The organism is Actinomadura sp. 6N118 (assembly GCF_044326415.1).
GTDB lineage: Bacteria > Actinomycetota > Actinomycetes > Streptosporangiales > Streptosporangiaceae > Spirillospora.
In genome coordinates, this window is record NZ_JBIRAZ010000001.1 from 852,118 (window position 1) to 894,190 (window position 42,073).

30 protein-coding genes (1 of these 30 cut by a window edge) are annotated in these 42,073 nt (G+C 68.1%); 20 read left to right on the forward strand and 10 right to left on the reverse strand.

The window, feature by feature from the left end:
- Positions 1 to 264: the final stretch of a TetR/AcrR family transcriptional regulator C-terminal domain-containing protein gene (locus tag ACH34W_RS03755; RefSeq protein WP_395959245.1), read on the forward strand. The gene continues 387 nt to the left of window position 1, outside the view; 264 of the gene's 651 nt are visible here — the last part of the coding sequence; its start codon lies beyond the left edge, outside the window; the stop codon is at positions 262 to 264.
- An 18-nt stretch (positions 265 to 282) separates the two neighbouring features.
- On the opposite strand, the gene ACH34W_RS03760 is transcribed toward ACH34W_RS03755, so the two are convergent.
- Complete coding sequence (locus ACH34W_RS03760; RefSeq protein ID WP_395959246.1) at positions 283 to 1,119, reverse strand: NAD(P)H-binding protein; 837 nt, start codon at positions 1,117 to 1,119, stop codon at positions 283 to 285.
- A gap of 82 nt (positions 1,120 to 1,201) precedes the next feature.
- On the opposite strand from ACH34W_RS03760, the gene ACH34W_RS03765 reads away from it, so the two are divergent.
- Entirely contained in the window at positions 1,202 to 2,185 is a 984-nt protein-coding gene (locus ACH34W_RS03765) for an AraC family transcriptional regulator (RefSeq protein ID WP_395959247.1), read from the forward strand.
- An 89-nt stretch (positions 2,186 to 2,274) separates the two neighbouring features.
- Here the strand turns inward: ACH34W_RS03765 and bla are convergent, their stop codons facing one another.
- Positions 2,275 to 3,219 carry a class A beta-lactamase gene (gene bla, locus ACH34W_RS03770; protein ID WP_395959248.1) on the reverse strand — a complete coding sequence of 315 codons (945 nt, stop codon included), beginning with the start codon at positions 3,217 to 3,219 and terminating at the stop codon, positions 2,275 to 2,277.
- Positions 3,220 to 3,930: 711 nt separating this feature from the next.
- Between bla and ACH34W_RS03775 the strand changes: the two genes are divergently transcribed.
- The 10 genes from ACH34W_RS03775 to ACH34W_RS03820 are packed head-to-tail and all read left to right on the forward strand — an operon-like array spanning position 3,931 to position 16,396.
- Positions 3,931 to 5,241: a lysine N(6)-hydroxylase/L-ornithine N(5)-oxygenase family protein gene (locus tag ACH34W_RS03775; RefSeq protein ID WP_395959249.1), complete on the forward strand. Its 1,311-nt coding sequence runs from the start codon at positions 3,931 to 3,933 to the stop codon at positions 5,239 to 5,241.
- On the forward strand, positions 5,238 to 5,561 hold the full coding sequence (locus ACH34W_RS03780) for a cupin domain-containing protein (RefSeq protein ID WP_395959250.1): 324 nt from the start codon (positions 5,238 to 5,240) through the stop codon (positions 5,559 to 5,561). Before ACH34W_RS03775 ends, ACH34W_RS03780 begins: the two co-directional genes overlap by 4 nt.
- Positions 5,558 to 6,802: an NAD(P)/FAD-dependent oxidoreductase gene (locus ACH34W_RS03785; RefSeq protein ID WP_395959251.1), complete on the forward strand. Its 1,245-nt coding sequence runs from the start codon at positions 5,558 to 5,560 to the stop codon at positions 6,800 to 6,802. The genes ACH34W_RS03780 and ACH34W_RS03785 overlap by 4 nt, the downstream gene beginning before the upstream one ends.
- A gap of 38 nt (positions 6,803 to 6,840) precedes the next feature.
- Complete coding sequence (locus ACH34W_RS03790) at positions 6,841 to 8,727, forward strand: class I tRNA ligase family protein (protein ID WP_395959252.1); 1,887 nt, start codon at positions 6,841 to 6,843, stop codon at positions 8,725 to 8,727.
- On the forward strand, positions 8,724 to 12,071 hold the full coding sequence (locus ACH34W_RS03795; RefSeq protein WP_395959253.1) for an amino acid adenylation domain-containing protein: 3,348 nt from the start codon (positions 8,724 to 8,726) through the stop codon (positions 12,069 to 12,071). Before ACH34W_RS03790 ends, ACH34W_RS03795 begins: the two co-directional genes overlap by 4 nt.
- Positions 12,071 to 13,558 (forward strand): AMP-binding protein, encoded by a 1,488-nt coding sequence (locus ACH34W_RS03800; protein WP_395959254.1) that lies wholly within the window; start codon positions 12,071 to 12,073, stop codon positions 13,556 to 13,558. The genes ACH34W_RS03795 and ACH34W_RS03800 overlap by 1 nt, the downstream gene beginning before the upstream one ends.
- The gene (locus ACH34W_RS03805; protein WP_395959255.1) at positions 13,551 to 13,868 is read left to right on the forward strand and encodes an acyl carrier protein; all 318 of its coding nucleotides are present in this window, start codon (positions 13,551 to 13,553) and stop codon (positions 13,866 to 13,868) included. Before ACH34W_RS03800 ends, ACH34W_RS03805 begins: the two co-directional genes overlap by 8 nt.
- On the forward strand, positions 13,865 to 14,476 hold the full coding sequence (locus ACH34W_RS03810) for a GNAT family N-acetyltransferase (protein ID WP_395959256.1): 612 nt from the start codon (positions 13,865 to 13,867) through the stop codon (positions 14,474 to 14,476). Before ACH34W_RS03805 ends, ACH34W_RS03810 begins: the two co-directional genes overlap by 4 nt.
- A complete protein-coding gene (locus ACH34W_RS03815; protein WP_395959257.1) occupies positions 14,473 to 15,504 on the forward strand; it encodes a C45 family autoproteolytic acyltransferase/hydolase in 1,032 nt (343 codons plus the stop codon). The genes ACH34W_RS03810 and ACH34W_RS03815 overlap by 4 nt, the downstream gene beginning before the upstream one ends.
- Before the next feature lie 16 nt (positions 15,505 to 15,520).
- Complete coding sequence (locus ACH34W_RS03820; RefSeq protein WP_395959258.1) at positions 15,521 to 16,396, forward strand: hypothetical protein; 876 nt, start codon at positions 15,521 to 15,523, stop codon at positions 16,394 to 16,396.
- On the opposite strand, the gene fabG is transcribed toward ACH34W_RS03820, so the two are convergent.
- Genes fabG through ACH34W_RS03840 form a run of 4 tightly spaced genes read right to left on the reverse strand, consistent with a single transcriptional unit; the run spans position 16,348 to position 19,542 of the window.
- Complete coding sequence (gene fabG, locus ACH34W_RS03825; protein WP_395959259.1) at positions 16,348 to 17,082, reverse strand: 3-oxoacyl-[acyl-carrier-protein] reductase; 735 nt, start codon at positions 17,080 to 17,082, stop codon at positions 16,348 to 16,350. The genes ACH34W_RS03820 and fabG overlap by 49 nt on opposite strands.
- Positions 17,079 to 18,044 carry a beta-ketoacyl synthase N-terminal-like domain-containing protein gene (locus ACH34W_RS03830; protein ID WP_395959299.1) on the reverse strand — a complete coding sequence of 322 codons (966 nt, stop codon included), beginning with the start codon at positions 18,042 to 18,044 and terminating at the stop codon, positions 17,079 to 17,081. Before ACH34W_RS03830 ends, fabG begins: the two co-directional genes overlap by 4 nt.
- Positions 18,045 to 18,049: 5 nt before the next feature.
- Positions 18,050 to 19,270, reverse strand: coding sequence for a beta-ketoacyl-[acyl-carrier-protein] synthase family protein (locus ACH34W_RS03835; RefSeq protein WP_395959260.1), 1,221 nt, complete (start codon positions 19,268 to 19,270; stop codon positions 18,050 to 18,052).
- The gene (locus tag ACH34W_RS03840) at positions 19,267 to 19,542 is read right to left on the reverse strand and encodes an acyl carrier protein (RefSeq protein WP_151570725.1); all 276 of its coding nucleotides are present in this window, start codon (positions 19,540 to 19,542) and stop codon (positions 19,267 to 19,269) included. Before ACH34W_RS03840 ends, ACH34W_RS03835 begins: the two co-directional genes overlap by 4 nt.
- 159 nt (positions 19,543 to 19,701) lie before the next feature.
- Between ACH34W_RS03840 and ACH34W_RS03845 the strand changes: the two genes are divergently transcribed.
- From ACH34W_RS03845 to ACH34W_RS03880, 8 genes are all read left to right on the forward strand, one after another.
- Entirely contained in the window at positions 19,702 to 20,718 is a 1,017-nt protein-coding gene (locus ACH34W_RS03845; RefSeq protein WP_395959261.1) for a DMT family transporter, read from the forward strand.
- A gap of 8 nt (positions 20,719 to 20,726) precedes the next feature.
- The gene (locus ACH34W_RS03850; protein ID WP_395959262.1) at positions 20,727 to 21,485 is read left to right on the forward strand and encodes a thioesterase II family protein; all 759 of its coding nucleotides are present in this window, start codon (positions 20,727 to 20,729) and stop codon (positions 21,483 to 21,485) included.
- Positions 21,486 to 21,487: 2 nt separating this feature from the next.
- Entirely contained in the window at positions 21,488 to 22,477 is a 990-nt protein-coding gene (locus ACH34W_RS03855; RefSeq protein WP_395959263.1) for a hypothetical protein, read from the forward strand.
- A gap of 45 nt (positions 22,478 to 22,522) precedes the next feature.
- Positions 22,523 to 24,742: an iron-containing redox enzyme family protein gene (locus tag ACH34W_RS03860; RefSeq protein WP_395959264.1), complete on the forward strand. Its 2,220-nt coding sequence runs from the start codon at positions 22,523 to 22,525 to the stop codon at positions 24,740 to 24,742.
- Positions 24,742 to 25,923, forward strand: coding sequence for an acyl-CoA dehydrogenase family protein (locus ACH34W_RS03865; protein WP_395959265.1), 1,182 nt, complete (start codon positions 24,742 to 24,744; stop codon positions 25,921 to 25,923). The genes ACH34W_RS03860 and ACH34W_RS03865 overlap by 1 nt, the downstream gene beginning before the upstream one ends.
- 170 nt (positions 25,924 to 26,093) lie before the next feature.
- Positions 26,094 to 28,397, forward strand: coding sequence for a nitrate- and nitrite sensing domain-containing protein (locus ACH34W_RS03870; protein WP_395959266.1), 2,304 nt, complete (start codon positions 26,094 to 26,096; stop codon positions 28,395 to 28,397).
- A 34-nt stretch (positions 28,398 to 28,431) separates the two neighbouring features.
- Positions 28,432 to 28,806, forward strand: a complete 375-nt coding sequence (locus ACH34W_RS03875; protein ID WP_395959267.1) for a DUF742 domain-containing protein — start codon at positions 28,432 to 28,434, stop codon at positions 28,804 to 28,806.
- Entirely contained in the window at positions 28,787 to 30,064 is a 1,278-nt protein-coding gene (locus tag ACH34W_RS03880) for an ABC transporter substrate-binding protein (protein WP_395959268.1), read from the forward strand. Before ACH34W_RS03875 ends, ACH34W_RS03880 begins: the two co-directional genes overlap by 20 nt.
- 43 nt (positions 30,065 to 30,107) lie before the next feature.
- Here the strand turns inward: ACH34W_RS03880 and ACH34W_RS03885 are convergent, their stop codons facing one another.
- From ACH34W_RS03885 to ACH34W_RS03900, 4 genes are all read right to left on the reverse strand, one after another.
- Entirely contained in the window at positions 30,108 to 31,592 is a 1,485-nt protein-coding gene (locus ACH34W_RS03885; RefSeq protein ID WP_395959269.1) for a hypothetical protein, read from the reverse strand.
- Positions 31,593 to 31,688: 96 nt separating this feature from the next.
- A complete protein-coding gene (locus ACH34W_RS03890) occupies positions 31,689 to 35,426 on the reverse strand; it encodes an AAA domain-containing protein (protein ID WP_395959270.1) in 3,738 nt (1,245 codons plus the stop codon).
- Positions 35,426 to 35,818 carry a hypothetical protein gene (locus tag ACH34W_RS03895; protein ID WP_395959272.1) on the reverse strand — a complete coding sequence of 131 codons (393 nt, stop codon included), beginning with the start codon at positions 35,816 to 35,818 and terminating at the stop codon, positions 35,426 to 35,428. Before ACH34W_RS03895 ends, ACH34W_RS03890 begins: the two co-directional genes overlap by 1 nt.
- A 133-nt stretch (positions 35,819 to 35,951) precedes the next feature.
- Complete coding sequence (locus ACH34W_RS03900; RefSeq protein ID WP_395959273.1) at positions 35,952 to 41,486, reverse strand: DUF3320 domain-containing protein; 5,535 nt, start codon at positions 41,484 to 41,486, stop codon at positions 35,952 to 35,954.
- Positions 41,487 to 42,073 lie beyond the last annotated feature (587 nt).

Consider the following 42,073-nt stretch of genomic DNA (forward strand, 5'->3'; position numbering starts at 1 on the left):
GGTCTCGAACCGCGCCACGCCGGGCGCGCATGGTTCACGGTCTACGCGTTCGTGCTGGGCTTCACCATCGAGGAACAGGCCGTCCACCCGGCCCCCGGGCAGCAGGACCAGCGCCACGCCGCCCTGGTCGCGCGCCGCGAGCAGCTCGGCTCCCCTGCGGCCGAAGCCGAGCACTGGGCGTTCATGGGCGATGCTGACGAGCGGTTCGGCGATGGGCTGGCCATCCTGCTGGGCGGCATCCAGGTTTGGGTAGGCAGGCCATAGGCCATTGCTTGCAGCAGGTCAGGAATTCCAGGCGCCCTGGGCGGCGGCTTTCTGGGCGTAGTCGGCGAAGTCGCGGGGTGGGCGGCCGAGGAGCTTGTGGACGTCGTCGGTCACCGTGCTGAGGGCACCGGAGCGCACCTGGGCATAGAGGTCGATGGTCAGTTGCACCCATTCCTCGGGTACGCCATCGGCGAGTTGCTCGGTCGCGTACTGCTCGGGAGTCAGCGGTACGTAGCGAATCTCACGCCCCGTGGCCCGCGCGATGTCGGCGACCGTGTCGGCGAAGGTCATCAGCCGGGGGCCGGTCAACTCGTACTCCTGCCCGGCGTGTCCCGCCTGGGTGAGGGCGGAGACGGCCACGGAGGCGATGTCCTCGGCGTCGATGAAGGCCTCGGTGCCTTCTCCGGCTGGCAGCCGGACCTCACCGGACAGGACGGGGTCGCGCAGGAAGTCTTCGCTGAAGTTCTGGAAGAACCACCGCACGCGCAGCACTGTCCCGTCCAGGCCCGCCTCGCGCAGTGCCTGTTCCGCCGCCGTCACGTGCTCCTGTCCCGGGCCGCCGCCGTCGGGTGTGGACAACAGCACCGCGCGCCGGACCCCGGCCGTCGCAGCTTGGCGGGTGAACGCGGAGAGTTCCTGCGCTGCCTCCGGACTACCGAGGAACGGGGAGACCAGGTATATCCCGGTCACGCCCTCCAGGGCGGGTGACCAGGTGGTGCGGTCCGTCCAGTCGAAAGGAAACTCCCCTGAGCGGGACGCCGCCCGTACCGGAACGCCCTCGCTCAGCAGTTGCCGCACCACGCGACGGCCGGTCTTGCCGGTGGCGCCGGTCACCAGGATCATCTGCTCACTCATGCCTCCCAGATAATCAGCGGCGTTCCGTGGCCGACATGGCGAGAACGCTCACGCCCATACTCATTCGTCTACCCTGACCAGCATGGACGCCCTGACGCCGCCAGGCGCGGACCCGTTGACGGATCTGCTGAACGGCGTACGGACCACCGGGGCGGTCTTCAACCGGTCCGAGCTGTCCGGTGCCTGGGCGGTCCGGTTCGAGGACGGGTCACCGCTGGCAATCGGAGTGCTCCTGGCCGGTACCGCCTGGATCACACTCGACGGCGCTGAGCCGGTACGGCTCGTCCCGGGAGATGTGGCGGTGCTCAGCGGGGGTGCCCCGTACGTGATGGCGAGCAGCCCGGACACCGAACCTGACGTGAACATTCTCCCGGGTGGACGGTGCGTGACCACCAGCGGTGAGGACGGCACCGCCCGGATGAACGCGGATGGCGGCAACACGGCAGAGCAGGGCGGGACCGTACTGGTCAACGGGCTGTACACCGTGCAGAGCGGCGCTCCCGGCAGGCTGCTGGCCGCGCTTCCACAGCTCGCGGTGATCCACGCAGCCGATCGAGCCTGTCCGGTCAGCCAGGCGGCAGGCGAACAGATCACCAGTACCGCACCGGGTCAGCAGGTCCTGCTGGACCGGATGCTCGATCTCATGCTCATCACCGCACTGCGCGCTTGGTTCACCCGTCCCGACGCCCCCGTCCCCGCCTGGTATCAGGCCCACGCCGACCCCGTTGTCGGACATGCCCTTCGCCTGCTGCACAGCGATCTCGCCCATCCCTGGACGGTCGACGCCCTGGCCAGCAAGACAGGTGTCTCCCGCGCCGCCCTCGCCAGGCGCTTCACCACCCTCGTGGGCCAACCTCCCATGACCTACCTGCGCGAACAACGCCTTGCCCGCGCCGCCGACCTCCTCGGCAACCCCGACACCACGATCGGCGCCATCGCACACCAGGTGGGTTTCGCCAACGCCTTCGCCCTCAGCACCGCCTTCAAGAAGACACACGGCATCAGCCCCAGCGAGCACCGGACGGCTCAAACGGCAGAGCACAACCCAAGGGCCACCACACACTGATTCACGCCAGCTGGAAAGTGCCCCCGAGCCGAAGCCAGCCGGGCAGCCCCATGCGAATTCGCGTGGGGGTGCCCGGCCGGGGTGGAGAGTTAGGAGGTCTTGCCTAGGGCGCGGGTCAGGACCGCGGCGGTGGCTCCGAAGATCTTGGGGTCGGAGACGCCGTCCTCGGCGTTGCGGTGGCTGTAGATCGCGAGGATCAGGGGCGCGCCGGACGGGGGCTGGACGACGGCGATGTCTCCGCCGGTCCCGTAGTAGGAGCCATGGCCCGTCTTGTCGCCGATGAGCCAGTTGTTGGGGAGCCCGGCTCGGATGTGCATGTTGCCGGTGTAGTTGCCGCGCATCCAGGCGAGCAGTTGCTGCCTGTCCTGCGGGGCCAGGGCGGAACCCAGGGTCATCTTCTGGAGGTTGCTCGCCATGGACGCGGGCGTGATGGTGCCCTGGACGTCGCCCACCTTCCAGTAGCTGTGCTCGGGCTCGTACCGGTCCATGCGGCCGACCTTGTCGCCCAGCGAACGGTAGTAGCGCGTCATGCCGGCGGGGCCGCCGATCTGCTTGAGGAGCAGGTTGGCGGCTAGGTTGTCGCTGGTGGTGACGGTCGCCTGGCACAGCTGCGACACGGTCAAGCCGCTCTGCGGGCTCCTGCCCCAGGTGGTGATCGGCGAGTTGGGCACCACGTCCTCCTTCGTCCAGCGAAGGATCCGGTTCAGGAGGCCGGGGTCGGATGTGCGTGCCTTGTGCAGGATGGCGCCGCACAGGGGCGCCTTGAAGGTCGAGTCGGCGGGGAAACGTTCGTTGGCCCGGTAGGAGACGGTCTTCCCTGTGCCGGTGTCGATCGCGAACGCGCCGAGGCGTCCCTTGTAGTCCGTTTCGAGCTTGCGCAGCTCCTTGGCGACATCGACCTTGACCTGGGTGCTGCCGGCGCTGCGCTCGGCGGTGGTGCCCTGGGCGCTACAGGCGCCGGTGAACACCGTGGAGATCAGCACTATGGAGATTCCCAGCTTGGCTCCGAGCCGCCGGGAACGGGTCTGCTGCATGTTGCCCCCTCGTTCCTGATCTTTGTTGGAGGAAGAGCAGACCAGAGGTCCCCGTCTGATGTCCAATATTGATATTGGTTGGTGATCAATATCGAGAAGCATATATAAGGGCGTTGGGCTGGTGGTTTGTCGCCTTGTGATGCCGTGTCGTCGGGGTCGGGAGCTCGGCAGGGCGGGCGGCTCTGTTTGACGGTGTCGGCTCTGATGGGCGTTAGCGCGGGGTGAGTAGTGGCTCGGTTCGGTTGTGTGACGGTGGTTGTCGAGTAGCACCGGGGATGCCGGGCGGCCATATCGATGATCCACACAAATGACGGTAGAGATGGTTGACACTCGATAATATCGCGTTGGCAATATCCTCCCCTTGACATCTGGTAAGACGTGATGACCCCCAGGTCATCGCATTGATCATTTGTTGGCGGGGTTGTGAATATTCACCTTTCGGGGCGGGCGGGCATAAGCGGTGCTAAACAAGCAGTTGTTGATTGTTTGATGAGCAGACGGGGATATTGGTGAGGTTTCTCGCCTTTGTGGTGGTGGGGGCTTTTCAGGGCTCGCAAGGCGTGTAACAGTGGCGCCTGTGTCCCTCCCATGGAGGTAGAAAGACATGCACTGGTCGACGCTTTTCGCCAAATTTTTTCCACCCTCTTTCGTCGCTGCGTTCAACGCGCTCGGTATCCGGGCGACCACGAATTGCGGAATGGAGGGTGGCCAGTGGAGGAGTTCGGCGTCGTCGGCGCCGGGCTGGGGCCGTCCAATCTGAGCCTGGCGGCCCTGGCGGAGCCGCTCGAGCTCCGGGCGCGGTTCTTCGAAGCCGAGGAGACGTTCCGCTGGCACTGCGGGATCATGGTCCCGGGTGCTCAGCTGCAGGTCTCGTTCCTGAAAGACCTCGTGACGCTGGTGGATCCCAGCAACCCGCTGTCGTTCCTCGGCTACCTCGCGCAGGAGGGCCGGCTCTACCGGTTCCTGATCGCGAATGCCGACCGGTGCTCGCGGCAGGAGTTCGAGCGCTATTACCAATGGGCCGCCGGTCAGCTGAAGAGTGTTCGGTGGGGGCATCGCGTGGAGCGGGTGGATCTGCGTGACGGCATGTTCGAGGTGCGGTGTGCCGACGCCGAGCCGGTCGCCACTCGCAATGTCGTACTGGGGTCGGGGCGCAGGCCTGTGATGCCTCCGTTCGCGGCCAAGTTGCGGGGGTCGTCGGTGCTGCACAGCAGTGAGCTGATTCAGGCGGCACCGGTCGTCGGCGGAAGAGATGTCGTGGTGGTCGGCGGCGGGCAGAGTGGGGCGGAGGTCGTCAATCATTTGCTTTCGGTTGATGCCCTGCCCTCTTCGTTGACTTGGGTATCGAGCCGGGTGGGTTTTCTGCCGCTGGACGACTCGCCATTCACCAATGAGTGGTTCCATCCCGCGTACGTCGACCACTTCCATGGGTTGCCGGAAGACCGAAGGCGCGTGCTGCTGGCCCGGCAGCGAATGGCGAGCGACGGCGTCACCGAGGCGCTGCTGCGGGACATCTACCGGCGGCTGTACGAGCTCGACGTGCTGATGCCGACGCGGTTCCGGCACAGGCTGCTGACCTGCCGGCGGATGGTCGACCTGGTGCGCGAGGACGACGGGCGGCTCGTGGTGGCGCTGCGGGACGACGACACTGGAGCGATCGAAACGCTCGCCGCGGACGTCGTCATCTGCTGCACGGGATACCGGTCCGAGTTTCCCGAGTACCTGGAGCCGTTGCGGGGGCGGCTGCTCGACGGCGACGGACGGTTCCGGGTGCGGCGGGACTACTCGCTGGACTGGGACGGGCCCGAGGACCTGCGGCTGTACGTGCAGAACGCGGCCGAGAGCAGCCACGGCATCGCGGACCCCAATCTGAGCCTCGCCTCCTGGCGGAGCGCGCGGATCATCAACTCCATTCACGGGCGCACGGTGTACCGGATCGAGGACGAGCAGGCGACCATCGCTTGGCACGGTCCGGCCGCCGGTGAACCCGCAGCTCATGAACCGGAGGTGCAGGCGTTGTGAACCAGCCCGAAAGGATCGGCTACCGGACACCCGAGCTCTACGAGAGCGGGATGGTGATCGAGGAGGCCGCCGTGGGGGAGTGGCCGTTCAAGGCCTCGCGGTTCGAGGTGCCGCCCGGGCGGACGTCGGAACTCGACCTTCATGATGTCGCCGAGCTCTGGATGGTGCGGTCGGGAACGGGGACCGTGGTGTCGGGCGAGTCCCGGGTGGACGTCGGACCGGGGGAGATGATCTATCTCGCCAGCCGGGTGCCTCATCAGATCACCAACACGGGCGGGGAGCAGCTGCGGCTGTTCAGCGTCTGGTGGGCGGCGACATGACCGGCCCGGCAGGCGGCGACTTGACCGGCCTGGCAGGCGGCGACAGGACCGGCCTGGTGGGCAGCGACATGACTGCCGACTTGGTGGGCGGTGTCGCGAGTGCCGACTTGGCCGTGGTGGGCGGCGGGGTGATCGGGGCGTTCGTGGTGCACGAGGCTCTGCAGCGCAATCCGGATTGGCGGGTGCTGTTGCTGGAGCGGTCCGCGATCGGCGCGGGTGCCACGGCGTGGTCGGCGGGGGTGAGCTTTCCGCTCGCCGCCACGGCTCGGCATCGCGAGCTCGTCCTGGCCGGGCGTGAACGGTACGCGGCGTTGCGGGAGCGTGCCGCGGGCCCCTTCCTGCGGTCTGTGCAAATGATCTACGTGCTGCGGGAGAGCGGGCTGAAGGCGTTCGGTGAACGCGTCGTCGGCACCACGCTGCGGCCCACCACGCCAGAGGAAGGCGAACGTGTCGCCGGGATGATGCCCGACCTGCGGCTTGAAGCGGACGAGGTCGTGGTCACGCATGACGGCGAAGGTTTCGTCGTCACGGCCCGTCCGCTCACGGAGGCCCTGATCACGGAGGCGGCCGGGCACACCGAAGTCCAGCTCGGGCAGCGTGTCGAAGGTATCGAGGCGGCCGGTGACGGCTATCGGCTGCGGTCTGAGCACGGCGTGTGGAACGCGCGCCGCGTCGTGATGGCCTGCGGTGCGTGGACGCCGCCGATGGACGGGCTGCCGGACGCTCCGGGCGCCCGGCGGAAAAGGATCGCGGCGCTGCACGCCCGGCTGCCGGTGAGCCTGGACGACCCGCTCGTCTACTTCGTTGACGATGACCTCTTCCTGATGCCGCTGACCGCAGGTGTGGCACTGGTCAGCTTCTACCGGGACCAATGGGACACCGATCCTGAGGCCTGCGACGGCCGGCCCAACGCGGATGACCTGCGACAGGGGCGGGCCGCGTTGGGCCGGCGCAGTCCCATGGCCGCCGCCGCGGTCATGGGAGGCCGGGCCTTCTGTGACCTCTACACCGATCACCGGCTGCCGGTGGTCACGACGTCGCCGGAACGCCCGGGACTCGCCGTCGTACGTGGCAGCTCCGGCTCGGGCGTACGGCTGGCGCCAGGCCTCGCCGCAGAGGCGCTCGACGCTCTCGATGCGGCTGCCCCCCATGATGCGGCTGCCACCCATGATGCGGCTGCCACACGAAATGCGGCTGCCGCGCCCAATGTGGCTGCCGTACGGGCGCCCGCGCCTCACTGACGACATCACTGAAATCCGCCGCATAGACGGAGGCATGCATGAGCACCAGCAAGCCGATCTTCGTCTTCTCCACTCCACCGACCCCCAATGGCGACCTGCATCTCGGGCACCTGTCAGGCCCGTACCTCGGTGCCGACGCGTTCGTCCGGTTCCAGCGGATGAACGGCGCGGAGGCCTGGCATCTGACCGGGAGCGACGACTATCAGAGCTATGTGGTCGACCGGGCCCGGCGCGACGGGCGCAGTCCGGCTGAGACCGCGGCGCACTACAGCGCGGAGATCGCCGAGACGCTCGCGCTCATGGACATCCGGCCTGACCAGTACACGGTGACCAATACCGCAGTCGCCTATCGCGAAGGGCTCCAGGCGTTCTTTTCCAGGTTGGTCGCGTCGGGGAAGGTCGACCCGGCCGCGAACGAGGCGCTGTTCGACGCTGAGACCGGCGACTATCTGTATGAGGTTGATGTCTCCGGGGCTTGCCCGACGTGCCGCGCCCCCGCCGGTGGCAACATCTGCGAGGAGTGCGGGGAGCCCAACTTCTGCGCTGACCTCCTGGAGCCGCGGTCAGGAAAGTCCGACGCACCGCCCCGGCAAGGCTCTCAGCTTCGCTATTCGCTACCGCTGCACGAGTTCGCGGACGCGGTGGCCGAGCATCACGCGAGCGGACGCGTTCCCGTGCGCCTCAAGGAGTTGGCCGAACGGCTGTTCCGCAGAGAACGACTGGACGTGCCCATCACCCATCCATCCGCCTGGGGCGTGCCACCCATCGAGACGGGCGTGAACGGGCAGGTCATCTGGGTGTGGCCGGAGATGTCGTACGGCTTCCTGTACGGCATCCAGTCCCTCGGCGAACGGCTCGAACGGGACGGATGGCAAGCGGACGCGCCTTCCCCGGACTGGAAGATCGTCCACTTCTTCGGCTACGACAACAGCTTCTACCACGCGATTCTCTATCCGGTGCTGTACCGGCTGGCCCATCCCGAGTGGTCGCCCGACATCGACTACCACGTCAACGAGTTCTACCTCCTGGAGGGAGAGAAGTTCTCGACGAGCAGGCGCCACGCGATCTGGGGCAAGGACATCCTCAGCCCGGACACCGTGGACGCGGTGCGGTTCTTCCTCTCCCGCTCCCGCCCGGAAGGCCGCCGCACCAACTTCTCGCGCGACGCGTACGAGACCGCGCTGCGCGAAGACCTGATCGGCACGTGGCAGCACTGGCTGAACGATCTCGGAGCCCGGGTCGACAAGCTCTACGGAGGCATCGTCCCGGCACCAGGCGACTGGACCCCCGAGCATCACGCCTTCCAAACCCGGCTCGCAGAACGGCTCAAGGGAGTGACCGGCAGCCTCAGCCCGGACGGCTTCTCGCTCAACCGTACGGCTGACGAGCTGCACCGCCTTGTCGAGGACGCCCGGCGATTCGCCCGCGAAGAGGGCTCGATCGCCGGAAGCACCCGATGGGGCGACCAGACTCGCACGGCGATCGCCCTCGAACTGGCCGCCGCCAACCTGCTCGCGCACTGCGCGGCACCCGTCATGCCTCGCTTCTCAGAACGACTCGCCACGTCACTCGGCATCCCGACGCCTACAGACTGGCCGCAGCAAGTACCACTCCTACCTCCAGAAACACGCCTCGATCTCGCCCGGCAGACCTTCTTCGGCGCCAAGCCATCCGAAGAAGACGCGCCTCTGCTGCCGTGGCTTCGCACTCTCCTGCGCACGACACTCCAACTCCCCGAGCAAGCGTCACTGGACGATCGGCCGCTGAACGAGCTCGGACTGGAGTCGCTGCAAACGGTGGCCTTGCAGTACCAGATCCTCGAAGAGCTCGGCGTCGACATCAGCGGCGAGGAGCTCATGAGCGCCGCTGACGTGACGGCGCTCGCCGTTCTGCTGGACGACAGAGCGGAGGCGATGCGGATATGAGTCCCACCCAGGCGCCGGCGCCCGGCCTTCTGGAGGAGATCGAGTCGCGGGGGCTGCGCATCACCGCCACCGGCTCCGACCTGCGCCTCCAGGGCCCGCGTGAACGCATGGACCCGGAGCTGATCGGGCGCATCAAGGCCAACAAGGCCGCACTCATCTCGCACCTCGCCGCCGTGGCCGAGGCAGAGGAGCAGCGCTTCCCCCTCACCCAGCTCCAGCGCGTCTATCTCCTCGGACGCGACGACATCTTCGAGATGGGAAACGTTGCCAACCACGTCTACCAGGAAATCGAAGGCCACTGGGACCTCGACCGCCTGGAGGCAGCCCTCGCGGCGGTCGTCCAGCGCCACGGCATGTTGCGCACCACGTTCACGACGGACGGGCAGATCGAGGAGAAGAAGGCTTCAAGCCGCGTCCGAGTCCAGATCCTCCGTCATGACCTGCGCAACCTGACCGAAGACGACCAGCAGCGCCGCCTCCTCCAAATCCGCGACGAGCTCTCACAGCGCAAGCTGCCGCTCGACCGTGCGCCTCTCATCGCGGTTGACGTGACGATCCTCGCCGACGACCGGATGGTGCTCCACATCAGCAACGACGGCCTGGTGATGGACGGCATCAGCGCGATGTTGTTCATGCGTGAATGGTGGGACACCTACAACGGCGACCCGGTCGAGCACGAGGCCGCCCCGTTCGACGCGTACATCAAGGCCGTCGAGACCGCCCGCACCCGGCCGCCCGCCGAGCGGTCACGCGCGTACTGGTACGAACGCCTGGACGATCTGCCCGCACACCCAGATCTCCCACTCCGGACGAGTCCGGCCGAGCTCGGCACACCCACCTTCGTCCCCCGGACCATTCGCCTGGACGAAGCGTCGTGGGAACGCCTGAAAGCACAAGCCGTCCAGCGTGGCCTGACTCCCTCCGGTTTCCTCCTCGCCGCCTATGCCGAGACGCTCGCCGCCTGGGGTGCCGGGTCGCATTTCACCGTCACCACCACGGTCGCGGACCGGCCGCCGATCCATCCCCACATCCTCGACACGATCGGGGCCTTCTCCGACACGCTGCTCGTTGAGATCGCCTTGGACCACGAGCTCGGCTTCGCCGAAAGGGCCCAAGCCCTCCAGGCCAGATTGCGCCGGGACCTCGACCACCGGCATTTCTCCGGCATCGAGGTGATGCGGGAGATCGGCAGGCGTTACGGCCCTGTCCAGGCACGGATGCCGTTCACGTTCAACAGCGCCATCGGCTACCCCTACAAGGACCTCGACGGCTCAGCGTTCGAACTCTTCGGCCCGCGCGTCCACACCGTCAGCCAGACCCCGCAGGTCTGGGTGAACGTCTTCGCGTTCGAGCAGCACGGCGGTCTCGTCGTTCAGGTGGACGGCGTGGACGACCTCTTCCCCGAGAACCTCCTCGCCGACCTCGTACAGGGCTACGAGACCCTCCTGCACCGGCTCCTCGACGCCGACGCGTGGTCGGCGACCACGTTCGACCTGCTGCCTTCCGCCCAGCGCGCCCGCCGCGACGAGGCCAACGCGACGGCCGTCGAGCCGTCCGACGAGATGCTCCCCGACGCCTTCCTAGCCCAAGCTGAACGAATCCCGACCGCGCCCGCGATCATCACGTCCAGCCAGACCCTCACATACGGCGAACTCCTCGCACGCGCCCGCCATGCCGCCGCCTGGCTCAGGCAAAGAGGTGTCGAACGCGACGAGCTCGTCGGCCTGGTCATGACGCGAGGCCCTGAGCAGATCATTGGAATCCTGGCCGCCGTGATGGCCGGGGCGGCCTACCTCCCCGTTGACGCCGCCCTTCCACATCAACGCCAGGCGTACATGCTCAAAGACGGCCGCGTGCGCCTCGTTCTCACCAACGCGACCACCACCGCGAACGCCGAGACGCTCACCCTCGACGCCTCCCAGCCACCCCCATCTGCCGAAGCCGAAGTCGAACGACACCCCGACGCGACCCCGGACGACCTGGCCTACGTGCTCTACACCTCCGGAACGACCGGTGACCCCAAGGGCGTCATGGTCAGCCACCGGAGCGTCGTCAACGTGGTGACCGACTGCAACACCAGATTCCAGATCGGCTCGGACGACCGCTTCTTCGGTATCAGCGCGTTCAACTTCGACCTATCCGTCTACGACGTGTTCGGGGCCCTCAGCGCCGGCGCGGCGATCGTCCTGCCCGATCACGACCGCGCCATCGACGCGTCCCACTGGCTGGAGCTGTGCGGCAAGGCGGGCGTCACGGTCTGGAACTCGGTCCCGGCGATCGTCTCGTTTCTCCACGACCAGGCGGTCACCGGCGACGGCTCCGGCAGGCCCCTCGCGTCACTGCGCCTGATCATGATGAGCGGCGACCGTATCCCGCCGACCCTCCCGGCCGCGCTCCGCGCCCTGAAGAGCGACCTCACCCTGGTCTCCCTCGGCGGCCCGACCGAGACCACGATCTGGAACATCCTCCATCCCATCGGCCCCGAGGATGACGGCAGCGCGAGCATCCCGTACGGCAGGCCCAACACTGGCAACCGCGCTTACGTCCTCGATCCGCAACGTGGCCAGGACATGCCCGACTGGGTCACCGGAGAGATCTACGCCGCCGGAGTCGGCCTGGCGCGTGGCTACTGGCGAGACGACGCCCGCACGGCCGAACGATTCACATGGGATGACCGTCTGAACGAGCGGCTCTACCGCACCGGAGACCTCGGCCGCTATCTGCCCACCGGCGAGATCGAGATCGTCGGGCGTGCCGACCACCAGATCAAGGTGAACGGGCACCGCATCGAGGCGGGGGAGGTGGAGACCCGTCTGGCGGCGATCGAAGGCGTGCACCAGGCCGTCGTCGTACGCCAGGAGGCCTCGCGCGGCGACCGCCTCGTGGCGCACCTGACCGCCGAGGCCGCCGAGACGGACGGGCGGCCACCGGACACGCACCTCACCAAAGCCCTGCGCCTGCACCTGCCCGACTACATGATCCCGTCCGCGTACGTGTGGCACGAGGATCTCCCGCTGACACGCAACGGCAAGGTCGACCGGGGCCGCCTGATCACGACGGCCTCCGCCGCCGCCACCGCCGCCGCGCCCGTGACTGCGGCGGCCGGTGACGCTCCGTCCTCGGACCTGGAGAAGCAGATCACCGAGCTCTGGGCGACGGTGCTGGAACGCGCCGACGTGCCACCCGACCTGCCGTTCGGCGACCTGGGCGGCGACTCGATCGCCGCCGCCACCATCGCCACCGGCGTGCGCAAACGCTACGGGATCACCATCCCGCTGCACCGCCTCCCCGAGGTCGCCACGGTCCGTGCGATGGCGGCCTACATCGAACGGGAGGGCGCCTGATGGAGTCGATCATCAACACGATCGTGGCGAGGCCGCCCGCCCCCGGGCACAGGCTTCGCGTCGTCGGCCTCGACGGCACCGAGACGATCGATCTCTCCGAGCTCTACGCGCAGGCCGGACGCCTGGCCGCCCACCTCCACTCCCAAGGTGTGGAACGCGGCGACAGGATCGGCATCCTTGCGGCCAACAGCCTCGAATGGGTGCTCCTCGACCTCGCGGCCCTGCGCCTGGGGGTCGTGACCGCCGGTTTCGAGCCCGGCAAGTTCGAGGCGAGCGACGAGCTCCTCACCCGCTACGACCTGAAGCACCTCTTCACGGATCGTTCAGCCAAGGAGATCCGCCACCTCGCCGAGTCCGAGACCAAAGCCACCCCGCCAACACCCCGCTACGAACCCACCGACACAACGACGCTCAAGTTCACCTCGGGCAGCACAGGCCGTCCCAAAGGCCTCGCCGCCAGCGTCGGGAGCATCGACTCTTCCCTCCGGGCCGTCCAGGAGATGTTCCAGCACGGCCCGGATGACGACCTCTTCATCTTCTTGCCCCTCTCTCTCCTCCAGCAGCGCTACTGGATCTACTCGGCGCTCCGGTACGGCCACGACGTCACAGTCAGCACCTACGAGGCCGCCTTCCTGGCCATGCGCCAAACACAGCCGACCGTGGTCATGGGAGTCCCCGGCTTCTACGAGTCCGCCAAGAAGCACATCGAAGCCCGAGCCGCCGCCTCCAACCGCACCCACCACCAAGAGGCGCGAAAGCTCTTCGGCGACCGCATCCGCTACCTCTGGACCGGCTCCGCGCCCGCCTCGGCCGCCATGCTCCGCTTCTTCACCGCCGCAGGCCTGCCGATCTACGAGGGCTACGGCCTGAACGAGACGTGCATCGTCAGCAAGAACCACCCCGGCGCCCACCGCGAAGGCAGCGTCGGCCGCGTTCTCCCCGGCAAACACGTCCTGATCGACCCGGACACCAACGCCGTCAGCGTTCGCAGCGACTTCCCCGTCAACACGCGCTACGCCTACGCACAACCCGGTGAATCAGAGCGCATGTTCGCCCCCGACGGTACCGTCCGCACGGGCGACGTCGGCCACATCGACGACGACGGCTTCCTCTACATTCACGGCCGCGCCGACGACACGATCGTCCTGGACAACGGCAAGAAGGTCGTCGTTCGGCCCATCGAGGAGGCCATGAAGGCCAGCCCGGCCATCGCCGAATGCGTCATCTTCTGCCCCGGCCAGACCAAGCTCGTCGCGGTCGTCTCCCCGTCCCACGAACCACCCGACCACGATGCCATCGCGACCCATCTCGCCCAGACCAACGCCACCCTCGAACGTGACGAGCGGATCCACAAGGTCGTCGTCGCGTCACCGCCGTTCAGCATCGAGGGCGACACGCTCACCTCGCAGTTCAAGCCCAAACGCAGCCGGATCCTGGATCTCCACCGCGCCGAGATCCACGACAGCGACAGGGGAATCCATGCCTGACCACGTTGACGTCGAGCACCTAGAGATCGAGCAGGCGGCGCGCCGTAACCTCGCGCCGCTGCTCGATCCGCAGATCACCCCGGACGCGCTCGACCTGGACCGTGACCTCACCGGCGACTACGGGCTGACGTCCCTCAACAAGGTCCTCTTCCTCACCGCCGTCTGCGAGGACACCGGGGTCGCGCTGTCCCGCTTCACCGAACGCGACGTGGCACGCATGCGTACGCTGCGCGATGTCACAGCACTCCTGTCCCCGCACCCGGAAACAACCGCCGCCGAACCGGACGCCGAAAGCGAGCCCGCCCGATGAGCAAGGCCGAGAGCTGGGCCGACCTGGCCCCCGCCACCCTGGAGAACGAGCACGTCCTGCTGCGGCCGATCGAGCCCGCCGACCGGGCCGAGATCCACAAGATCGCGATGGACCCGCACATCTGGCGTTACTTCGTCAGCAGGGTGGAGACCGACGCGGACTTCGAGGCGTTCTTCGACGCGACGCTGGCCGATCACGCCGCCGGGCGCCGCGTGGTCTTCGTGATCACCGAGAAACGTTCAGGCCGGGTCGTGGGCAGCATGAGTTTCGGAAACCTCGCCGAAGCCGACCGCCGCATCGAGATCGGCTGGTCCTGGCTCGGCCGGGACTTCCGAGGCCAGGGCATCAACCGCTGGGCCAAGTACCTCCTCATGGAGCACGCCTTCGAGACACTCGGCGCCGAACGGGTCGAGTTCAAGACCGACGTGCTGAACGAGCAGGCGCGCCGCGGCCTGCGCAACATCGGCGCCACCGAAGAGGGAACGCTCCGCAGCTTCAATCCCATGCCTGGCGGACGCCGCCGTGACGCCATCTTCTACAGCGTCCTGCGTGCTGAGTGGCCGAACGTGAAGGAGCAACTGGCGGCCCACCCGAAGGTTCGCCAGTGACGCGGATCGACCACATCCACCTCTCCGGCGACCCCACCGAGCTCGGCCGCCGGCACGGTGCCGCCCGCGCACGTCACCTGCGCGCCTTCCTGGACGATTCGCTCGGCAGGCTCAACCATCTGCTGGACGAGCCGGTCTCGCTCGAAGCGCTACGTCCTACGATCAACGCCCACCGCGAGGCCATAGCCCAGCAGACCCCCGACCTGGCCGCCGAGATCAACGGGCTCGCCGACGGCGCCGGCATCTCACCGGACGAGGCGGTGCTGCTGCAGATCCGCCGCGAGGTCATGGGCTACCGCAGGGTGCCGACCCGCGGCGACTGCACGACGTATACCCGCGCGGGCGAGGTCGTGGCCCAGACGGTTGACCTGAACGGCAACCTGGACGACCAGATCGCAGTCCTCGATGTGACGCCCACCGGTTCCGGTCGCCGCTCCCTGCTCCTCAGCTTCGCCGGGCTGCTCGGCTATCTCGGGATGAACTCCGATGGTCTGGCGATCGGCCTCAACCTGGTGCTCGGTGGTCAGTGGCGCCCCGGCCTGCCGCCCTACCTGGCGATCCGTCACCTGCTGGACAACGCAGCGAACGTCGACGAGGCACTCAAACTTCTCTCCAGCCTCCAGCTGACAAGCTCCCGCAACCTGACCCTCTGCTCGCCCGGCAAGGCCGCGTACGTCGAGATCCTCGGCGACGAAACACGCACAGTCGAGGGCACCCAGACCGTCCACACCAACCACTACCTGCATCCGGACTTCGCCCCGTACGACGAGCTGAACGTCTTCGCCGGCAACTCCTCGAAACGACGCCTAGACACCTGCTCGACGAAATTGGCCGACGTGCCACTTGCCGCTGATGCTGAAGAGCACTTCGCCCTTCTGTCCTCGCCGCCCATCTGCGTTCCGGACGACGGCGACATCCGGTTGGAACGCACCGTCGCCGCAGTCGTCATGCGCCCCGACCAGGGACGGATGTACGTCCGCCCCGGCGACCCGTCCCGTTCCCCGACCCATGTCTTCACACTGCGCTAGGGAGGGAGACCGAGCGATGAGTGCCGAACCGGCGGTCGAACGACCCTTGCTCGCAAGGTCGCCACTCGACGAGGTGGAACGGGACCTGCTCCAGGCCCGCACCCTCGTCGAGGCGGCCATGTCCGAACATCGCCGCAGGCTAGCGGCGGCCGCGCTGGTCGATCTGACGGAGGAGAGCGATCCGGCCGGTGACACGCTCCGCACGCTGGCGGCCTCGGCCCGGGAGGAACTCGTCCTGGTGATGGCGGCCGGCGGCTGGGCGGCCGAGGTCCTGCCGGAGCTGGGCGGCCTGCTCAAGGCGGGCGTTCGGGTGCGCATGCTCTGTGCGAAGGACGCCGTGCGCGCGCCCTGGGGCTTCCGTCTGATCGACAAGGCGCAGGCGAACGGCGTGCAGGTCAGGGTGGCCGAGACGGCACTCCAGGAGCTGGTCCTCGTGGACGAACAGGTCGCTGCCGTCCGCACCGGCCCGCACGCCCTCCTCGTCCGTGCCCCGGCCATGGTGCGCGCGCTGCGCGGACTGTTCTCCGGCGCCTGGGAGTCGGCAAGCCCGGCCGACGATCGCCGACTGGGTGAGGACGACGGCTTGGACGGGCTCCAGCTGCGCATACTCGCCCTCCTCAGCGCGGGTTACAAGGACGACGCCGCCGCCCGGCAGCTCGGCCTTTCGGTCCGCACGTACCGCCGCCACGTCGCGGAGATCATGCGGGACGTCGGGGCGGCGTCGCGCTTTCAAGCGGGCGCCCGTGCCGCCGAGCTCGGCCTCCTGCCTCGCGGCGCAGGCAGCGCTCACGGCGCAGGCGGCTCGCACGGTGCCGGGAGCGCTCACGGCACGGGGAGCGGCGGTCAGCCGAGTATGCCGCCGTCGATCTGGAAGACGGCCCCGGTGATGTAGGAGGCGCGGTCCGAGGCCAGGAACCCGACCAGATCCGCCACTTCCTCGGGGCGTCCCATCCGGCCGAGCGGCACCCGGGCCAGGGCCTGCTCACGCACGGATTCCGGCAGCTCCGACGTCATGTCCGTCTCGATGAATCCCGGCGCGACGACGTTCGCCCGGATGCCATAGCGGCCGACCTCCTTGGCGAGCGCGCGGGTGAAACCGATGATCCCCGCCTTGGACGCCGAGTAGTTGGTCTGCGTGGCGTTCCCCTGCACGCCGGCCGCCGACGAGAGCGTGATCACGGAGCCGGACTTGCGTTTCATCATCTCGAAGACGGCCGCGCGGCAGACGTTGTACGTGCCGTTGAGATTGACGTCGAGCACCTGCCCCCAGTCGTCCGCGCCCATCATCGCCAGGGGCCGGTCGCGGACGATCCCCGCCGAGGTGATCACGGTGTCGATGGGGCCCAGTTCGTCGCGTACGGCCTTGAACAGCTCGGTCACGGCACCCGGGTCGGTGACGTCCGCCTGCTGCGAGAACACCCGAGCTCCGGACTCCGCGGCCTTTTTCTCCACCTCCCTGGCGGCCTCGGCCCCCGAGCGATAGCAGAACGCCACGTCGTGGCCGTCCTCGGCGAGCCGCAGCACGATTGCAGCCCCGATACCCCGGGACCCTCCACTCACCAGCGCCACACCGCTCATCGCGTTCCCTCTCCCCTTAGCCCCAGCAACGCGCACCCAACGACCCCGTCCCGGTCCACAGCGGTCACCAAGGCAGTGCCGTCGCGCCGTTCCGCCTCCGCGAGTGCGAGCACCGCGGCGATCCCGAACGCCGACGACGCGGCGAAGGTGTCGCCGATCAGATCCGTGACGCACAGCCGCTTGGCGGCGAGGCCGTCGAGATCCTCGGCGTCGCCTTCGCCTTCGCCACCCGACCCGACGACGAGCCAGAGCGTTTCGGGTCCCACGCCCGACGACGCGAACGCGCGATCGACGCAACGCCGCAGCACGCCACCGGCCTGGCTCATGTCGGCGCACACTCCGAATTCAACGGCCAAGACCTCTGCCTGCCCCGGCCCGTCCCGTTCGAGCAGGAACATCGCGCAGCCCTCACCCAGAGGCGACGACGCGTCTTCCAATTCCAGCCAGGATCGTTCCTCCGACAACTCCTCGGTCGCCCCGCAGAGCACGGCGCCGGTGGCCCGCCCGGAGCGATGGAGCCGCCGGGCGTAGTTGAGGGCCAGCAGCCCTGTCGCGCGTCCTCCCGAGACCGTCGCGTTCGGCCCCTTCAGCGTGTGCCAGATCGCGCATTGGGCCGCCGCGCAGTTGAGGACCGCGTTCGGGAATCGCCCCGCGTCGACGTAGAACGGCTTCTCCTCCGTCAGCGTGTCACGGGCGAAGTCCATGCTGCTCTTCACGCTGCTGACGTTCGTGCCAAGGACGAGAGCCGTCTCTCTCCCAAGTCCCTCGACCAGCGGCTTCGCGGCGGCGACGGCGAGCGCGGTCACCCGGTCCATGGTGCGGGTGCCCTTCCGCCCGAGCACCTCGCGGATGTCAAAACCCGGCACCCCGCACTCCGCAGGCCGCCGGCCACCTTGGACGCCCGCCGCGAACGCCGCTCTGTCCAGCCCGAACGGAGAGATCGCCGACCAGGCCGAGATCATTGTGGTCACGTCGCCACCGCCTCCGCTTCGTACCGCCCGAGGAGGAGGATCGCGTTGTTGCCGCCGAACGCCAGCGCGTTGTTCTGCACGACCCGCAGATCGGCGGGAACGGCGTGGTTGGGCACGCAGTCCAGGCCGCACTCGGGATCGGTCTCGACATGGTTGATCGTCGGCGGGATGAAGCCCTCGGTGAGCGCGACCACACATCCGATCGCGGCCAGGGCGCTCGCGGCGCCCAGGGTGTGCCCGAGCATCGACTTCATCGACACCGTGCGCGGCGGGCTCTCCTCCCCGAAGACCTCCTTGATGGCACGGGACTCCGCGATGTCGTTCGCCTTGGTCGCGGTGCCGTGCGCCGAGATGAATCCGACCTCCTCCGGCTTGACCGCGGCGTCCTTCAGCGCGAGCCTCATGCAGCGCGCCACGCTGCCCGCGTCGGGCGCGACCGGATGGGCGGCGTCGCAGTTCAGGCCGTACCCGAGCACCTCCGCGAGGATCGGCGCGCCCCGTTCCCGCGCCGAGTCCAGGTCTTCCAGCACCATCACGCCGGCGCCCTCGCCGGTCAGCATGCCGCGGCGGCCGCGGTCGAACGGCTGGCAGCGCTCCGGCGCCATCGCGCCGAGCCGGTAGAAACCCGCGAACGTCTTGCGGCACAACGCGTCGGCGCCTCCGCACAGCGCGAAGTCGGCCTCACCCGCCCGTACGACGTCGTAGCCGTAGCCGATCGCGTAGTTGCCGGCCGCGCAGGCCGTCGGGATCGTGACCGCCTCGACATCGGTCAGGCCGAGCTCGTGGGCGATCGAGACCGACAGCCTGCCCGTGTTGATCCGCCGGACGACCGCCGGGTCCAGCCCGTCCGGCCCACCGGCCAGTTCCTGCGCGACGAGCGTGTCGATGTCGCGTGATTCGCCCATGGTGCTGCCGATCGCGACGAGTCCGCGCCGCTCCCGCAGGTCGGGGGCGCCCGCGTGCTCCACGGCCATCCGCGCCGCCGCGACAGCGAGAGCGCTCGTCCGTCCTGCGTCCGCCGGCTCGGCGAAATCGGACACCTCGCACGCGATGTCGTGCTCGAATCCCGTCGTGTCGAAGCTCCGCGCGGGCGCGGCACCGCTCCGCCCGGACCGCAGCCCGTCGGTGAACGCCGCCACGCCGATGCCGATCGGGGACACGACGCCCAGCCCGGTCACGGCCACCCGGCGGGTCATGACGCCCGCTCGGTCGGTCATGATGCCCGCTCGGTCGCCCGCTCCCATCCCGCCACCTCGGCCACCACGGCATACACGCCACTCAGGTTGACCATGCGGATCAGTTCGGCCTCGTCGATCACGACGCCGTACTCCTTCTCCAGCAGCGCCAGGATCTCGATGGTCCCCATCGAGTCCGCGCCGTGGTCCTCCTTGAAGAGGCTGTCGTCGGTGACCTCGTCCGGGTCAAGTTCGAGAATCTCGCACACGATGTCCCGCATCTTCGCCATGCGGTCCTCAGCGGCAGTGGTCATGGCCGAAACGTAAGCGCGGGACCGTGGCCGTCCAACGTGCCTTGCCACTACCTGACAGCCGTTACAGGTTCCTGCCATACCCCCGGAGGAGACCCGCGACGCGGGGTTAACGTGCAGCGACTCACGACGACAGAGGACCAGAGGACTGGTGAGAGCCCTATGACTCAGAACTCCCCGTCAGAGGCATGGGCGGCGCGCGCGGCGATCGGGGCCGCGGCCGTCACGATGGTGCTCTGGGCTTCGGCCTTCGTGTCCATCCGCAGTGCGGCCCCGCACTTCTCGCCGGGCGCGCTGGCGCTGGGCCGGTTGCTCGTCGGCGTGGCCGTGCTGGCCGCCATCATGGGCCTGCGCCGCGAAGGACTGCCGCCCAGGGCCGCGTGGCCGGGCATCGTGATCTCCGGGTTGCTGTGGTTCGGCCTCTACATGGTCGCCCTGAACTGGGGCGAGGAGGAAGTCGACGCCGGAACGGCCGCGCTGCTGATCGGCATCGGTCCCATCCTGATCGCGCTGCTGAGCGGTTACCTCCTCAAGGAGGGCTTCCCCTCCCGGTTGCTGGCCGGGATGGCGGTGTCGTTCGGGGGCGCGGCGGTGGTCGGATTCGCGACCGCCGACTCCGGCGACGAGTCCTCGGTCCTCGGCGTGCTGCTCTGCCTGGTCGCGGCGCTCGGGTTCGCCGGGGGAGTGGTGAGCCAGAAGTACGCGCTCAAGCACGCCACGCCCTTGCAGGCCACGACGTTCGGCTGCGCGGTCGCGACCGTCGCGACGTTGCCGTTCTCCTACCAGCTGGTGACGCAGGTGGCGGACGCCCCGGCACAGGCGACGCTGAACATGATCTATCTGGGTGCGTTCCCGACCGCGCTCGCGTTCACCACCTGGGCGTACGCGCTCTCGAAGCTCAGCGCGGGCAACCTGAGCGCCACCACCTACGCGGTGCCCGCCCTCGCGATCGGGATCTCCTGGATCTTCCTCGGTGAGGTGCCCACGCTGCTGGCCTTCATCGGCGGTGCGCTCTGCCTGGCCGGTGTGGCCGTCTCCCGGAGCAAGCCGCGCTCCCGCGCCGCCACGCCTTCGGCCCCGGCCGCGGGCACACCCGCTGACGCCGATGCCGCGCCCGCTGACGCCGATGCCGCGCCCGCTCCGGCGACCGGGCCCGCTCCGGCGACGGGCCAAAGGTGACGCCGGAGATGGCGGACGATCGCTGGTTGCTGGAACCGGAGGCGGCGGCGCCGCCTCCGGTGCGGATCTACTGCTTCCCGCCTGCGGGCGGTGATCCGCGGGCCTTCCTGGAATGGCAGCCGCTCCTCGGCGCCGACGCGCAGATCACGGCGGTCTGCCTGCCGGGACGATGGCACCGGGCCGAAGAGCCCCCACCGGCATCCCTCGCCGCAGTCGCCGACACGGTCGCGGCAGAGATCACGGACACGGCTGACCGGCCGTACCTCCTCTTTGGCCACAGCATGGGCGCGATCATGGCGTTCGAGGTGGCGCGCCGCCTGAGTCCCGGAAGCCTTCGGCATCTGGTCGTCTCCGGTTGCACTGCGCCGCGCCACAACCCCTCCGCCTACATCACCTGGTCCGACGGCAATCACGGCCAGGTGTTCGCCGAGGCGGCGGCGGAGTTCCTGGGGCTGCCGGACGAGTTCGCCACGGCCGACCGGGAGGTGCAGGATCTCCTGCTCGCCGACCTCCGCGATGACGTGCGGATCTTCGCGGGCTACCACTACGCGGCCGCACCGCCGCTGACCGTTCCCATCTCGGTGATCTGCGGACGGGACGACCCGCACATCGACCGCGCGGGCGTCGAGGACTGGCGGCACGAGAGCGAGGAGGGCGCGCGCCTGCACTGGCCGGAGGGCGACCACTTCTACCTCGACCGGGATCCGGCCAAGGTGCTCGACGTGCTGCGCCCGCTCACCGTCGCCGAACACATCGAAGTGATCTAGCCATGAGGGACGACGTGGCCGTTCAGCTCCGGGCGCCTCGCTACGTACTGGGGGAGTACGAAGAGGATCACGCTGCCATCCCCAACCTGGCCGAACGGATCGCGGAGTTCCGCATCTTGCCGAAGCCGAGTTTCTGGGGCTGGGGCAACGTCCGCCGGACCGAGAAGGGCGTCGCGGCGATGGCCGTCGAGACCGGGACGGCGACCCTGCGCGCCGCCGGGCTCGATCCCGCCGCCGTGGACGCGCTCGTGCTCTGCTCGACCCGGCTCCCGGCGGACACCCGGGACCACGGGCGCTTCGTGCAGACGATCATGACCGGCATCGGGCTGGACAACGCCGACTTCACCGGTGTGACGCTGGGCCGGTGCGTGAACCTGCTCGCCGCCCTCCAGGTCGCGGAGGCGATGGTCGCCGGTGGCCGGCATCGGCGGGTGCTGGTCATCACCGCCGACCGCGCCGAGGAGAACGACCGGGTCGAGAAGTTCGCCCTCTTCAGCGACGGCGCCGCGAGCTGCCTGGTGATGGACGCCCGGGAGAGCGGCGCCTGCGCGGGTTCGGGTTCGGTCTCGGGCTCAAGTTCGGTCTCGGATTCGGACGCCGGCGACATGGTCTTCGAGATGGCGGGATGCGCGGCGGTGCACGACATCCACCGGCTCGACTGGTCGAACGAGATCGACTCCGACCTGTCCCGCGAGGTGAACGAGCGGGTGCTCAAGCCGCGCGGCCTGACGGCGGAGGACGTGGCGGGGCTCTGCCACTCCAACATCTTCCGGCCCATCGTCACCCTGAAGGAGATGCAGGCGGGCTTCGTGCCCGCGCAGCTGTACACCGGCAACATCGAGCGGATCGGGCACTGCTTCGCGGCGGACCCGATCATCAACCTCGTGGACCGGGCGGCGGCGGAACCGCTGCTACCCGGCGGCCACTACCTCCTGGCGGCGAGCGTCCCCGGCTCGCGCATCGGTGTCCTGCTCCGCGCCCTCACCACTTGAGCGAAATCACCCCTTGAGCAACATCACTTTGAACGGAGACTCACGATGTCGCTCCCCACCTTCCGGTTGCCGGACCTGCTCACCTCGTTGCCCCTGACGACGTTCGAGTTCAGCCCGGGGGCCGCGGCTGAGGCCACCGCCTTGCTGGATGCCGGTCCCGAGGCGACCTTCCATCGGCTGCTGCGCGATCAGGAGTCGGAGGCGATGTTGCTGGCGGCCCGCCGCATCCTGCACGCCTTCCTGCCGCTGCCCGATGGAGACAGCGGCCAGAACGTGGACGCGGATGACATCGCAGCGGAAGTACGAGCCGTACGCGACGAACTGCAGCCGGCCCTCAACGCCGTCATCGATCTCGACCCCGGCCTCCTCGAGGCGGTGTTGCGCCAGCGCGCTCCCATCGGTCTCGTCGGTGGCTGCTGGCTGGACACTCTCTCCCAGCCCGCAACCCAGCCGTCCGTCATCGTCAACCGCCTTTTCGAGCAGCACTTCGCACTGCGCGGTGAAGGAAAACCGGGCCGATCCGTTCACCGGCGCCGCCGCAGGGCCCTGGAGAACGCCGGGATCCACCTGCCCGCCCTCACCGCAGCCGATTTCCTCGACAAGGCGCAGGCACGCCCGCTGACGACCCTCCACGCGAACTTCTACGTCGCGCTCGGGCGTCTCCCGGCGAGCTTCTTGCCCGAGGTCGTCGGCGTCCACTACGCCTTCCACGCCCTCGGCACCGACGACGTCCTCAACGGCATGGCCGCCGCGCTGCCGGAGAGCCGGCTCCGTGACGTCCTGGCCGAGTACCTCGATCTGACCCGCGAGTCCCCGCAGGGCCCAGCCGAACGGGCCCGGCTGCTGGCGGCGGTGCGCCGCGTCCTCGACCTGGAGCGCGAGCACGTGGCGATGCTCGGCGAGCTCGCTCGCTGGCGTGCCGGGCTGTCGCTGGACGCGCAGGTCGCCGAGATCATCGCGCGGCACGCCCCCTTCGCGGGACGGCTCCACCGGGACATCCGCGTCGCGGGGCGCCCGCTCACCGAGACCTTCGCCGCCCCTGACTTCGACGCCGCGGACTTCCTCACTCGCTTCCGGCGAACGCCCTATCTCAAGCCCCGGCCGGGCGGAGGTTGCCGTTTCCTGGACGCGATCAAGTTCGGCGGGCCGATGTTCGCGATCTTCGATGAGCACGAGTCCGCCGTGCTCACCTCATGGGTCGCTGCCGTCCATGCCGCCGGAGGCGGTGGGGGGTCGGCCGCCGGAGGCGGTGGGGGGCCGGTCGAGCTCCCGGTCAACCGGGTCGGTGACGTTCAGGCCGAGCTGTGGCGCACGGCCGTCGAGGCCAGCGCGCCGCCCGATGTCGTCCACGCCGAGCTCCCGGCGATCGACGACCGCGAGTTCCTCTACCGCCTCGTCAACATCGAGCACTTTCCGAACACTCTGGCCAAGGCCAAGGAGCGTGCCCTCGCGAGCTTCGCCGACGGCGACGTCCTCCTCATCCACGGCGCTGCGGGTCGCTACACCGACGCGAGCCAGTTCGACTACACGCCCGAAGCCTTGCGCGAACGAGTCGAGGCGATCTACTGGGACAAACTCGTCAACCCGTACGAGCCGCTTTCTGAGATCCCCGACCGCGAGCAGGTCGTCTTCCACCAGAAGACGATGGCGCTCGGCAATCTGATCGAGGCCGCGTGGGCGCATCGCTGCGGCAACACCGGTCATGACCTGCGGCGCAGCGACGAGCTCATGTTCGCGATCTATGCGGACGAGATGGGCCGCGGCGAGGTCCGCAAGAACCACATCACCCTGATCCACCAGGTCCTGGAGAGCATGTCGATCGGCCTGCCGCACGTCCGGGACGCCGCGTTCAAGGAGCAGGAGGAACTCCCGGACAGCCACTACTTCTTCGCGATCAACCAGCTCTGCCTGGGGTTGTTCCCGGACTCGTTCTACTGCGAGATCCTCGGCTACAACCTCGCGATCGAGATGTACGGGCTCGGCGAGCTGCGCATGCACGAGATCGAGAAGCTGCGCGCGCACGGTTTCGACATCGCCTATGAGGAAGCCCATCTGTCCATCGACAACGTCTCGACCGGCCACACGCGCCAGGCCGTGGACGTGATCACGACCTATCTGGACGAGGTGGAACGCGACCACGGGGCCGCCGCGGCGCAGGAGGAATGGCGGCGGATATGGCGCGGGTACGCGTCGTTCGCCTTCTTCACCGAGCACCAGCTCATCGCCTCGCTGCGGGAGAAGGCCGAAGCGGAGCTGGTGATCTGATGACGTTCCCCTTCGACGAGGAGATCCTGTCCCTCCCGTTCTACGAGGAACGGCACCGGGCGCTGGCCGGGCAGATCGCCGCCTGGACCACGGCGCACTCCGGCCTCTGGAGGGACGTCGAGGCCGAAGACGATCCGGAGAAGACAGAGCTGAGCATCATCAGGGCGCTCGGCGAGGACGGCTGGTTCGCCTTCCTCAACGAGAGCGAGGCACCGGACTTCCGATCGCTCTGCCTCCGCCGCGAAGGGCTCGCCTACGCCGACGACCTCGCGGACTACGCGTTCTCCATCCAGGCTCTCGCCGCGACGCCCATCCTCCGCCACGCCTCGGCCGCCCAGCGCGAGCGTTACCTGCCGGGCCTGGCCGACGCCTCGCAAGTGGCCGCGTTCGCGCTCTCCGAGGAGCAGGCCGGCTCCGACATCGCGGCGCTGCAACTGCGCGCCGACCGCGTGGGCAACGGATATGTGCTCAACGGCCGTAAGGCCTGGGTCGCCAACGGCGGGATCGCCGACCTCTACACCGTGATCGCCCGTACCGGTGAAGGTCCCGGGGCCCTCGGCTTGACGGCCTTCCTCGTTCCCGCGACGACGCCCGGGCTGCAGGTCCACGACCGCATCCGGACGATCGCTCCGCGCGCGTTCGCGAACCTGACCTTCGAGGACTGCAGGCTCCCGGCGGACAGCGTGCTCGGCCGCCCAGGCCACGGCTTCGTGGTCGCGGTGGAGGTGCTCGACCGCTTCCGCATGACCGTGGGGGCAGCCGCGCTGGGCTTTGCCCGCCGCGCCATGGACGCCGCGCTCGGGCGGGCCGCGGAGCGCCCGATCTACGACGGCCGCCTGCTCGACCTGCCGACCGTCCGCGCCACGCTGGCCGACATGGAGGTCAAGCTCAACGCCGCCGCGCTGCTCGTCGCCCGCGCCGCCTGGGAGCTCGACCACGGACGCCGCCGGTTCGCCAAACATTCGAGCATCGCGAAGCTCTATGCCACCGAGTCCGCCCAAGATATCGTTGACGCCGCCGTGCAGATCCACGGCGCGGCGGGACTGATCGCGGACTCGCCGACAGGACGGCTCTACCGGCAGATCCGCTCGTTGCGCATCTACGAAGGGACGTCGGAGATCCAGCGGACGGTCATCGCCCAGTCCCTGGACCTCACTCGGGTCGGCCGGACGGCACCATGACCGGTTGTTAGGCACGTCATCGATGGTGTCGGGGAAGTAACAATTGCCCGACCTAACCTGGATTCTTCCTTCGTGTCGCAAAGGTCAGGAGTAATGTCCCGCTACTGATGTGATCCACGTCATACGCTCACATCGCCTTTTTGATCTTTCGCCGGGGACACGAGGGCCGGATGACCAGAAGAGCGCATTCGATCCAAACAAAGATCATCATTCTGCTGATCGCGCCGATCACGGCGCTGGTCGTGCTCTGGGCCTACGCCGCGACGGTCACGCTCCGGGACAGCCTGCGGCTGGTGCGGGCCGGCACGTTCGACAGCAAGGTGGTCACGCCCACGACCGAGCTGATCGCCGCGCTGCAGGACGAGCGGCGGATGTCGGTGGCGCACCTCGGTGACGACGCCACGATCGGCCGGGCCGGGCTGGATGCGCAACGGGCCAAGACCAACCGCGTCGCGGGCGTCTTCCGCGCCTCGGCGAGCGACGGGGACGTCCGCGGCGCCACCACGGCCGACGCCTGGCGGCAGATGGCCACGGTCGTGCGGCTGCTCGGGCAGCTCGACGACCTGCGCACGCAGGTCGACAAGGAGGACATCGACCGCACGCAGGCCCTCGGCCGGTTCAACGAGATGATCGACAAGGCCTCGGTGATCTTCGACGAGGTGTATCCGGACGACCGCGAACTCGTCCGCGACGCCCGTGTGCTGGTCGCGCTGGACCGTGCCCGAGAGAATCTCGCGCGCGAGGACGCTCTGGTGACCGGGGCGCTCGCCGCGGGCAAGCTGGCCGACGTCGAGTACCTGCAGTTCATGCGGACGGTCGGCGCGCACCGCTTCATGTTCGAGGAGGCCGCGCGGTCGCTGCCCCCCGAGGCCCAGATCCGCTACCGGCAGATCATCACCGGCAAGGAGCACGCGCGCTTCCGCCAGCTCGAGGATCGCCTGATGACGCTGGGGCGCACCGGCAAGCGCCCGCCCGTGGACGCCGGCGCGTGGCGCACGACCACCGAGTCCGTCAGCGCGCAGCTGGCCGGCCTCACCTCGGACCTGCGCGCCCGCAACACGCAGGAGGCCAAGGACCAGGCGACCGGCGTGCTCGTCCGGCTGGCGCTGGCGGGCGGCCTGGGGCTGCTCGCGATCGCCATCTCGCTCGTCGTCGCGTTCCGGGTCGGCCGCCGGATGATCCGCGAGAGCCGTAACGTCGCCGCCTCGATGCACGCGTTCACCAGCGAACGGCTCCCGCGCATCAGCGAGCTCGCGCGCACCGGCCAGGAGGTGACCGACGACGCGCCCGACGCCGACTTCACGATCAGCGAGATCAACCAGATCGACAGCGCGTTCACCGAGGCCCGCCGCGCGGTCGTGCGGGCGGGCGCCAGCGAGGCGATGGCGCACCAGCGGCTCGGCGAGATCCTGATCAACCTGGCCCGCCGCAACCAGGCGCTCCTGCAGCGGCTGCTCGGCATGCTCGAGACCATGCAGCGGCACGTGGAGGACCCCGACCAGCTGGAACGGCTGTACGAGCTGGACCACATCGCGACCCGCATGCGCCGCCACGCCGAGGGCCTGGTCATCCTGTCGGGGCGGCCCGCCGGGCGGACCTGGCGCCGGCCCGTCCGGCTCATCGACGTGGCCCGCGCCGCGACCGCCGAGGTCGAGGACTACACGCGCGTCGAGGTGATCGCGATGCCGCGGATCGCCATCCACGGCCGGGCCGTCGCCGACGTCATCCACCTGCTGGCCGAACTGATCGAGAACGCGCTCTCGTACTCGCCGTCGGAGACGATGGTGCGGGTGACCGGCCAGCCCGCCGCCCACGGGTTCGTCTTCGAGATCGAGGACCGCGGCCTCGGCATCCCGCCCGAGACCCTGGTCGAGATCAACGAACGGCTCCGCAAACCCTCGGCCCTCGACTTCCAGGACAGCGCGCGCCTGGGCTTCTCGGTCGTCACCCGGCTCGCCGAACGGCACGACATCAAGGTCACGCTGCGCGGCTCGCCGTACGGGGGCGTTCTCGCCATCGTCCTCGTCCCCAGCAACCTCCTCGCGGAGACCACCGCCGGAGCGCTGCCCGGTGGGCCGGAACAGCCCGATCCGCCGATGCCCACACCGCCGCCCGCGACCACGACCGCCACCGTCGTCGCCCATCCGGCGACCCTCGGCACCGCCCCTCCCGAGGGCTCCGCCACTCCCGGGAGGTCCGCCCGTCCCGGGGGCTCCGCCCCTCCCGGGGGGTCCGCTGTCTCGCTCCCAAGCCGCCGGCGGCAGGCGAACCTCGCCCCCCAGCTCCGCCGGGACGCCAGAGCCGAGGCCTATACGGACGCGCAACCTCCCGACGAGGGCGGGGCGCCGCCGTCCCCGGAACGATCCCGTTCGCTGATGGCGGCCATGCAGCAAGGCTGGCAGCGCGGCCGGGCCGAGCCCGGCCGTCCCCCGGCCGAGCGCCCCGGCGGGGACGGGACGGCGAACGATGAATGAACGGCGGCACGACGGCCGAGCGGCGAGGTGACAGATGGCCGGCCCGGATGACGAACTGTGGGTCGATGACGCGGCGGGGCCGGTCGTCCGGCCTTTCGCCGTGGCCAGGGGGCGGACGCGCCACGCGCACAAGGGGCTGGATCTCATCGCGGTGGTCGTGACCGCCGAGGTGGCCATGCCGGATCCCCGGACGCTGACGCCCGAGGACGAGGCGATCCTGGAGCTCTGCGTCCGCCCGCAGTCGGTGGCGGACGTGGCCGCCGCGCTCGCGCTGCCGCTCGGGCTGGTGCGCGTGCTGCTGAGCGACCTGTCCGATCGCCGCCTGGTCGCCATCCAGCGCCCGGCCACCACAGCGTTCCCCGACCACCGTCTACTCAAGGAAGTGATCGATGGACTCCGTGCGCTCTAGGCTCATGGCCCTGGCCGGCACCGCGCTCGTCACGGCGGCGCTGACCGGCTGCGCCGGATCGTCGGACGCGCACGACTCCGGCCCGGGAGTGACCAAGGAGCCCTGCCCGAACGCCGTCAACAAGAAGAACGGCTGCATCTACCTCGGGATCATCTCCGATCTCACCAGCGGCCCGTTCAAGGCGCTCGGCGCGCCCATGACCACCGCCGAGCAGAAGTTCTGGCACCGGGTCAACCAGCAGGGCGGGATCAAGGGCTACGACATCGACGTCGTCACCTACGTCCGCGACAACAGGTACGACATCGAGGTGCACCGCCGCGCCCACAACGAGATCAAGGGCAAGGTGCTCGCCCTGGCCCAGACGCTGGGCTCGCCCATGACCGACGCCATCCTCCCGGACCTCCGCTCGAACAAGATGATCGCGGTGCCGGCGTCCTGGAGCTCCAAGTGGGAGACCGAGGACGTCATCCTCGAGTCGGGCGCCAGCTACTGCTTCGAGTCGATGAACGCCATCGACTACATGGCCCAGCGGAGCAGCATCAAGAAGGTACTGTCCGTCCACTACCCAGGGGACTACGGTGCCGACGCGGCCGCCGGAGCTGAAATCGGCGCGCGCGCCCACGGCCTGACCTTCAGCGACCTCGAGGTCGTCCAGAACGACCCGAGCGACGCCGTCGACGCGATCGTCACGCAGAAACCAGATCTGGTCATCGTCACCACCGGCCCCGCCGACGCCGCGGCCATCGTCGGCGACTCGGTGTCGCGCGGCTTCGACGGCCGGTTCTTCGGCTCGAACCCCACCTGGGACAAGTCCCTCCTCAAGAACACCGCCGCGCCGGCCATGAAGTCGCGTTACCTCCAGACCGCGCCGTGGAAGCCGTTCGCCACCGACTCCCCAGGCCACACGGCCATGCGCGCCGCCCTCGGCTCGGTGGACCCCAACGACAACTTCACCTCGGGCTGGGTCTCGTCCTACCCCCTCAAGGCGGTCCTGCAGAAGGCCGCGGAGAACAAGGACCTGACGCGCGAGGGCCTGCTCGAAGCCGTCAAGCAGACCGCGGTCGTCGACTACGAGGGAATGCTCCCGAGCGCCGCCGGAAACTTCTCCGGCGACGCCAACACGTCCGCGTTCCGCCAGTCCGTCATCAACCGCCCCGACGAGGCCGAGTTCACCGGCATCAAGGTCATCAGCGACTTCTTCGCGGGCCCCACCGCCCGAGCCCACCGCTTCACCGGCACCTGCGCCAAACCCAAATAACCCAGCCCGTTCCAGCACCGGCCTCTCTGACCGGTCCGGGTTTCTACCTTCTGAACGCCTGGCTCAGCTCGTCGAGCTCTTTCCGGAGGATGTCGTCGTCCTCCAGGGAGCCGCCCTGGGCCAGCTTCTGGGGGTCGACGACCTCGTACTCGAGCATCTGCATCGTGCCGCAGCAACGCGACCTGTCCTGCCCGGCCTGCAGACTCGCCGAGTTCCTGTCGTGCACCTCCACCTTGGTGACGTCCCGGCCGTTCCCGATGTAGTTGGCGTCGGTCATCTTCATCTGCCCGCTCATCAGGTCGTCCAGCGGCGTTGCGGCCGTGGTGATCTCGCGCACCGCGAACCGGGCGCGGATGAACGTCCGGTAGGTCGCCGGGTCCTTCCGGTCCGCCGACTTCTTCAGCATTTGGTTGGCTATGTCGACGTACTTGGCGTCGGTCTTCGGGGACGCCACGATGGCGTCGAAGAGCAGCTTGCAGAGCTTGGTCGCGACCTCGATCAGGATGATCGCGGGGTCCTTGGTGCGGCGCTGCCGGTCCAGTTCGAAGGCGTAGATGTCAGCGAGGATGTCGTAGATCGCGCCGGTGAAGACCTGCGAGATCGCGTGTACCTCGTTGCCGACCTCGCTGAGCTTGAGGTCGTTGTCGGCGTTGCGCAGGCCCGGCTGCTTGCCGAGCGCCGTGCCGAACTCCTCGGCCACGGCGGGGAGGAACGACTTGTCGTGCAGGTTGGCCTTGGTCAGCGTCACCAGTGCCTCGGCCTGGTCGGGCTGTGACAACGCCAGGAAGATCGCGGACAGGTCGCCGAACGCCTCGTGCAGGCCGCCGGTCTGCGGCGAGTTGGACGCCGACAGCCAGCCGGGCTTGAGGCCGTCCAGGATCGCGTGGCCCGCCTCGTGCGCCACGATGTCGAACGAGCGGCAGGTGAAGACGAGGTTGGACGGCGGCTGGCCCTGCGGCGTGAAGAAGAAGAACTTCAGTACCTTGGCCGTGCGGCTGTAGAAGGCGTTGGCGTCCAGCCCGGCGCGCGGGAACACGGTGATCCGGTCGGTGTTGCCGTTGGTGTTCCACGCGAAGGGGATGGGCCGGCCGTCGTTGTGCTGCTCGTACATCGCCAGGGTCTGCCGGACGACGGCGAACGTGTGGGCGCAGTCGAACTGCGGCGAATTCGCCGGGAAGATGAAGTCCCCGTTGATGTTGCGGGCCACCGGTGTGACGCCTTGCAACTCGGTCTGGATACGGGCGTCCTTAGGGCCGTTCAGCACGACCGTCGGGAGGAAGGTCAGCCTGACTCCCAGCTCCGTCACCGACGGGTCCTGCTTGTAAATGATGAAGCGATGGCCGGTCACCTGAGGCAGCGGCACCGGTACCTCTCGCTGCACCGGGCGGGCGGCCTCCATGGTGCGCTCGATGCGGAGCTGGTGTGCCAGCCGTTCGGTGCGCGCTTCGGAAACCTCCGTTCTCGCTTGCGACCTCGCCTGCTGAGCTTGGACCTCTTCCTGGCGGATCATCGTCTCCTGGCGGATCATCGTCGACCTCCCTGTAACCGTGCGCAGGACCCCGATGTCCTGCGCCGCCCGTGGTCTACGGTTCGCCAGTCAAGACGGTGAGTCAACAAAGAAAAGTCATGAGTTGCTCCACTTATCCTGTGGTGCCCGGTACAGCTGCCATGCGGGAAGTCGTTCGGCTGTCTGAGCCGCATCGGTGCCGTTCAGCAGGTCCCGGCGTCGCAACATCAGCCGCAGGTGCCGGTCGGCAGCGCTGTCCTGGAGCGGGCCGGGATCCAGCAGGATCGCTGTGTTGTGCTGTGGCCCTCGCACCAGAGCGTCGAGCCGATGGCCGTTGATGGCGCTGCCGAGCTCCACGGTCGAATCTGGACCCCTGCCGGAGAGGGCCTTGAAGAGCCGATCGGAGAGCTCTTGTTGCCCGTCGGTGGTCTCGGGCGTGTCCCAGAGCTTCTCGGGCGTGTCCCAGACCTTCTCGGCCGCGTTCGCCGCCTGCAGTAGATCTGCGGCGATGCCCCCTCGGCCGTGCCACAGGGTGGCGTCGCCGACCATGATCAGGTGGGAGCGGGCGCGGGTAATGGCGACGTTCCACAGGTTGAGCTGCTGTTCGACCCAGCGAATCGACCCGCTTCGCATTCCGTCGGCGGCGACCAGTGAAAAGATCATGACGTCGCGTTCGCCGCCTTGGAAGGTGTGCACCGTTCCCACGCGCACGCGTTCGTTGTCCTGACCCACGCGGTCGCGGACGGCGTCGGCCTGTGCCTTGAACGGAGTGACCACGCCGATGGTGGCCTCCGGTGGCAGGCTGGCGATCAGGTAACGGACCGAGTCCAGCACCTTGCGGAGTTCGTCGTTGTTGACCCACGACGAGCCGGAGGGAGGCCGGGTCGCCCTGCCCGGCACGTCAGACCAGATGATCGCCTGCTTGCCGGGGAGGGCAGGGCGGTTGCGGATATCGGTGAGGACGTTCAGTCGCCCCTGGTAGAACTGCTGGTTCGTGAACATGGCGATGTCCGGGTGACAGCGGAAATGCTCGTCCAGCAGGAAGCTGCCCGCCGTGGAACGTTCGGCGGCGTGGAAGGCCGAGTACCGCCGGAATCCGAGACGGGTCTTCTCCAGCCAGTCTGAGCGCAGCCCGGCCTGCCGCCGGATCATCGCTTCGCGTTCGGCGCTGACCGTGGCGATGTGAGGCAGCTGCATCACGTCGCCGATGATGAGCGCGCGGCGGGCGCGGAACAGCAGCGGGATGACGTGCGGAATGGCGCACTGGCTGGCCTCGTCGATGATGACAAGGTCGAACAAAGCCGGCTCGGGTGGGAAACGGCGCGCGGAGAGGCTCGTGACAGCCCAGCCACGGACGGCCGAGAGTACCTGCTTGACCGCGCGCCAGTCGGACGAGCCGGACTGACGGGCCCGGAGCAACTCGTTGATCAGGTTGCGTCCTCGCCGTACGGACGTTCGTACGGAGCTGTCCAGGAGCGCCGTGGACGCCGTTCGGACGCCTTGCTCGGCCGCGTCCAGCTCAGCCAGCAGGGAGCTGTCATCCGGGTGTCCCGCGGCGCGGGCTCGATCCGCCTGCCAGTCGATCTCGGCGTGCAGGAACCGGGTGACATCGAGGCAACCCGCGACCGTGCCGGACTCGGGTACCGGCATGCCGAGGCGGCCGAAGAAGCGCCTGCGACGCCATTCACCGAGGAACCGGGCTGACACGGCACGCTCGGCCTTGCGCGCCAGCACGTCCAACGGGCCTTGCGAGCCCAGCCGTTCGTGGAGGTCTGAGACCGGGAGACCGAGAGCCCCGGCGTGTTCTTCGCGTGCCGCCCCGGCATGGCGTAGCCGCGCCTCGGTGGTCGCGATGGCGCCGAGGTTCAGACGGGTCCCTTTGAGGACGTCCGCGGCCATCATGTGCTGGGCGCGGGCCGTCTCCACGTTGTGCTGAGGCGGCTCTGTCTTGGCGAGCAGCGCGAGGGTGGCCCCTTCGCTCTCGCGATTCTGGGCCGAGCCGGTGCGAACGAGACTGCCTTCCACGAGTCCGTGGGCTCGGCCGCAGACCTCGTCCACGGCCTGGTTGTTGGTCGAGGCCACCAGCACCGTTTCACCGGAGGCCTGGGCGGTCGCGACCAGGTTGGCGACGAGCTGGCTCTTTCCCGTCCCGGGCGGGCCCGTGGCCACGGTGAGCCGCCTGGTCATGGCGGAGACCATGACCGCCGCTTGGGCCTCGTTGCAGGGCAGCGGAGTCACCAGGTGTACGTCGTGCGGTTGCCGTTGCGGTGGAGGCTCCGAACGTTCTCCAGGGTCGGGGGACAACGCGGCGAGCGCGGTGAGCTTGATCCTGTCCTGCTTGCGGTCGATGTCCTCAAGGTCTTTGAGGAGCTTGGCGGTGGCGCTGATCTTGCGCGGGACGGAGATGAGCACGGCGGCGTTGCGGGCCCCGTCCACTGGCGTGTCGATGTCGATGCGCTCGGCGAGCTGGTCTGGCCGGGGCTCCTGGACGAAGGGCAGCTCGTACTCGTCCATGAGCAGGTGGCGTACGTCGACGGCCATGCGATCGAGTTGTCCGGCGTGCCAGGAGGGCTGGTAGGTCGCGGCGAGTTCCTCGGCGTCCTCGGCGCCCAGCTGTTCCTTGGCGAGCCGCGGGTGGGGGAGAACGGGGCCGTACGGCCGCAGGCGTATCTCGTCGCCGACGTGAACGGGCTCCACCGCGCGAACGAGCAGCGGGGCGAACCTGGGAGCACCCGGACCGCCGGTGCCCGAGCGCGGATTCGTCACCACCACGGGATAGCCCGCCCAGAGCTCGGCCTCATCCTCCATCGCCGCTTGGACCATGTCGGCGGCCTGCGGAGGGGTCGGGACACAATGATCGTCGTCAAGATCTCCTGATAGGAGCCGCTCGGCACCGGTCAGGCACACGTACGAATCATGGTCGGTCACGGACATCAACGGGGGTTCGGCCACGTCCGACATCACACAGTCGCGGTAGTACCCGAGCAGATCGGGCCACGTCGGCCGGCTGCTCGGGGCCTTCAGCGGTTCGGAGGGGCCATGTTGCTGGACGGCCGGTCTTCTGGTGAGCGGTGCGAGCTGAGGCGCGGCGCCCTGGGGACAGGTCGCGATGACGATGCGGTCGTCGACTCCGTGCGCCGACTTCACGGGGATCTGCTTGGCTCCGTTCGCGCGCATCCGCCGGTTCACGTACTCGAAGAGGTCGGCGACGGAGACCTCACCCGTGCCGTCCCGGCCGACCTTGCCCGTGCGCAGTGCCTCGACGAGCTCCGCGGTGAAGGCCGACGGCTCCGCGCCCTCCGGAGTGTCCAGACCGGCGTAGGAGTTCTCCCCGGCTCGCGACGAGGACAGCACGTACACCCCGCGACTCGTCAGCGGGGACTCCTCGCTTGACTTCGCCGAGCGGTCCGCTGTGCGCAGCCCGACGGCGAACCCGCCGCTGCGGCAGGTATCGATCAGAACGACCTTCTGCGGAGCGGCGCACTGCTCGAGGAGTTCGTTGACGAAGCCGGCGCTGACCCCGGTGTCCGCGACGTGTTCGGAGTCGGTGTCCTTTGCGACGAAGTGGAACTCGCCACCGGCCTGTACGAGGCGCGTGCCGTGACCTGACGCGTAGAGCAAGGCCAGTTCGTCCTCGCCGCAGTCGTCCAGGAATTCGCTGATCTCGTAACGCATGTCGTCCGCGGTGAGATCGCAGACGGCCCGCACTGACATGAACGCGCCGATGTTGCGGTGTTCCAGGATCTGCTGCATTTGCCAGACGTCGGCCCGGACTGAGGGCAGTGAGGCGAAACGGGCGTCCTCGTAGTTCTCGATGCCGATGAGCAGCGCTTTCCGGCGGATCGTTCGCGACACTAGGCTCCGCGCTCCCCGTCGTGGCGGTCGAGGAACTCCTTGATCAGCCGTTCCTGCGCCTCGTCCGGCTTCCCGGAGATCGTGATGGAACCGCCCCGATATGTGATCTTGACGCGCCGGTTGCGTTCGCGCGCGCTCCACTCCCGGATCAGAGTCACCATGATCCGCGCTGCCTGCTGCCCGCCGGCGGCGACCGCCGCCCACAACGCCACGTCCCCGTTAAGACCGCCCTTGCTCCCAGGGTCGGCCTGCACGTCGTCCTCGGCGAAACGGACCGCGATGCCCGCTGCCTGCTCCAACGTGTCGTGCAGATCCCGCGTCAGCCGTTCTTGGCGCAACGTGTCGCCGCCCGTGAGGGTTTCCAGTCGCCACTCCAGCAGCGCACGATCCATTCCGCCTCCTCGCTCCGGTGAACGGCATCCGCGGCCGCGATGCCCGAACGAGTCTCCCGCAACAAGGGCTTTACACGCCCTGACTCTGACAAAGGGAAGTGTCCGCTGCTGGCCACGCACAGTCCACAGCCCATCACTCCGGACGGCGAAGGGTGACGCGGTCAGGTAGGCCCTCGACGTGGCCGCCCTTCTGGAGTTCGGACAAGTCCTGCGCGAACGCCCGGTTGATGTCCGCACCGCGGCGTAGCCATCCGAAGAAGCGAGCGGCATGGGTGGTGAGCTCGTCCTGGGAGATTCCCGGGGACTCTCCGATGATCCCGAGCAGAGCCGCCTTCCGCTCCTGAGAAGGAACCTCTCCGACCTTGCGGTACACACCCTCGCTGGGCTCCCGGGCGGTTGTACCTCTGCCTCGAACGGTGATGAATTCGCCGTCGCGCTCCAGTTCGTCGTGGTCATGCATGACGGTGAGCAACGCCTGGTCGAGATTGGCGCGGATCCGCGATCCGACGCGCTCGACTCCCCAGGCCTCGGCGGCGCGCCGGTAGAGCAGCTCCCGATGAATCGGAGCCTCCGCCTCGATCACCTTGCGGAAGATCTCCCAAAGGATCGGCCGCGCCCCTGGCTCATGCATGTCGTGGTAGGGCATGGCTAGTTCGAGGTTCGCCCGGAGATATTTCGATGCCCAGTCGCGACGCCGATTTTCCGCATCGACCGCTTCCATGACCACACGGGCGCCGCCCTGAGGTTCGGATGAACGGCTGGCCGAGGGCGCTGGGACCGCTTCGTCATTCGAACGCTGCTTCGGCGTTGCGGGTGCGTTCGGGGCTACCTCGGGCAGTTCGGGTGACGGTTTATCGGGTGATTCATCAGACACGAGCGGCCGAGTGATCGCCGCTTCGACGGCCTCCCTCAACCGTTGCTGCGCCTCGTGCCTGTGTCGATACCAATCGGTGCCCCAGATGCGGTAGAGCTCCCAGCCGAGGCCGCGCAGGACGTCTTCGCGGAGCCGGTCGCGATCTCGTGCCGCTCTGGAGGAGTGGTACATGGCGCCGTCGCACTCGATGCCCAGTGCGAAGCGGCCCGGTGCCTCAGGGTGCCGCACCGCCAGATCGATGCGATAACCGCCAACGCCCACTTGCGGTTGAACGTCGTAACCCCAGCTGAGCAAGACGTCGAGCACCGACTCTTCGAAGGGACTTTCGGGTTCCGCATTGTCGGCCAGCGGTGACTGTTCCAGGACGGCCGCGCCGCGTTCGGCGTAATCCAGATAGCGTTTGAAGTGGTTGCGGCTTGTGTTGTCGCCTTCTCGGATGTCATCCCCCGAGATGGACGAGACCACCTCCACCCGGTGGCGCGCCCGGGTGACCGCGACGTTAAGGCGGCGCCACCCGTTCTTCCGGTTGAGGGGCCCGAACGCCATCGTGAGCTTGCCGCTCTCATCCGGTCCGTACCCGACCGACAGGATGATCACATCACGTTCGTCGCCCTGAACGGTCTCCAGGTTCTTGACGAAGAACCCGCTGAGCCGATCCTCGGAAAGGAACTCCTCGAGCTCAGGTCGTTCGGCGAGAAGGTCATCGACGGCATCCTCGATGGCGCGGGCCTGACTGCCCGACATGGCCACGACTCCGAGGCTCAATTCCGGCCGTGTCCTGGAGTGGTGCAGCACTCGTTCGGCGACGGCTCTTGCCTCGATCGGATTGGTCCGGCTCCGGCCGCGTTCATACACACCCGGCACCTTGGTGAACGTGACGCCGACGTTGTCTCCGGCCTCCCGGGAGCCGGGAAACGTGACAAGCCGGTTCCCATAGAACTGATTGTTGCTGAAGGCGATGAGTCCTTCATGGCGGCTGCGGTAGTGCCAGTTCAGCGAGAGGCTGCGGATCAGCCCAGCGGCCTTGCACATGTCCAGCAGCGAATCGAAGGAGTCTGGGGCATCTTCGTCGTATTCGTCATCGTCAGTGTCGTCGGACTGCGCAAAGAAATCCGTGGGCGGCAACTGTTTCTGGTCGCCGGCGACGATGAGGGTGTCACCCCGGTAGACACAGTTGATTGCATCCTGGGGGAGCACCTGGGACGCCTCATCGAATATCACGACGTCGAAGTGATAACCCGGTGGGAGGAACTGGCTCACGGTGAGCGGGCTCATCATGAAGCACGGTTTGACGAGCGGGACGACGTCCGCCGCCTTGCCCAACAGCGTGCGCACGGGCATGTGCCGGGACTTCTTGTTGGCTTCACGCTGGATATCCGCGGCCTGTCCGATGTTGGGGTTAGGTCGACGAGCGTTGCACGCCTCGATGACCTGGGCGTGTGCATTCGCGACCAGCGCCTCGTCGAGCATCCGGAACTCGGACACCAGCTTGTCGTGATGGACGGCCCTTACCGGAGAGAGACGCGAGTCGGCAACCATGACGCCCTCGATCCATGCTTCGAGAAGCGCGCGTTCGACTACATCCTTGAAGCGGGCGCCTTCAATACCTTGGCCCGCTGCCCGGTCGATCAAATCCGGCTGGCCGTGCTGGCGGAGGGTATCGGCGGCCTCCTGAAAAGACCGCCACTCGTCCGGTCCCGACTCGTCGGCCGCGAGTTCCGACGTCAGCCGGCGGAACTCCTCCGCCGTGCCGGTGATACGGCTGTGCAACTCACGCTGACGAGTGTTGTCGAAGCGTTCGACGAAGTCCGTGACAGCCGCTCGGAAGGAGTCCCAGAGCTTCCTGAGCTCATCGTCTTTCTCGGCGCGTAGCAGCGCCTGCGCGGCGCTTTCGGGCATGCTCCGGTCGTCAGGACGGACGATGGAGGTCCATTCGAACGCCTTGTAGAGCGTGGCTGGATCGGTCTCCAGCCCGGCGTAGAGCGAGCCGAGTAGCCGTTCATCTTCTGCGCCCTGGTCGTGGAAGACCTGGCGTTCGTCACGCAGGGCGGACACCCGTTTGATGATGTCTCGGGCCTGGCCAAGCGTGAGGCGCCGCTCGACGATATGTGCGGACTCGATCTTCGTGATGAGGTCCACGGCGGCTCGTAGAGCAGGAATGTGTGCCTCATACCATGCTGCGGCCTGCGTCAACGTGGCCTGCGCGAGCCTTGGCCGGCCTCCGATGTGCGGCGCGGGAACCAGGGAGGCACGCCATTGGGTGAGCCGTGCCCGGACGTTGTCAGCCGCCTCGCAGATACCTTTATCCGGTGTGCCGTCGGCTGAGATCTGCATAGCGAACGTGGTGGGATCCACTGTCCGCGGAGCAAGCGCCGCAACCCGTTCGGCGGTGTTAAGCACGCCTCTGATCAGCCCGAAGTCGGTTCGGTCTTGTCGCCAGTATCGGCCGAGCGCCGCGCAGTGCAACACGATGGCCTGCCGCAGGGCGTCGGTGGCTTGGTGCCATGCCAGGGCCTGGGGCAGGTGTTCCACTACCGAGCGATTCCACACGCCGGTGACCGTCATTTCGGCGAGCGTGCGCTTGTCAGCCCGGTGTGAACTCGACAGCTTGCCCAGACCATGCGCCTCGCCGAGCCGGCGTACGAGGCCCGGGAAGTCGGGGTAATCGAAGATCCGTTCGGTGAACACCTCTTCTGCGGCAGCACGGGCAGAAGCCAGTGCGGTGAAAGATGCCTCAAGCACACTTACGGCCTGGGTCGCCGCTTCCCGGCCAGATGGAACCAGCCAACCGACCTCGGGCCTGTGGGGTGATCGCGCGATCTCGGTGAGCGAGCAGAGGGCGAGAGCCTGCTCGTACGTCTCGGGGACCGGCACTCCGTACACGGCGGCGATATCGGCCAGGCTTGCCTGCGCCTCCCGCAGCTCTCTGGCCACGGCCTCGAATTCGCCAGCCAGTCCGCGTGCCTTGGTGGCCGTGAGCGGTTCCAACGCGAGACCTTCAGGAGCCATGTCGGTCAGAGCTTGCTCGTCCTCTCCGGCGTGCGTAGGCAGGTCGTGCGGCAAGCGGTCCCAACCTGGGCCGATATCCGAGATCGCGGCCGCTGTGGACCGGCGCAGTCTGTTCAATCGCGTCGTGAAGTCGTCCAGCCCGTTACGTACCACGGCGAGGTCGGACGTGGTCAGCCAGCTCATGGGAATCGGTGGCCGGCCGTCGGTGGCGTCGAGCATCTCGACTAGCTTGCCGGTTGTGCTCAGAGCCTCCCAGCCAAGTGGTCGTGCCAGCTCTGCATGACCGGCGAGCCGCCGGCACAGCGCTTCGCCGCATTCGATGAGAAGACGAAGAGACGCTTGTGGAGAACCGGGTGCGCGTTTCAGGCCACGCCAGGGAAAGTTCGTCTTCTCGGCGATCGGCCGCCACGAGTCGCCCGCCAGTTCCGCGGCGGAAAGAATTTCGAACAGCGCCTCGCCGCTGAGATCGGCAGGCAGTCGTGTTGGCAGCAGCGGGACGTCGGCCAGCAGTCCCACACGACCGAGAACGTCGTGAAGTGTGCGGTTGAGCGGAGGGCGGGTCTCGTTCATGGCTGCCGCATAGCCGGACAGTTGCCGACGCGCTTTTTTCAGACGGCCCCGATCTTCTTCAGTGCTGGCGCGGACGGCGATTGGACGCTGCAGGAGCGAGCCGCCGAGCTCTTGGGCTACTTCCTTGCGCGTGGCGTGGTGGCTGTGCAGGGACAGTAGAAAGGCACCGAGACCGACTGCGTCAAGTCGGTTCCGTACCACGTCCAAGGCGGCGGCCTTCTCGCTCACGAACAAAACGCTGCGCCCTGCGTGGAGGAGAGCCGCGATCATGTTGGATATGGTCTGGCTCTTGCCGGTTCCCGGCGGTCCGTCCATGACGAACGAGCGCCCGTCCAATGCCGCAGCGATGCACTGGCGCTGGGAAGAATCCGCATCGAGGACGAGCGGTATTTCCTCAGGAGGCTGCACATCATCGATCCGGTCGAGGGGCACCGGGTCGAATGCCAGCGCGTCGTCCGGCAAGCCCGCCTGCGGACCGAGACCGATGGCCTGCACCATCGGATGATCAAGGATCCGCTCTTCGTGGTCGCGCAGATCCCGGTACATCGCCTCCTTGTGTGAGCGGAATGTGGCGAGCACGACGTCTTCGTTCGTCTCCCAGTCAGGCTGCCGGGCGATGGCGTCGCTGACGAGGCTCAGGGTGCTGGACAGGTCCTTCATGTCGTCGGCCGCCGGCCACTCAAGGCCGAGCTCAGCCATCTTGACCGCGAGCGCCGGGTTGGGAGTGACGTCCTCACCGGCCTCGCCGATCAGCCGGAAATCACCGGCACCCACCCGGTCGAGGCGCACGGGAACGAGGAGGAGGGGAGCGGCACTGAAGTTCTCGGCCCCTGGCTCGCGCCATTTCAGGAATCCGACTCCAAGCTGGAGGATCCACAGGCCGGTGTCGTTGAAGACGTGGTTCGAGTCACGGAAGAGCTTGCGCACTGATGCGTCGAGCCGCGGCCGTGTGATCTTCTGAGTGACGATGCCATTGGCGTCATCACCGACAGGCAGATCGGTGTCCTCGGTCTCGTCGTCGGGAAGATCCGCGAATCTCCATCCGAGGTCCAGGCATCCGAGAAGCTCCTCCGTTCCGGGATGTCGGATCTCCAGGGTCGCGGTCCGAGTGTGGCGGAAGTTCAGTAGCCGGTTACGGCCACTGAGATCGATCAGATTGTCGCGCCACCTCCACAGTACGACCTGCAGTTGTGCCCGCGGCAGTTCGCTCCGCATTTGTACTCCCGTCTCCGGCGACAGGACCAATGGCCCCCGCACCCCCGATGAGCCTAATTGTGACAAACGAGATCAGCTGCCGATTGTCTGCTGATGGCCACGGGCAGCCTGCTGTCATGACGACCGTGACATCGGACGCCGTGCCCAGCGAGGAGCACCAAGGGCCGAGATCGTCCGGGTGCAGCCCGCCGTCGGTTCGCGGGAATGCCAGAGACGGCGCAGGCCGCTGAGGACGCGTTGTTCATCGGTAATGAGCCGGACCCTGCGTAGTCCGGGGACACGGACGACGTGAGCTCCCTACTTCGGAGGGCTGTGCTGTGCACATACGGCAGGCGGTGCAACCTGCGTTGAACGCGAGTCGGTCAGAACTACTCAGATTCTCACCTGGACAGCCGATCACAGCGTTCGACCCGCTCGCGATAGCGTCGCGCATGATCTGGTTCCGCCCGTGTGTGGCCAGGGCTCGTCGACATGGCGACATCACTCCTGCGCAGGTCGGCGTGAGCAGCGGCAGTCGTCGGTCAAGCCGACTGCCGCCATGGATCGTCCGAGCGGTTTAACCACTCGGGATCTTTGGGGCGTTCTTT

Coding starts and splice junctions, on each gene's coding strand:
- ACH34W_RS03875 (WP_395959267.1), top strand. CDS start 28,432: ATGGCCGGCCCGGATGACGAACTGTGGGTCGATGACGCGGCGGGGCCG.
- ACH34W_RS03895 (WP_395959272.1), bottom strand. CDS start 35,818: ATGGATCGTGCGCTGCTGGAGTGGCGACTGGAAACCCTCACGGGCGGC.
- ACH34W_RS03880 (WP_395959268.1), top strand. CDS start 28,787: ATGGACTCCGTGCGCTCTAGGCTCATGGCCCTGGCCGGCACCGCGCTC.
- ACH34W_RS03835 (WP_395959260.1), bottom strand. CDS start 19,270: ATGACCGACCGAGCGGGCGTCATGACCCGCCGGGTGGCCGTGACCGGG.
- ACH34W_RS03820 (WP_395959258.1), top strand. CDS start 15,521: ATGAGTGCCGAACCGGCGGTCGAACGACCCTTGCTCGCAAGGTCGCCA.
- bla (WP_395959248.1), bottom strand. CDS start 3,219: ATGCAGCAGACCCGTTCCCGGCGGCTCGGAGCCAAGCTGGGAATCTCC.
- ACH34W_RS03845 (WP_395959261.1), top strand. CDS start 19,702: ATGACTCAGAACTCCCCGTCAGAGGCATGGGCGGCGCGCGCGGCGATC.
- ACH34W_RS03800 (WP_395959254.1), top strand. CDS start 12,071: ATGGAGTCGATCATCAACACGATCGTGGCGAGGCCGCCCGCCCCCGGG.
- ACH34W_RS03760 (WP_395959246.1), bottom strand. CDS start 1,119: ATGAGTGAGCAGATGATCCTGGTGACCGGCGCCACCGGCAAGACCGGC.
- ACH34W_RS03860 (WP_395959264.1), top strand. CDS start 22,523: ATGTCGCTCCCCACCTTCCGGTTGCCGGACCTGCTCACCTCGTTGCCC.
- fabG (WP_395959259.1), bottom strand. CDS start 17,082: ATGAGCGGTGTGGCGCTGGTGAGTGGAGGGTCCCGGGGTATCGGGGCT.
- ACH34W_RS03900 (WP_395959273.1), bottom strand. CDS start 41,486: ATGCGGAGCGAACTGCCGCGGGCACAACTGCAGGTCGTACTGTGGAGG.
- ACH34W_RS03810 (WP_395959256.1), top strand. CDS start 13,865: ATGAGCAAGGCCGAGAGCTGGGCCGACCTGGCCCCCGCCACCCTGGAG.
- ACH34W_RS03865 (WP_395959265.1), top strand. CDS start 24,742: ATGACGTTCCCCTTCGACGAGGAGATCCTGTCCCTCCCGTTCTACGAG.
- ACH34W_RS03805 (WP_395959255.1), top strand. CDS start 13,551: ATGCCTGACCACGTTGACGTCGAGCACCTAGAGATCGAGCAGGCGGCG.
- ACH34W_RS03830 (WP_395959299.1), bottom strand. CDS start 18,044: ATGATCTCGGCCTGGTCGGCGATCTCTCCGTTCGGGCTGGACAGAGCG.
- ACH34W_RS03855 (WP_395959263.1), top strand. CDS start 21,488: ATGAGGGACGACGTGGCCGTTCAGCTCCGGGCGCCTCGCTACGTACTG.
- ACH34W_RS03870 (WP_395959266.1), top strand. CDS start 26,094: ATGACCAGAAGAGCGCATTCGATCCAAACAAAGATCATCATTCTGCTG.
- ACH34W_RS03795 (WP_395959253.1), top strand. CDS start 8,724: ATGAGTCCCACCCAGGCGCCGGCGCCCGGCCTTCTGGAGGAGATCGAG.
- ACH34W_RS03765 (WP_395959247.1), top strand. CDS start 1,202: ATGGACGCCCTGACGCCGCCAGGCGCGGACCCGTTGACGGATCTGCTG.
- ACH34W_RS03785 (WP_395959251.1), top strand. CDS start 5,558: ATGACCGGCCCGGCAGGCGGCGACTTGACCGGCCTGGCAGGCGGCGAC.
- ACH34W_RS03850 (WP_395959262.1), top strand. CDS start 20,727: ATGGCGGACGATCGCTGGTTGCTGGAACCGGAGGCGGCGGCGCCGCCT.
- ACH34W_RS03885 (WP_395959269.1), bottom strand. CDS start 31,592: ATGATCCGCCAGGAGACGATGATCCGCCAGGAAGAGGTCCAAGCTCAG.
- ACH34W_RS03790 (WP_395959252.1), top strand. CDS start 6,841: ATGAGCACCAGCAAGCCGATCTTCGTCTTCTCCACTCCACCGACCCCC.
- ACH34W_RS03840 (WP_151570725.1), bottom strand. CDS start 19,542: ATGACCACTGCCGCTGAGGACCGCATGGCGAAGATGCGGGACATCGTG.